Genomic DNA, 48,322 nt, shown 5'->3' with positions numbered 1-48,322 from the left:
GGATTAGATTCCGGAGTAGGCTCGGGAATAGACCTGAAGAGTGCTCCGGCAAAAGACCCGACCATAGGCTCTACTTGTGCATGGGCCTAAGGCTCGACCGTAGGCGGTACGATAGCTGGTACAGTAAGCTCGGCAATAGGCAGGAGGATAGCCGGTACAGAAGGCAGGGCAGTAGGCGGTGGATTAGGTGGGTGAGAAGGCTCAGGCTTAGGCGCGACAATTGGCGTGGCAATAGGCGGGGATTTAGGTGTGAGGATAGGCCCGGGTAACCGTCCCCCCCACGACCCCTGGGCAGGGAATACGTAACTTACGCGATGTCGATTTGACCCAAAACGCCGAAATCCGGCTATAAGTATATATGAACCCCATTTGCAGTGGGGGAAAGGAGTCCTAGAGCTAGCGCCGGAGACCAGGGCGCTGCTCGACCGCATCCGGCACCGGAGCAAGGTGCTGTCGATATACGAGATGCCGTCCGACCTGGCTGAGGCGGCGGTGTGGGAACTCGGCAGGCCGGTTCTCGACAGCCAGCGTCTGCCGGTCGTGCAGTACAATCAGTACCGCTGGTTCTCGCGTGAGGGAAACCAGGGACAGTCACCCTACTTAGTACCAGCGTCAAGGACATAGGGTCACGCCTCAGTTCCGCCCGTCCATTTGACATGCCCCGCGGTCTGTGGCCGTCAGGAAACAGAGGCGACCCGAGGGCCGCCTCTGCTCGATTCTGCTCTTGTATTCTGCCTGTCGCCTACTTCTGAAGCACCAGCTTCTCCGTGGAGTGGTAGCCGCCGGCTACGAGGCGGACGAAGTAGATGCCGTTGGCAAGGCTCCGGCCACGGTCGTCGGTGCCGCCCCAGGTGACGCTGTATGAACCACGCTTCATGCTCGACGCGCAGAGCGTCCGCACCACGCGGCCGGTGAGGTCGTGTATCTGCAGCGACGTCTGGCGCTGAGCGTCAAGCGTGTAGCGTATGGAGGTGTGCGCCCGGGCGGGATTCGGCTGCGGCGCGTAGAGCCGGGTCACGAACGAACCTGGGTTCGTTGGCTGCGACTGCTCCTGGATGCCGGTCGGCTGCTCCGTCTGCCAGAATCCGATGAGCGCCCAGTAGGCTGTCCCGGTCATCTGCCCGGCCGCGGTCTGGCCTGCGGTCGCGCTGCACCTGTAGCTTGTCCCGGCCATGTCCCCGCCGCCGATGCCGTTCACGCACCAGCTACATTTGTAAGTCTGGGCGCTTGTGACCGCCGCCAGCACCAGTAATGCTATCGTTATGGCGCGCATGTCTACTTGCCGAGCGGCTGGCCGTACGCGTCCGGATGGAGGTACTTGCCCCGCTCGCCTGCCGGTTTGTTGACTTCCACCTGGATGCGGTGCAGGTTTGCGTACGGGTCCTGCCTGATGCCCGTTACCTGCCAGGAGACCGTGGTCAACGGCACGCTGGTCCGGATGACGAACGTGTTGTCTTTCACACCGCGCACGACTTTGGCCTGTGCAAAGCCGCTGCCGTCGCTTTCGTCAATCACCGTCAACTGGTAGCGGAAGTCGCGGTTCAGGGCCTCGAACCAGTTCGGCAGGGTGACCGTGGCGTAGCCGGAGGCATCGGTCTTGACGTTGCCGTTGTAGATGTTCATCATGTCCGGGCTCTCGACGAAGGAGTGGTAGAGGTACTTGTTGAGCGGGTCGAGCGGGTGGTCGATCTGGAACGAGCCGCCGCCCTTGGAGAGGTTGCCGGTGACGGTCACGTTGCCGTTGAAGTACCCGGCATAGTTGGTGCCGCTGCCGCTCGCCGTACCGTACACGCCGTAGTTGGTGCCGCTGCCGCCGTTTGCCTGGCCGTATGCGCCGTAGTAGGTCCCGCTGCCGGTCGGGGCAACCAGGCCTTCGATGCCGTAGTGCCCGCCGATACCCACGACGCCGACGCCGTAGGAGTCGGAGGTGTCGTGGCGCCCCAGGATGGCCGCCGAGTCGTTGCTGGTGGCGGCATTCTTGACGCGGAAGACGGGAGCGGAGGACGACGCCGCGCTGCCGTCGTAAGGCAGGGCGATCTTGGCCGATGTGACCGAGGCGTCCTTCAGCTTGGCAGTGGTGATGGTCGTGTCGCGGATGTCGGCCGAGGAGACAGTGCCGTCTTTGATGTCGGCGCCGATGACCGAGCCGTCAGCTATCTTGGTGGAGTCAACGGCGTTCGCGGCTATGGACGGGTTCGGATAGGTGCCGCTCAGGCTGCCGCCGGCAGCCCCGCCGGGCGGCACGCCGGTGATGGTGACGTTGCCTGCATTGCTGAGGCGGCCGCGGGCATCGACCGTGAACTGGCCGACCTGGGTCGCGCTGCCGTAGGAGCCGGACGTGACACCGGTGTTGCTCAGCGAAGGGTTGGGATAGGTCCCGGACAGGTCTCCACCGGCAGCGCCGCCCGGCGGCACGCTGGTGATGGCCACGCTGCTCGCGCTGGTCAGTCGTCCTTTCGCATCAACGGTGATTTTGCTCACGTGTATCGTGTCGCCGTAGGTCCCGGCCGCGACACCGGAGGCGGCCAGCGTCGGGTTCGGGTAGGTGCCGGTCAGGTCGCCACCGGCAGCACCGCCGGGCGGCACGCCGGTGATGGTCACGTTCGCCGCGCCCGTCACCTGGCCCTTGTTGTTCACCGTAACCTGGGAAACCTGAGTCGCGCTGCCGTACGTGCCGGCAGTGACGCCGGTTGCCGCAAGGTCAGCCGCGGCAATCGTGGCATCCAGTATTTTCGCGGATGTAACCGCGCCCGTGGCAATAGTCGGGTTGGGGTAGGTACCGGTCAGGTCGCCGCCGGCAGCGCCGCCCGGTGCCACACCGGCGATGGTTACGTTGCCCGCGCCGGTGAGTCGGCCGGAGGCGCCGACCGTGAATTGACCGACCTGCGTCGCGCTGCCATAGGTTCCGGCCGTGACGCCGGAGGCGTTCAACACCGGGGTCGGATAGCTTCCGGTGAGGTCACCGCCGGCAGCCTGGCCTTCGTTGACGAAACGGGCATCACCCCAGGTGGTGTCAAATCGCACCGTGCCCGAGTCGATAATCGGGTTGGGTGAGCAGACCACGCCGGTCGCCTGAAAGACCTTTCTGACCGTACCGCTGGTGCCGCCGCCGATGCTGTCATTGCCCGGCGTCCATGCCGAGCCGTTCCACTTCATCACCTGGCCGGCTGACGCGCCCATCTGACCGAGGTCGGCAGCACCGATGGTGCCGTCCACGATCATGCCCGATGTTACGGAGTTCGCCTGCGCCGTCCGCACGAACCCGGTCGTGTCCTTGCCCTGCAGCAGGTCCGCACCGGCCGCCTCCTGCGCGGCGAAAGCGTAGGCCGAGCTGCCGATTCTGAACCTCGGGGTGAGTTCCGCTCCGGCTCCGACCTGCATTCCGAGGTAACAGGTGCCGGCCTGCGGCACCGAGTCAATCGGTGTCACCGAGCCAAGCAGGACACTGAACAGGCCGTTGCTCGTCCTGACCGTCTGTGTTTCCGTCCAGAACGCGGTCCCGCCGCTTGGCACCGTGTACAACTGGAAAGTCACGCTGTAGGTTGTATCCGCAACCGGTACGCCGATGGTGTCCGTCAACTTGCCCTGGTAGCTGAGTATGCCGGGGATTGTCAGCGCAGGGAGGTTCTTGCGCACGGCACCCAGTGGTGCAGTGGTTGAGCCTCGGGTCGCCGGAGATGTCTTTGTCTGCATGGGCGCCGAGTTGGCTCCGGCCATCAGCGGCGCCACAGTCAGACATGCTGCTGCCAGGACTACGACTAACACGCGCATCCAGGCCTCCTTCGTCATTGACTACGTAAGGGTGGCGCCTTTAGCGAGGCCCGTCTGTCCAGCCACCCTCGAGGGCAGCGGGTCACTTGGCCGGAGTCCTGCTGGGATGGCGGCGTCGCGAGCGGCACGCCCTAAACGGGCGTTGGCCGCCACCCGGCCAACGCTGGATGATAGAATCAGCTCAGACCAGTGTCAAGCGATGCCCCGGCCGCCGCGGCCGGTGGTAAGCGCGCACGGCGGAAGTCCATGCGCAGGATGGAATCCGCGGAACGCTTGCGGTCTGTGGCTCGGGGCTTTTGCCGGCTAGGGCAGGACCGGTACGAGGTAGCCGGCGTCGGGAATGACGTAGACCCGGGCGCCCTGGCCGAGTCTGGCGAAGGCCGCGTCGAGCGCGGTTTGCGCGGTCTTGTACGGGTGCATGAACACGCTCTTCACGACTTTGTCGTCAATCCCCATCACGGTGTACAGGTCGGCGGTCTGCATGATCTGTGCGAGGCGGGCGGATTTGTGCCAGCCCAGCGGAGAAGAGGGAGGAGTGAGGAGAGAGGAGTGATGAGTTGAGGGAAGGAGGTCGGAGGGGGATTTGGCGGCATGGAAGACTCTGATGAAGCTGTCATTGCCGATGCCGTCGTAACAGGACGAGACGGTGATGTGTACCGCCGGGTTCTTGAGCACCGGGCGAGCGAATTCGACCGCCCGCTGGGCCTGGTAGAAGTTGATGTTGGAGGGCGGGCCCAGCACGCTGAGGACGATGTCGGCTTTATCTGTGACCGGTATGGCAAAGGTCTGGTGAGCGTCGGCCACGGCTTCGTCGAAGGATTTGAACAGGTCGCCGAAGCGAATGGAAAGCAGGTTGTGCAGGCGGTCCTGCGTGAGCTGGATGGAGAAGACCGGGCGCGGGAGCATCCGGGCAGCCTCGGCCATGTCTTCGTGTACGGGGTTTCCTTTGAGCCCGAACGGCATCGAGCCCTCGCGAGTGACCATGTTGTGGTTCTGCGTCACAGTGTCGTAGCCGGCGATGCCGGGCAGGAAGCCTTTGCGGCCGCCGGTGTAGCCGGCGAAGTAGTGCGGCTCGATGGAGTTGATGGTGACGACTTTGTCGGCCCAGAGGAGTTCCTGGTTGAGCCACACGTCGGTGCCAAAGCTGGTCTTGCCGAGGAAGAAGAGGCGGGACTTGTCTTTGGAGTCGTGGCACAGGAGTGACGAGTTACGAGTTGCGAGTGACGAGTTGAGGAACTCGGAGCCGAAGATCGTCGCGTATTCTGCTTCGGTCGGCGGACGGTGCGTGCCAAGGCAGACGAGCGCCCGGAAGTCACGTGTGGACAGGACGGGTCTGAGCGCGGCCAGAATCGGTGCGTTGGGCGTGGGGCGGGTGTAGTCGTTGACGAGCACGAGCACGCGCTGCGAGTCGCCGAGGAATTCGGCGCAGGCCGTGACCGCCTGTTTGAGCGCGGCATCGGTGTCGTGAAATGGGCAGCAGTCGTTGGGCTTGAGGACGGCAATCAGGTTCCGGTCGGGGACGGCGATGGTCTCTTTGTCAGGGGCATGGATGAGTTCGATACGCACGACCAAGTATAGACCGGCGGACGCTTCTTTACAAGCCGAGCCCGCGTCCATAGAATTGCCTACTATGAAGAATCAGCCGGTTGTCGCAATCGCCATGGGCAGTGACTCGGACCTGCCAGTGATGTCGGAGACGAAGAGCGTACTCGACGAGTTCGGCGTGACGAGCGAGGTGCAGATCGTGTCGGCCCACCGCACGCCGGAGCTCTGCCGCCGGTTCGCGCGCGGGGCGGCCGGGCGCGGCATCAAGGTAATCGTGGCCGGCGCAGGCAAGGCCGCGCACCTGGCCGGAGTGATTGCCGCGCACACTACTCTGCCGGTCATCGGGGTGCCGCTGGACGCGGGCATGAACGGGCTCGATTCGCTGCTGTCGACGGCACAGATGCCGGGCGGAGTTCCGGTGGCATGTATGGCCGTGGGCAAGGCCGGCGCGAAGAACGCAGGACTGCTGGCGGTCGAAATACTGGCACTGGCTGACTCCCTCCTGGCGAAGAAGCTGGCTGCCTACCGTGAGAAGATGGCGCGTGAAGTTGCGTCAAAGGCCAGGGCCGCCGCGCGGTCTGGCGGTCCGAAGAGCTAGCTGAGTAGAAGACGTTTGCCGACATGTTGTGGCTGTTGCTGTGGTTCGGCGTGATGGGAGGACCGGTGCGTTCTTACTCTATCATCAAGTTGCCGCCGCCGGACACGGTTGGCAAGGTTACGGTTGAGCAGGCGCTCTGGCACCGGCGGTCGGTGCGAGCGTTCGCGGACGAATCACTCTCGCTTGCGCAGGCCGGGCAGTTGTTGTGGGCAGCGCAGGGCCTGAACACCGGTTCCAAGCGTCGGACCGCGCCGTCGGCCGGGGCTACGTACCCGATGGAGCTTTACCTGGTTGCGGGCAAGGTGAAGGACCTCAAACCGGGCGTGTACCACTATGCGATTGACAGCCACTCACTTGTGCTCATGCAAACCGGCGACCACAGGGCAGAACTGGCCGAGGCAGCGCTTGGGCAGAAGTCTATCTTAGCCGCACCGGCCGTGCTGGTCCTGGCCGCTGACTTCAGCCGGACCGCGCAAAGGTACGCAGAACGCGCTTCACGCTACGTCTACATGGAGGCGGGGCATGTCGGCGAGAACGTCCATCTGCAGTGCGAGGCGCTGGGGCTGGGCACGGTGATGATTGGCGCGTTCGATGATGACCGGGTCAAGAAGCTACTTCAGATAGAACAGGACCCACTATACATCATGCCAGTGGGACACAAGGCACAAGAGTGACGAAAGCGAGGACCTGATGGTCGTGAAACAGGCCGAACTGCAGGGAACTAAGCGGGTTGCCCAGGGCAAGGTCAGGGACATCTTCGAGGTCGGCGAGCAACTGCTGATTGTCGCGACCGACCGGCTTTCCGCGTTCGACGTCGTGCTGCCCGACCCGATTCCGGACAAGGGAAAGGTGCTGACACAGCTTTCGAGGTTCTGGTTCGACCGATTCCAAGGCTTGGTGCCGAGCCATGTGGTTGAAACCGACGCCGCACGGTTCCCGGCCAGCCTGTCGTCATTCCACGACCAGCTTGAAGGCCGAGCCATGTTGGTGCGTAAGGCGAAGCCGCTGCCGGTCGAATGCGTGGTGCGTGGGTACCTCGCGGGTAGCGGCTGGAACGACTACCAGAAGACCGGAGCAGTGTGCGGCATCAATCTGCCGGTTGGCATGAAGCAGGCAGAGAGGCTGCCCGAGCCGATATTCACGCCCTCGACCAAGGCAACTTCCGGCCACGACGAGAACATCACGCAGGAGCAGGCCGCTGCGCTGGTCGGCGCGGACGTGGCGCGCGAGATACGCAACGTGTCGCTGACCATCTACCGCAAGGCGGCGGAGTACGCGCTGGGCCGCGGCATTATCATTGCGGATACCAAGTTCGAATTCGGCATCTTCGACGGCAAGCTGATGTGGATTGACGAGGCGCTGACGCCGGATTCCTCCCGGTTCTGGTCGGTCGCGGAGTACAAGGTCGGGATGTCGCCGCCGAGCTTCGACAAGCAGTTCGTGCGGGACTACCTGCTCTCGATTAAGTGGGACAAGACGCCGCCCGCGCCGAACCTGCCGCCCGAAGTCATCAAGGGCACCTCGGACCGCTACCGCGAGGCATACCGTTTGATTACCGGCAGCGAGCTAGACTGAGGACAGGCCGAAGTAGGATGTCAGAGGTCAGATGTGAGATGTCAGAAGTGCCCTCACCCTCGCCCTCTCCCAGAGGGAGAGGGAAGGGGTGAGGATGGCAGAGTCTGGTAGTCCATGCTAGTAGCAGATTTCGACTACAACCTGCCGAAGGAGCTGATTGCCCAGCAGCCATTGGCGCGGCGCGACGCGTCGAGGATGCTTGTGCTTGAACGGAGTACCGGCAAGTTGCAAGACGCGATGTTCAGCGATATCGGGCGATGGCTGAAGCCGGGAGACCTGCTGGTTCTGAACAACACGCGGGTCATACCCGCGCGGGTGTTCGGCAAGCTGCCGACCGGCGGCAGCGTGGAACTGCTGCTGCTGCGTCAGGTCGAGCCGGGCACATGGGAGGCGCTATCCCGTCCTTCCCGCAAGGCAAGGCCTGGCTCCGTCCTGCTGTTTGGGACACACCGGGCCTCAATCGTGGAGCGGAAGCCGGAAGGGATTCGCGTGGTCCGGTTCGACCCGCCGGATATCTCCGCCCTGCAGCAGTCGAGCGGCGAAGTAGCCCTGCCTCCCTACATAAAGGAGAAGTGCGGCGACTATTCACGCTACCAGACCGTGTTCGCGCAGGTGGACGGCGCAATCGCGGCGCCGACAGCAGGCCTGCACTTCACGCCGGAGTTGCTCCGCGCATTGGGCCATGCCGGGGTTGAGACGGCATTCGTGACACTGCACGCCGGTCTCGGCACGTTCCGCCCGGTCAAGGTGGACAACGTCGAGGAACACACGATGCACCCGGAGGAGTTCGATCTGTCCGAGACCACGGCCGGGCAGGTGAACCGGGCGCTGGACGAAGGGCGGAGGATTGTGTGCGTGGGGACGACGACGGTGAGGGTGCTGGAAGGGCAAGCACACGAAATGACGAATGACGAGTGCCGAGTGTCGAATGGAGAGAGGCCGAATCCGGGAGGTCCAGAGTCCGGACGGGCCTGGCGCGTCAGGCCCGGACGCGGGCAGACGAATCTGTACATCTACCCGGGCTATGAGTGGAAGGTGGTCGGGGCTTTGCTGACTAACTTCCACCTGCCCAAGTCAACGCTCTTGATGCTCGTGTCTGCACTTGCCGGACAAGAGGCCGTGCTGGCGGCGTACAAGCATGCGATTGAGCAGAGATACAGGTTCTACAGCTTCGGCGACGCGATGTTGGTAGTGTGAGGAAGGGATAGAGAGATCGAGGGACAAAGGGATCGAGTGACGGAGCCGGAATGGACCCCATAAGGCTGAGCGAACTCGTGACCGCGACCAATGGCCTGTTGGTGAACGGCATGGAGATGAAGGTGACGGGCGTTTCGATTGACACCCGTACATTGAGGCCCGGCGACCTGTACGTTGCGATCCGTGGCAAACGGCTCGACGGGCATCAGTTCTGTGAGCAGGCGGTTGAGAAGGGCGCAGTCGGCGTCGTAGTTGATTCGGAAGCAGCGGTACCGACGGGCAAGGTCGGCATCGTGGTCGCGAATACTACGGAGGCCTTGGGCAGCATCGCTTTCCGCCACCGCGAGCGGATGTCGGCTCGCGTCGTCGCCGTGACCGGTAGCAACGGCAAGACGACCACCAAGGAAATCCTCGCCGGAATCCTCGCGCTCAAGTTCAAGACGCTCAAGCCCGAAGGTAGCTACAACAATGACATCGGTGTGCCGCTGACCGTTCTGCGTATGACCCGCGATATCGAGGCGGCAGTGTTCGAGATTGAGATGAACGAGTTGGGCGGGACCGCACGGCTGGCGCGCATCTGCCGGCCCGAGACCGGGGTGATTACCAACATCGGGGATACGCACCTTGAGTTCATGAAGGACCGGCACGGTGTGGCGCAGGAGAAGGCCGAGTTGCTGCAGGCGTTGCCCGAGAAGGGCGCGGCTGTGCTCAATGCCGATGACCCATTAGTGATGGCCATCGGTGCGACCTATGCGCCGCCTCGCCGAGTCACTTTCGGGCTGGAGCAGAAGGCCGAGGTCTTTGCCACGGACATTGAGGATGCCGGGCTGGCCGGGAGCCGATTCCGGTTGATGGGTAAGTACGATGTCACGCTCGCCATGCCGGGCAGGCACAATGTCGCAAACTGCCTCGCAGCCTGCGCCGGGGCATATGCAATGGGCATGTGGCCCGGCGACATGCCGGAGGCGATTGCCCGGCTCAAGGCGCTGCCGATGCGGCTGCGGGTATCGAAGCTCGGCGACATGACGGTGATTGAGGATTGCTACAACGCCAACCCTCAGTCAGTCGGTGCCGCAATTGAGGTTCTGCAGGAGTGTGGCGAGGTCGATAGGCGTATCGCATTTCTAGGGGATATGCTGGAATTGGGTGAATCAGCGCAATCCCAGCACGAAGCCCTTGGCCGCAAGGTGGGGGCACTTGTAAATAGACTGGTAGTGGTTGGACCTCTAGGCGAACACACTGCCAGAGGTGCCTCTGCGGTGGGATTGGACAGGATTTGGCGGTTTGAGACGTCTGAGCAGGCCAGGGGGGCGCTGTTTGACTTCATCAGACCCGGGGATACAATCCTCGTGAAAGGCTCCCGAGCTATGGCCATGGAAACTATCAGTCAGGAGATTGTGAGACGTTATGGCGAAAGACAATAAACCTATGCCGGCCGACGGGCCGGATTCTTCTTCATTTCCTCCGATTCAATTCACCGACACAACCCTGCGCGACGCGCACCAGTCGCTGTGGGCCACCCGCATGAAGATATCCGACATGCTGCCGGTGCTCGAGCACCTGGACAAGGTCGGTTACTGGTCGCTTGAGATGTGGGGCGGCGCCACGTTCGACGTCTGTCTGAGATACCTGAACGAGGACCCATGGGAGCGACTCAGCGAAATCCGAAAGCGGGTGAAGCACACTCGGCTCCAGATGCTCCTGCGCGGTCAGAACGTGGTCGGGTACAAGAACTACCCGGACGACGTGCTTGAGGAGTTCGTAGCCGAATCGGCCGAGCGCGGGCTGGACGTCTATCGCGTGTTCGATGCCCTGAACGACGCGCGCAACCTCGAACGGGCCATCGAATATGTGAAGAAGGCCGGCAAGCACGCGCAGGGAACGCTCTGCTATGCCATCTCGCCGGTCCATACGATTGACTACTACCTTGCCCGGGCGCACGAGCAGCAGGAGATGGGCATCGACTCCATCTGCATCAAGGACATGGCCGGGATTATCTCACCCACGATGGCGTACGACCTAGTTAAGGCGCTCAAAGAGACCATCGGCCTGCCGGTGCAGCTCCACTGCCATGCGTCGAGCGGCATGGCTGTAGCGGCGTATCTCAAGGCGGCAGAGGCCGGCGTCGATGTGATTGACACGGCGGCCGCGCCGCTGGCGTGCATGACGTCGCAGCCTGCGGGCGAGACCATGGCAGCCACCTTTGCCGGGACGCCGCGCGACCCGAAGCTCAACATGGCTGAGATGGAGATAGTCGAGACGCACTTCGACAAGGTCACGACCGACCAGTGCGTCACGCTACCCAAGATCATCGACTCGATGGTCATCATTCACCAGATTCCGGGCGGGATGGCTTCGAACCTGCGGTCCCAACTCAAGGAACAGAAGGCCGAGGATCGGCTCCATGAGGTGCTGGAAGAGGTGCCGCGCGTGCGTGAGGACCTCGGGTACCCGCCGCTCGTGACGCCGACCAGCCAGATCGTGGGCGTGCAGGCCGTGCACAACGTGCTGGCCGGCGAGCGGTACAAGCGGGTGACCCGTGAGACCAAGGACTATGTGAAGGGTTTGTACGGCCGCGCTCCGGCGCCGATAAGAGAAGCAGTGGCCCTGAAGATACTCGGCGACGAGAAGCCGATAACGGGCAGGCCCGCTGACACGCTTGAACCGGGCATGCCCCGGGCGCGCAAGGAATTGAGCAAGGACCTGGTCAAGAACGAGGCGGACTACATCTCCTACGCGATATTCCCCGAGGTTGCGCTCAAGTTCTTCCAGTGGCGTAAGAACCCGACCGCGCCGGAGCCGGCAAAGACAGCCGACAGCCGACAGCTAGCAGCTAACAGTCGGAGTCCGGAGGCTGTAAGCGGTAAGCTGCAAGCTGTAAGCTCCCCGCCCGAGGACCCGCAGGTGAAGCGATTGCGCGGCCTGATTGAGATTGTTGCCACCCACTCGGTAACCGACTTCGAGTGGGAACACGAGGACGAGAAGGTGAGAATCAGGCGTGGCTCCGGAGAGGGAAGTCCGGCAGCGGCGAAGCATGCAGCTCCGGCCTCGCAATCCGTCGGCGAACCGGCTCAGGTCGCGGCGCAGTCCGCGCCGGAACCCGTGGTTCAGTCGGCGCCCGCGCCGGCGCAGCCGCCGCCAGCAGCGACGTCTGCTGCCAATACTGAAGAAGTGACATCGCCCATGGTCGGGACCTTCTACATCAGGTCCAGGCCCGAATCTCCGCCGTTCATCAAGAAGGGCGATACGGTGGACCCGGGGCAGACGCTCTGTATCGTCGAGGCGATGAAGCTCATGAACGAGATTCAGGCGGAGAAGAAGTGCAGGGTAGTCGATATCCTGGTTGATGACGGCGAGTCGGTCGAATACGGCCAGCCGCTAGTCATCATCGAGCCCATCTAGGTCCCTGAATCCGACATAGAAGCTCACCACAAAGGCACAAAGTCACAAAGAGGGTGGGGAACGGAATCGATCTTGTCTGCTTCGTGTGCTTTGTGTCTTAGTGGTTCAATGTCGGGTTTGGGGTAGTTCAGCGCCGCCCGAGGGCGGCTTCAGCGAAGACCGACAAGCATTCAATCGGCAGGAGGATTAGTGACCGGCAAATACGCAGAAATCACCAAGCGCGCGCTCGCAAACCCGGACGAGTTCTGGGCCGAGCAGGCCGAGAAGCTGCACTGGTTCCGGAAATGGGACACAGTGCTCGACCGGTCGAACGAGCCCTTCTACCGCTACTTCACCGGCGGGCTGACTAACGTGTGCTACAACGCGGTTGACCGGCACGTGCTCGCCGGCGCCGGCGACCGCGTCGCGGTTATCTGGGAAAGCCCGGAAACCGGCCTGTGCCGGAAGATCACCTACCGCGAACTGCTCGATGAGGTCAGCGCGTTTGCTGCTGTCCTGCAGGAACACGGCGTCACGAAGGGCGACCGCGTTCTCATCTACCTGCCGATGGTGCCGGAGACGATGGTGGCGATGCTGGCGTGCGCCCGAATCGGCGCGCCCCATGCCGTGGTATTTGCCGGCTTCAGCACCGAGTCGCTGGCCGACCGGATTGACGACGCGGGAGTGAAGCTTGTCGTCTGCGCCGACGCGGGTAAGCGTAAGCAGAAGACGGTTGACCTGAAGGGCATCGCGGACAAGGCGCTCGAACTCGCCAAAAACAAGGTGCCGGTCGTCATCGTCTTTGACCGGGGACTCGGCAAGTGGAACCGGGTTGAAGGTCGGGACAAGCTCTGGTCCGAAGAGATGGCCAAGCACCGCGGGGCGAAGGTCGATTGCGTGCCGGTCGAGTCGAGCCACCCGCTGTATCTTCTGTACACGTCCGGCACGACCGGGAAGCCCAAGGGCGTGGTGCGCGATAGCGGCGGCCACATGACCGCGCTCGCGTCCTCGATGCCGCTGATTTACGGCACGAAGCCGGGCGACGTCTACTTCTCCACGTCGGACTTCGGGTGGACCGTCGGGCACAGCTACGTCTGTTACGCGCCGCTGCTGGCCGGGCTGACCACTGTCGTGTATGAGGGTACTCCGGACTTTCCCGACCCGGGAATCTGGTGGCAAGTGTGCGAGAAGCACAAGGTGAACGTGATGTTCTCGGCGCCGACCGCGATGCGGATGCTGCGCAAGTTCCCTTCGGACTGGTTCGAGAAACACGACCTGTCGGCCCTGCGCTACATCTTCCTTGCCGGCGAGCCGCTGGACGAGCCGACCTGGCGTTGGGCCAAGGATGCGCTGAAGAAGCCGGTCATCGACCACTACTGGCAGACCGAATCGGGCTGGCCCATGCTTTCCAACATGCCCGGGGTCGAAATGCTGCCCTTCAAACCGGGCTCACCCACCAAGGCCGTGTACGGCTGGGACCTGATTGTTGTCAACGAGAACGGGGACGAAGTCCCGTTTGGGACACGCGGGCTCTTGGTGGCGCGACCGCCGCTGCCCGCCGGTACGTTCCTTACTCTTTGGGGCGACGACGACCGATACGTCCAGACCTACTGGAAGCACTTCCAGAACAAGTCGCTCTTCTACACTGGCGACTACGCCATTCGCGACGAGGAAGGCTACTTCTGGGTCTTGGGCCGGGCCGACGAGGTCATCAACATCGCCGGGCACCGGCTGGGCACCCGCGAAGTTGAGGAAGTCATCTCAGGGCATCCGGCCGTGGCTGAAGCCAGCGCGGTCGGCGTGGCCGACGAGCTGAAGGGGCAGGCGGTCGTGGGCTTCGTGGTCCTGAAGCAGGGACAGGAACCGAGCGACGCCACCCGCAAGTCGATCATCAATCTCGTCCGAGAGAAGATCGGTGCGATTGCCGCGCCCCGCGACGTCCAGTTCGTGAAGATGCTGCCCAAGACCCGCTCGGGCAAAGTCATGCGCCGTGTGCTCAAGGGCATCACCGAAGGCGCCAAGATGGGCGACCTGACCACACTTGAAGACGGTGCCTCGGTCGATGAAGTGAAGAAGGCGGTCGAGATCATGACCGGCAACGCCGACAAGTAGCAACACAAGTCCATCATGACCAAGGGCGGGCGTTCGCGCCCGTCCTTCATCTATCGGCCGACGACCGACAGGCGGCCCGAATCAGCCGACACCCGCAATGGGTTGGATGGGCAGGTGGGATCTGCCAAACCGGCGGAGGTGGAAGGCCGAGGGCTTACAGCTCACGGCCGACGGCCACGCCGGAAGTCCAGGCCCGAAACTGGGAAGTGGCTACCGGAACCTGGAAACTCGCGGCCCATGGCCGCGTCAATCTGCAATCTGCAGTCTAGAGTTTGCAGTGCCTTCTGTTGTTTCTTGACAACACTTCGGGACGCGTTATCCTCGGTTTGTGGCGACCCAGTGCATCACCAAAGAAACGCTCCTGTCCAGGCGGGCCGAGATTCTGGCCGTAGCCCGGAAGCGCGGTGCCCGGAACGTGCGTATCTTCGGCTCGGTTGCGCGCGGTGAAGCCGGGCCCGACAGCGACGTCGACATCCTGGTGGAGTTTGAGCCCGGCCGGAGTCTTCTGGACCACGCGGGTCTGATGCTTGATCTCAGCGAACTGCTCGGCTGCAAGGTGGATGTCGTGACGGACCGCGGACTCCGGCCTCGTATTCGCAACAGAGTGCTGCTCGAAGCCGTTCCTCTGTGAGAAGCGACCGCGAGAGGTTGCTCGACATCCTGGAGGCAATCGAGCAGATTGAGAAGTACGTGGGCAAGGGACGAGCGGCCATCGAACGAGACGAGCTGCTCCAGACGTGGTTCGTCCATCACGTACAGGTCATCGGAGAGGCCGCCGGCAGGCTCAGCGACGAGCTTCGTGCTCAGCATCCTGACGTGCCATGGGCAGAGATCGTCGCTATGCGCAACGTGCTGGTTCACGAATACTTCGGCGTGGACGTCGAGGAAATATGGACCACGGTTCAGTACGACGTGCCGAAGTTGAAGCCGAAACTCGCGTCCATCCTTGCCGGGTTGCCAACCGACTCCTAAGGCTGCGCCAGCGATTACAAGCTGCTCTCAGCTAATTGACTAGCTTCGCAGTCCGACCGCAATGGCTGATGGCTGGGGAGACGCCGTCCGTAATCTGCAATCTAGGATCCTGAATCTGCAATTCCCTTGCTGGTCCGTCGGAAGCTGCTAGCTGTCGGCTGTGGGCGGTAGGCTCGTTCCGGGCGGGCGGGCGGAATCTGCCGAGATGTCCCGCAGCAACCCTAATGGGTGACTGTCCCTCATCCCCCGGTTGCTCTTTCTAGGGTGACCCGAAGGCGGCATATATGTCATCGAAGATGCGCGCGAACTCACACGTCCCACCTGCATCCTTGGAGCATGACTCAATCCCCGACGCTGACATGCGCTGAGCGACCACGTGGCCGGCATCCTTGAGTTTGTCGCGCGTTCGTTTGCCCAACGGAGCCCCAGCTAGATCTGTCGGCTTCCCGTATTGTGGGATTAGACAGTCAATTGCCGTCACCTGTTTCACTACGTTCTGGTCAAGATAGTTCTCTATTGCCGTGCGTTCGAGGAAGCAGCAGAGGCTGCATGTCGGTGGGATAGCTGCTTGGAGGGCGGTTGCCTTCTGCCCCAGCGGACCGCCAGCCGACATTCTGTCGCTGTCTCCGAGAACTGCCCATCTGAGATGAGCTTCATCCATGCAGCGGGTTGTTACATTGAACTTGACGTTATCCACGCCGCCGCATTGCAGGAACATGACTTTGCCCGGTTGCATCTTCGTCCTACCTGCTTTGCTCAGTTCGTCTAACACGGAGGTGTAGAAGCGCACGTCTCGCGGACCCTCCACGAGGATGATGTAGTTCTTACCGACGAGTCGGTCCGATGCCTCGACACCCAGTTCTTCTGCGATCTGTCTGGCGTCGATATGTGGCTTCTGCGTTACGTTGGCTTTGTTGTCGGCACGTGTCACGAGAGCCACGTCTTGCATTTTCGCCTCTGCCACGAAGACCGGTGAGTGAGTTGTGAAGACAACAGCATGTCCGAGGTTCGCGAGTTCAGAAAAGGCCTCTATGAGGTCACGCTGCGCACCGGGGTGGAGGTGCACCTCCGGTTCCTCCACTGCGAAAACGTACTTAGGGCCGTTAGGCGTATGCATCGAGGCAGCCGCCTCATACTGGAGGTATGCAACCATGAAGAGCCGCCGTATCCCGGCTCCCCGTAATTCGTACGGCGTATCTTGGCCCGCAAGATCGCCACAGGTCAGTCCGATGCCGTCAACTGCCTTCTTCCAGTTTACCTTGGGTTCCGCCTTCAGCGACGTCACTGAGTCAGTTAGGTGGCAGAGACGGTCGTACACCTTGTCGAATTCCTGCTGCACTGTCGCGCGGATGTCATCCTCTATCTGCTTTGCACCCGTGTGCGCAGCGAGGGCCTTGTCTACTATTCCCTTGAACTGGTTCTGCACGGCCGTTTCCTCAATGCCGTAGTCCGCGGTATCCGTGAAGAGGACGAATTCGGGAAGCACCTCTCGCAACGCTGCTTCAACGTCTGAGACGTCCACCCACGCCTCGCGAAGTCCCTTGCCATCGGCTTCTGCCTTGCGGCGAAGACTCTCGCGCTTGGCTTGGTTTGTCTCTCGGCCCGCTCGCGTGGCAGTCAGCCCCTGCGCCTCTAGCAGGGAGAGCAACTGCTCCTGGTTCTTTGTCGCGAGGGGAAACAGCGCATCGTCGTCCACGTCTTGGACGAGCGCTTCTAACCTCAATGTGCCCTTGACGGAAGCAACCAAGCGGAGACGCAGCAACCCGCTTCCATCAATGAGACGGTCGGACGTTAGATTGATCTTGTTCTTCGCGTCGATCTTGACTTCCTGGGACGAGAGCGCGCTCGGCTTCAGTGCTACTTCGATTTCGACCTCAGCTTTCGCGTTCTGACCGTGTATCTCCGCGAGAGGCAGACCCTTCTTGGGCGGACTAAAGAAGACCCTAAGTGCGTGCAGCAGAGCTGACTTACCGACGTCGTTCCGGCCAACTACGGCCGTCATGCTACCCATCTTGACGAGTCCGCTGTCCTCGAAAGCCCTGTAGTTCTTAATCCGCAGTTCTGCTAGGGGCAATAGACCCTCCTTGTGGCGTCGAACGTACCGCTCACACTAGTCACCCTTTGCGACGTTCAGCAAATGAGGTACGGCTCTGCTAGAGCGCAGCACACCAAGCGCCATCACGGCCGCCCCTTGCACGTACTCGTCAGGGTCACGCAGAAGCTCGATCAGTGGCCGCTCCGCTGACTTGCACCCACCCAGACCTAGGGCGCGAGCGGCACCGAATCTGGTGTAGCTGTTTGAGTCGTTCAGGGCTCCAAGCAACGCTGCGGTCGCTGGTTTGCCAATTCGTGCCAGCGCTTCGCAAGCAGCTCTGCGTGTGGCCCATGACTGGTCGGGGAGGAGCCCCACGAGAGTGTGGATTGCCCGAATGTCATCCAAGGTGCCTAGTGATTCTATCGCTGCATCCTGTTCGGGGTGACCCGGAGAGGCCGCTGCCGCTATTAGTTCATCGATCGCCCGACGCGAGCCGCGTCTGGCACGTTTGGCTAAGTTGTCGACGCCGCCCACGGGGCTCGGGGTCGTCCGTTGAAGAATGACTCTCTTGGCTGAAGCCGTGCCAATGGAGCGCAGGGCCTCTTCGGCAGAGTCCCGCACTGTCTTGTATCTGTCGCCGAGGGCCGGCACCAGCAGCGGGACTACCTTGTCTCCGCCTAGCTGACCTAGCAGGTGCGCCGCAGAAGCGCGCACGAACCACCTCTCATGTTGCATGAGCGGAACTATGTAGCCCACAGCTTCTGACCCGACCTCAGCGACCCTTGTGCGAGCAGCTCTGCGGACATCCGCGCTGACGTCAGTAAGGCAGTTGACCAGAACTGGAATAGCCTTCTTGCCGCGCAACTTGGCCAGCCATTCAAGTGCTACGATTCGGGCTGAGGTCGGGCCGCCTACAGCTATCTTTGTTAGAGCAGCGACAGCCTCTGTGTTACCGATCTGACCCAATGAGCGTGCTGCTGCCTTTGGTACATCGAAGCCACGCGCAGTCGCGCTTGCGGGCGAGGAGTCTTTCGTGATGCTCCGCACATGTTTGACTTTCCCTGGACCGGGAAAAACCGAATCACTTTCCATGACTGGAATCTCCTTCAGGGGAAGAAAGCGGGCACTTCCCATATTACCAGCCTCCGTCAGGGTCGAGCGGGTCACTTTGCGTGCCTGATTGTGGCTTGTCACGGGCGACGGGCGCGGCCATGTCTGCCATCTCGCGCTCAACTCGGTCCGCGGTTTCTTCCGCACGCGCTAGCCGCTCGGCGACAGTCTTGCCCTGACGCCGGCGCTCAGCTTCCGATTCGGCTCTGATCCGGTGGAGCCAGTCGAGCCAGTCCAGACCGTCAATCATCATCGAACAATACTCTTCGACTGTGCGGGTGGGGCGGTGGCCGTTGCTTCACGGCCATAGGATACCTTCGGTCGAGTGAATGTCAACATGGCTACGCGGGACGAGGTCACGGCAAAGGAGAAGCCCAGGTGACGCAACAGGCGATTCCCAACGCTGCGCGCGGGTGGATTTCGGGGTCGCGAAAGGCCCAAAAGAACTGATGGTTCAGTAATTCTCCGAAGCTAGTCATAAGTAAAGTACTCTCAGCCCGTTAAGCCCTGTTGCGTCGCGGGAAGTTCGCATATAGGGGTCGCCCGGGGGCATGCCCTTTGAGGAGCTTTCGACCAAGCCATGAAACGAGCCTTGAAATGAGCTTTGATCTGAGCTTTCAGGCGAGCTTCTGCGCGAGCTTTCGCCGGAGCTTTGCAGCGAGCGATGTGAGAAGCGATGCGCTGAGCTTTGAGATGAGCAATGCACGAAGCGATGAAGCGAGCTCTGAAATGAGCGATGGAAGATGCTATGAAGTACGCTTTCGAGCATGCTTTCTAAGGTACTTTCCGGCGAACTTTGAGTGGAGCTTTCCGGCGTGCTCTTGTCGCAGCTTTGAGCCGCGCGTTTGCCGGTCCAAGGGGCAAGGAATCAAGTGGGCGAGCAGGACGAGGCTAAGGCTGAGGTTGAGGTGAGGACATAGGTCGAGGTTAAGGTTCAGGTTGAGGTTGAGCCCGGCAGAAGATGCGGGCGGGTTCGGATGAAACTGAGGGCGGCAGTCACGCCGCCCTCACGTCGTCGTCCGCGAGTCTATCGACTAGTAGATGGGCAGGTACTTATCCAGCTCCCACTGGGTTACCTGCATTCCTGATTCGGCGCATTCCTGCCGCTTTGCTTCGATGAACCGGGCGGAGATGTGGGGTCCCAGCGCTTCCTGAACGGTCTCGTCCTTTTCCATCTCATCCAGCGCTTCGGTGAGCGAGGCCGGCAGTGTGCTGATATGTTGCTTGCGTAGCTTGGCTTCATCGAGCTGGTAGAGGTTCTCGTCGGTCGGCGGCGGTGGCTCGATCTGTTTCCGGATTCCCTCCAGTCCGCACTTCAGCATTACCGCGAAGGCAAGGTAGGGATTGCAGCTCGGGTCCGGGCAACGCAACTCGGCCCGAGCAGTCTCGGTCTTGTCCGGGGCGAACTGCGGGATGCGGATGAGAGCCGAGCGGTTGATCCGGCCCCACGCGACATAAACCGGCGCTTCGTAGCCCGGCACCAGCCGTTTGTAGGAGTTGACCAACGGCGACAGTATTGCCGACATTCCTCGGGCGTGGGCCAGTTGTCCGGCGATGAAATGGCGGGCAATCTTCGACAACCCGTGTTCCTCCCGGCGGTCGTAGAAGGCGTTCTTGCCGCTCGCGATACCGAAAAGGCTCTGGTTGGTGTGCATGCCGGAGCCATTGATACCGAACACGGGCTTAGGCATGAATGTCGCGTGCAGGCCGTGCCGTTGGGCGACCGTCTTGAGCGTGAGTTTGAACGTCAGCGTGTTGTCGGCGGTCCGGAGTGCATTGTCGTAACGGAAGTTGATTTCATGCTGCCCGACCGCGACTTCGTGATGGCTGGCTTCGACCTGCATGCCGAATTCGTGGAGAGCGTTGACCATTTCTTTGCGGACCTCGTAGGCTTCATCGGTCGAGTAGTCGAAGTAGCCCGCCTTGTCGTGAGGGGTAGAGTGGAGTCCATCCTTCTTGAAGAGGAAGAACTCGCATTCCGGAGCGGTGATGAAGCGAAAGCCGGCGGCCTCGGCTTCTTTGAGAGCACGGATGAGTACGTGGCGGGGGTCTGCAGCCGAGGGTTTCCCGTCCGGTCCGAATACGTTGCAGATGAGGCGGGCCGTGGTGTTCTCGCCCCGTTCCCAGGGGATGATGCAGAATGTGTCGAGGTCGGGCTGCAGGTACATGTCGCTCTCGGCGATGCGGGCAAAACCTTCCACCGAAGATCCGTCGAACCAGACTCCGCTCTCGATGAAACCGGGCAGCCGGGTCGCGGGCATGGTGACGCTCTTGACCATGCCGAAGATGTCGGCGAACTGCAGATTGACGAACCGTACCTTCTCCGCTGCGGCGTGTTTTAGAATCGCGGCAGCCTTACGGGCCGCGTCCTTAGGGTAAGCCATTGTTGTTCCTCCTGAGCGACGCGAGGCGCCTCCGCGCGGTGCATTCAGGCCGGGGGCCTCGGTCATTGTCAGACAGCGTAGCGGCCGACTCCCGATCGTCAAGCGGCGCAGCATCAGCCCGGGCGGCGAATTCGGACCTTGGATTGACTTTGCGGTGTTTTGTGGCAAGCTTACAGGCGTGAAACGTATCGAAAACGCCATCCTCGAGAAGGACATCAAGTTCCTCGATCTCAAGTACTCGGATCTGACCGGCCGCCTCCGGCACGTGACGTTGCCGGTCGAGCAACTGGAGCGTGCGGTCAAGGAAGGCGTCGGGTTCGACAGCTCGGCAGTCGCCGGGTTCCGGGCCGTTGATGCCGGCGACATGGTGCTGAAGCCGGACCTCGACTCGGCCTTTGTCGACCCATTCACCCAGGAGCCGACGATCTCCTGTTTCGCCGAGATCTACGAGAGCGACGGCAAGCGCAGGTACGAGCGCGACCCGCGCGCCATCCTGCAACGGGCAATTGCGGTGCTCGCGAAGGAAACACACGCCGACGAGGTGATGGTCAGACCGGAGTTTGAGTTCTACCTGTTCAACAAGGCCGAGTTCTGGACCGACCAATCGTCGGCAGTCTATCGAATCGAGACCGACGAACTGAGGCACGACGACCCGTCGGGCTTCTCTTTGTTCAAGGGTCCGGCCTATCACGTTGCCCCGCCTTTCGACCGCAGCTCCGATTTCCGCTCCGAGCTTTCATTGCTGATGGCTCAGTGCGGCGTGCCGGTGAAGTATCACCATCACGAAGGCGGTCGCTATTCGCAGGTCGAGGTCGAACCGGTGTTCCTGCCCGCCATGCGCTCGGCCGACGGCATCATGCTGAGCAAGTACCTGGTGCGCAACCTCGCGTTCAAGCACGACAAGAGCGCGACGTTCATGCCCAAGCCGATATTCGGTGAAGCCGGGTCCGGCATGCACCTGCATATGTACCTGCAGAAGAGAGGGGGCGGGGGGCAGGGGGCGGGGGGCGAGGGCGAAGGTACGTCGATGTTCGGCGATGAGAAGGCGGCGGCCAAGCTATCGCCGATGGCGCTTCACTACATCGGCGGCATCCTGAATCACGCGCCCAGCCTTTGCGCGCTGACCAACCCGAGCACCAATTCCTACCGCCGGCTGGTTCCGGGCTACGAAGCGCCGGTGCTCATCTTCTTCTCGGTGGCCAACCGGACCGCGGCTATTCGCATCCCTGGCTACGTCACTAAGGCGGCCGAGATGGCAATCGAGTACCGGATTCCCGATGCGACTGCCAATCCGTACCTTTCGATGGCCGCAGTGCTGATGGCCGGGCTGGATGGAATCCGTAACAAGGTCGACCCGGGCATGCCGCTCAGCGGCAGGCTCGATTCGCTCGACTTAGGCAAGAAGGCCGTTCCATTCTCTCTTGTGCGGGCGCTGGATGAGCTGAAGCAGGACAGCCGTTACCTCACACATGATGGCGTCTTTTCGAAGGAGACCATCGACAAGTGGGTGGAGATCAAGATGGATGAGGTCGAGGCGGTCGCCCGCCGGCCTCATCCGTGGGAGTTCAGTCTGTACTATGGCTGCTGATTCTGGACCGGTCGCCAACTTCGAGGACCTGCTGGGGCGGGCCCGGGCACGCGGCACCCGGCGTTGCGTGGTCGCGTGTGCTGAAGACTGCGCCACTATCGAGGCATTGCACGCCGCCAGGCAGGCCGGCATCGCCGAAGGCGCTCTCTACGGGGACGAACAGCGCATCGCAACCATCTGCCAGAGCCAGAAGTTCTCTGCCGCAGACTTCGAGATTCACAATACCTCCTCGCAGGCCGAGTCGATCCGGCAGGCAATCTCGGACGTGGCCGGCAAAGGCGATTTCCTGATGAAGGGCCAGGTCGACACCGCGACCTTCATGCATGGCGTGCTCGACGAGGCGAACGGACTGCGCGGCGACCGGATACTGAGCCATGTCGCGTTGCTGGCGCTACCGACCTACAAGAAGGTGCTGTTTGTTACCGATGGCGGCATCAACGCTCAGCCGGACCTGCGACGGAAGATAGACATAGTGCGGAACGCCATCGAACTGGCGCGGTTCCTGTGCATAAACAGGCCTTTGGTCGCGCTCCTGTCGGCGGTCGAGAAGATAACGCTCAATGTCGCGGACACCCTGGACTGGGCGATTGTGGCGAGAATGGGAGACCAGGGCGAGTTCGGTGAGGCCGTGATTGAGGGACCGCTCGCCCTTGATATCGCCTTTTCACCGGAGGCGGCGAAGATCAAGCGGGTCGCGAGCGAGGTGTCGGGCAACGTTGACATACTGGTAGTGCCGTCGCTCGCAACCGGGAACATCCTGGCCAAGGGGCTCCAGTACCTGGGCGGGGCAAAGTGCGCCGGTATCATCGTCGGGGCACGGAAGCCGATTGTGATGTTGTCCCGGGCCGATTCGGCAGAAACCAAGCTGTATTCAATTGCCTTGGGCAATCTGGCATCATGAGGAAGTGTCGAGTGACGAATGGCGAGTGACGAGTGATTAGGTCCGGATTCTCCTCACCCCATCCCTCTCCTCTGAGAGGAGAGGGAGAGCGTAGCGAGGGTGAGGAGGGGAAAGGTAGCAAATCATGAGCGGTGAGCGGAAAGCGATCTTGACCGACAAGGCGCCGAAGCCGATTGGGCCATACAGTCAGGCCGTGCGGTACGGCAATCTGGTCTTCGCGTCCGGGCAGATACCGATTGACCCGAACACCGGCAACCTGGTGACGGGCGACATTGTGAAGGAGACAGAGCAGGTGTTCGCCAACCTTGCCGCGGTTCTCGCCGCGGCCGGTACTGACCTGAGCCGGGTGGTGAAGACCACGGTGTTCCTGACCGACATGGGCCTGTTCGGCAAGGTCAACGAGGTGTACGCCCGCTATTTCCGCGAACCGTTTCCTGCTCGCTCGACCATTCAGGTCGCGGCCCTGCCCAAGGGAGTCTCGGTTGAGATCGACGTCATCGCTGAAGCCTAGCCTGCTGTTTGCGTTCGCGGTCTCCGTGGCCGCGGGCATGAGCACAGGCGATATCGCGCGTGTGCGGGAACTCGGCTATCTGCAGCAGTATGACTCCGCGCTGGCAATTACCGCCGCGGCAATCCAGGCAGAGCCGACTGACCCGGCCGGGTACTACTGGCAGGCGGCCGTGCTTCAGCTTTTCATCAACGATTCCGGACGCGGGGTGCTTGCGGACTCCTTCTTCGCACTCAGCGACCACGTGTTGATGCTCTGCCGGCAGCAGTTGGCCGAGGATCCGGAAGACGCGCAGGCCCACCTTTACTTCGGTTTGACCCAGCTCAACCGCTCGAGCTTTCTCGGTTGGCAGGGACGGAAGATGTCCGCGGGCAAGGCGATGCTGGACGTATCCCCGCACCTGGATGCGGCCCTGAGACGAGATTCGAGTCTGGCCGAGGCGCGACTCGCATCGGGCATGATTGACTACTACAAGGCGACGTCGTCGAAGTACACGTTGGGTCTGCATCTGATGGGGTCGCGTCCAAGAGCATACGCCGTCGTCCGGCCCATGGCGGACGGCGACGGGCCGCTCAAGGGGCCGGCGGAGATGATGATGGCCATGATGCTCAAGACCGATGAGCGATACGATGAGGCAGTTGACTACTGCAAGCGGGTGCTCGCTATCTATCCCGGCAACAGAAGCGTTATGCGCACGATGCGCGACGCATACTTCAAGGGCGGGCGCTACGCCGACGCAGTTCAGGTGGGGGCGGTACTGGATTCAGCGATACCACGGGCGTTTCCCGACGACAAGTATTCCATGGCCGAGAACTGGGACGTATGCGGCAAGGCCTACACGCAGATGGGCAAGAAGGACGAAGCGCGGGAACGGTTCAACCGTGTGATTGCGTGGGAGCCGTATCAGGACGACGTTCCCTGGCTACCGCACTACGTCAGCGAATGCAAGCAGTGGCTGAAGAAACTGTGAGGAATTGACGAGTGTCGAGCGGGAAGCGCCAGTCCCAAGTCTCGAGGCCAACTCGGTAGCAATCCTCGGGGTCGGCAACAGGCTGCGCGGGGACGATGCAATCGGCTGCATCGTATGCGACGAGATCCAGAAGGTTGAGGCTAAGGTCAAGGTCAAGTTTGGGACCTCAACCTTAGCCTCAACCTCTCTCTTCGTCCTCGACTGCGGCAGCACGCCGGAGAACTACGTCCAGCCGGTCGCGGTCCGAAAGCCCACCCACATACTCGTGGTTGACTGCTGCCACTACGGCGCAAAACCCGGCGAGTTTCGTCTGTTCAGCCGCGAGGAGGTCGACGGTTTGTCGTATGGCCTGCTCTCGACTCACACTCTGCCTCTCACCCTAACGATAGAGATGCTCTCGATGGAGACGGGAGCGACAGTCGAACTGCTCGGCATCCAACCGGAGAGTATCGAGTTCGGGGAAGAGCTGTCCCACCCGGTCCGGCGCGCCTTGCCCGGCGTGGTCGCGTCCGTACGGGACTGGGCTGGGGAATTTCAGACCGGCGCGTGAGCGCTGTCTGGATGTGGTGCGGCCCACATCCGACGCGGGACGTTTCAGTTTCGAGTCCGGGGCGCGGTCAGCGCTTGACCGGGTGGTTGCCGAGGGTGTAGAGCTTCTTCGAGCCGCGGCGTTTGATCGCGTTGCGCGCATCGAGAATCAGCCGGCTGTGCTTGAAGATGAAGTCGTAGTCGAAGCACTTGTGGTCGGTGAGAATCACGACGCAGTCGGCCGACTTGAGCGCCTTCGCAGTCAGCGGCACCGACTTGAACCCGGTTCCATTGAAGTGAATCTGCGGCACGTATGGGTCGTGGTAGTCAATTCTCTTGACCTTGCCATGGGTCAGTTCCATTACTTTGATCGCCGGTGAGTGGCGCGTATCCTCGACGTTGCCCTTGAACGCCGCGCCGAGGATTAGCAACCTGGCCTTGGAGGCGGCGATGCCGTTGATGCCCAGCACTTCGGTAATCCGGTCGGCGACGTAGAATGGCATGCCCTCGTTGGTTTCGGCCGCGAGCTCGATGAAGTTTGAGTGGAAGTCGTACTCGCGGGCCTTCCACGCAAGGTAGTACGGGTCGATCAGAATGCAGTGGCCGCCGATGCCGGGCCCGGGATAGAACGGCATGTAGCCGAACGGTTTGGACGAAGCGGCGTTGATGACTTCCCAGATGTCGATGTTGCCCATCCGGTCGCACATCATGGCCATTTCGTTGACGAGAGCGATGTTGACGCTGCGGAAGATGTTCTCGAGTAGCTTCGACATCTCGGCAGCGCTCGGCGAGGAGACGCGGACAACCCGCTCGACAAATCGTGAGTAGAAGTCTACCGTCAGGTCGGTGCAGGCTTTGGTGACCCCGCCGACCACGACCGGCGTGGTCTTCGTGTTGAACGTGTGGTTGCCCGGGTCGATGCGTTCCGGTACGAATGCCAGGTAGTAGTCGCGGCCGACTTTCCGACCCGGTTCGTCCAGGATGGGCTGCAGGACTTTCTCGGTCGTCTCCGGGTAGGTTGTCGAGCGGAGGACGACAAGCTGACTTGGCTTGAAGTGCTTCGCCACTTCGCGGCCCGCGTCCTGGATGAAGGACACGTCGGGGTCTTTGGAGGCGGTGAAAGGCGTCGGCACGCAGATGTTGATGATGTCGCACGACGCCAGGACCTTGAAGTCGGATGTGGCGGTGAACTTGCCGCTCTTCGTGACTTCGGCCACGTCCGAGTCTTTGACGTCGCCGATGAAGCTCTTGCCTTTCAGCACCGCGGCCACCTTTGTCTTGTCGACGTCCAAACCCACTGTCGTGAAACCGGCGCGCGCGATTTCGATGCTCAAGGGCAGGCCGACATAGCCGATGCCGATGACCGCAACCTTTGCCTTTCTTTCATGGATTCTCTTTGCCAGGTCCATGGTGTCCTCCTATGCAGTAAACAAAGTGGTCCTGTGGTCTAGTGATCGAGTCACGGAACATGACCGCTGGGGCAGCCAAAGCCCGAAGTCCGAGACACGAGTGACGATTCAATGGGTAAACCCGAAATCCGAAGCACGAATGACGACTGAATGACGAAGCCCGAATTCCGGATTGGTCCTTATCCGCACCTCGAGTTTCAATCGGTATTCGCATTTCGAACTTCGTCATTTCTCTTCTACCACGCTGTCCGGTCGAGTGTGCGATACTGCACCGCCTCGGTGATGTGGGACGGCTGTATGTTCTCTTTGCCTTCCAGATCGGCGATAGTGCGCGCGACTTTGAGCACGCGATGGTAGGCGCGGGCCGAGAGCCCGAGCCGGTCAATCGCGGCCCGCAGGATTTCGTCGCTCTGGGCCGAGACCGGGCAGAAGCGGCGGATGAACTGCGGTCCCATTTGGGCGTTCGAGTAGACCGGGTGGCGCGAGTTCGTCGCGGCAAACCTGGCGAGCTGGGTCCGGCGTGCCCGGGCGACCCGTTCGGCGACTGCTCTGGAACTCTCGCCCGCCCGTTTGGTCGAGATGTCGTCGTACTTGAGCGCCGGCACTTCGATATGGATGTCAATGCGGTCGAGTAGCGGTCCGGAAATCTTGCTCCGGTAGTGGCGAATCTTCTGCGGCGAACAGGAGCAGGCGTGGCGCGGGTCACCGGCGAAGCCGCAGGGGCACGGGTTCATGGCGCAGACGAGCATGAACCTTGCCGGGAAGGTGAAGGTCGAGCGGGCCCGGCCGATTGTGACCTCTCCATCTTCGAGCGGCTGGCGCAGGGCCTCGAGCACGTCGCGCCGGAATTCGGGCAGCTCATCGAGAAAGAGCACTCCGTTGTGGGCGAGCGATGCCTCGCCCGGTCGCGGCACGGTGCCGCCGCCGATCGCGCCCGATTCCGAGACGTTGTGGTGCGGGGAGCGGAACGGCCGGGTCGCGACCAACGGCCGGTCCGGTGAGAGCGCGCCGACCACGCTGTGAATCCGGGTCGCCTCCAGCGCCTCGGGCAATGTCATTGGCGGCAGGATGGTCGGCAGCCTCCGCGCCAGCATGGTCTTGCCCGAGCCGGGCGGCCCGATCATCAGCGCGTTGTGGCCGCCGGCCGCGGCAATCTCAAGGGCGCGCTTGGCGTGTTCATGGCCGTGGACCTCGGCAAGGTCAACAGACTGAATCGCGGCTTGGGCAAAGAGTGCGGCGATGTCGGTGTGCGTCGGCTCGATGGTGGCTGCGCCGTTGACGAAGTTGACTGCCTCGACCAAAGAGCCGACGGCGTAGACCGGCAGGCTCTCGACCATCGCGGCCTCGGTCGCGTTCTGAGTCGGCACGATGAGCCCGCGCAAGCCCGCGAGCTGCGCCGCGACCGCCATCGAGACCGCACCTTTGATGGGGCGGACCGAGCCGTCGAGCGATAACTCGCCGAGGAATGCGAGGTCGCGCAGCGCCTCCGGCTGGATGATTCCGCCGGCAGCGAGAATGCCGACCGCCATCGGCAGGTCGAAAGCCGCGCCTTCTTTCTTGACGTCGGCCGGCGCGAGATTGACCGTAATCTTGCGGTTGGGGAACGTGAAGCCGGAGTTCTTGATTGCCGCTTGGACGCGGTGCTGTGACTCTTTGACCGCGGCGTCAGGCAGGCCGACGATGTTGAACGCCGACAGACCGTGGGTGATGTCGGTCTCGACGGTCACGATGTAGCCGTCGACCCCGTACACCGCGGCCGACTGCACGCGCGACAGCACTAGAGTGCTCCGACGATGTGGTCGAACTCGGGTCGCCGCCCTCTGAGCGTGACGCCAAGCACGTCGAACCTGACGTCGGCCGTTTCCAGGTTGTGCTTCACCAGGTATTCCTCGACAAGCCGGCGCAGTTTCGCCTGCTTGCGCTGTGTCACCGACTGGTCGGGCCGCGCGAAGTCGGTTTCATTGCGGGTCTTCACCTCGACGAATACGAGCGTGTCCCGGTCGCGGCAGACCAGGTCGATTTCGCCCAGCCACGTCGTGTAGTTGCGTTCGAGAATCTCCCAACCGATTTCCCGGAGGTGGGAAGCGGCAAGGTCCTCTCCCTTCCGGCCCAGCGGTTTCGCTTTCACTGGGCCGAGGCGACGAGGTCGCGTACCGGTGAGAATGTTCGGCGGTGGATGGGGGAGACGCCGAGTTCCTTCAGCGCCTGCACGTGCGCCGCGGTACCGTACCCCTTGTGCCGGTCAAGCCCGTAGCCGGGGTAGCGCCGGGACAAGCGGGTCATCAGCCGGTCGCGCCAGACCTTGGCAATGATTGAGGCGCAGGCGATGGAGAGGCTCGAGCTGTCGCCGTGGATGATCCCACGGCAGGGAAGGTCGATTTCCGGGATTGCCCAGCCGTCGGCAAGGACGAGTTCCGGCCGGACTTGAAGTCGCCGGACGGCAAGCCGCATGGCGTGGAAGGTACCGTTGGCGATGTTGTGTCTTTCGATGAAGCGGCTGCCGGCCCACGCGACTGCCCAAGCCAGGCTGCGGCGCTTAATCTCGGGTTCGAGGCGTTCGCGCCGGAGAGGAGTCAGTCTCTTGGAGTCATCGGCGCCGTCGATATCCGTGTGGGGTGGGAGGATAACGGCCGCGGCGACCACCGGCCCAGCCAAGGCCCCCCTTCCTACCTCGTCCACGCCGCAGAAGAGGGTGCTACTCTGCCACAGTTCCAGGTCTAGGTTGCTCTTCACCCCGCTGCTCTTGGAGCATCGCCTCGCGGCCGGTCCGATTGCGCAGATAGTAGAGCTTGGCCCGTCGGGCCTTGCCATGCCGTTTCACCTCGACCTTGGCGACGGCCGGCGTGCCGTACGGGAAGATGCGTTCGATGCCGTAGCCGCGGCTTACCTTGCGGACGGTAAAACTGCGGTTCGGGCCGGCCCCGCGGATCTGGATGACCGTTCCCTCGAACAATTGCAGGCGTTCCTTGTCGCCTTCGACAATCCGCACGTGGACCGCGACACTGTCGCCGGGCCGCAGCTGCGGGATCTGGGCCGGCTCGTGCCGGACCGGCGCGGCTTTAGCTTCTTTCGGAGCTTCCTTCTTAGCCATTGATGATCTCCTTCTGTAGTTCCCGGCAAAGGAACTCGCGCTCGGACTCGGTCAGGGCTTCATTGCGCAGGAGTTCGGGCCGGCGCCGGGCGGTAGTTTTCAGAGCCTGTTCCCGGCGCCAGCGGGCGACCGAGGCGTGGTCGCCGGACACCAGCACTTCCGGGACTTCGCGGCCGCGAAACTCACGCGGCCGGGTGTAATAGGGGGCGTCGAGGATGCCGGCCGAAAACGAGTCGGTCGCAACCGAATCCTCGTCGCCGACCGCGCCGGGCAAAAGCCGGGCGATGGCCTCGATGATGACCACGGCCGCGGCCTCGCCGCCGGCCAGCACATAGTCTCCGACCGAGACCTCACGGTCAGCCAGCATGCGGACGCGCTCGTCAACGCCCTTGTAGCGGCCGCAAACGAGCACGAGGTGTTCGGCGCGGCTGAACTCCTCGGCCATCGGCTGCGAGAAGCGCTCGCCTTGGGGGGAGAGGAGTACGACGAGGCTTTCCGGCCGGCGCGCAGTATCGATTGCCACAGAGAGGGGCTCGGGTTTCATCACCATGCCGGCGCCACCGCCGAACGGGTAGTCGTCGACGGTGCGGTGGGCGTCGGTGGTGAAGTCCCGGGGGTTGGTCAAACTGATCGCGAGCTTGCCGTCAGCGCGCGCGATACGCGTCGGTCCGCAGTCGAAGGGACCGGCGAAGTATTCGGGGAACAGCGTGATGACGGATGCCTGCATGGATCGGAATGACGGTCGGGTCCGCGGGTGGTCTAGCCGATTACGTCAATCGTTGCGTGCTTGTCGAGCTTGCGGGCCGCCGCTCTGACAATCGCCCGAATCGCGTCGATGGTATTGCCCTGCCGGCCGATGACCTTGCCCTGGTCGCCCGGCATGACCTTGACTTCATAGGTGAGTGTCCGCTCGCCAGCGAGTTCGGTGACCTTGATCTGGTCCGGGTGGTCGACGAGTGCCTTCACGATGTGCTCGATCATCTCTTTCATGGTCTACTCCTTGGGTGTGTCTGTCGGTGTCGCGCTCTCCGGTGTGGGGACGGGTTCGGTTGCTACGGTCGCGGTCTCCGCGCTGTCGCCGTTCGCGGCCTCGGCCGCCGGCGCGTGCTGCCGCGCGTAGCGGCTCATGAGCCTGCCAACCGTGCCCGAGGTCTGCGCGCCCTTCGTGATCCAGTGGCCGATGCGCTCGGCGTCCAGTTCCAGGAATTTCGTACGCGGGTCATAGTGGCCGACCGATTCGAGGTATTCGCCATCGCGCGCCTTGCGCGAGTCAATCACGACCAGCCGGTAGGCAGGTCGGTTGCGAAGTCCCATGCGCCTTAGTCGAATCTTGAGCAAAGTGATCTCCTTATCTGAGCCCAAACGATAGCGAAAACGCCCGGATTGTCAATCAATTCCGCCTCTGATACGTGGGTGCTGGGGTCTCTGGACGCCGGTCGAAGGTCATGCGGACGGCACGAGTTGCCGCCCGGAGGGCATCGAGCGACCCGAACGGCCGCCGCAGCATCAGCGAACGGGCAGTTCGATCACTTTGCGTCTTCGGGCTTGACCCGGTGGACAGAGGAGCTAGGATTCGACAACATGAAGCGCGAGTTCATCATCTGCGATGTCTTTGCACGGAGGCGATTTGAGGGAAATCAGCTCGCAGTGTTTCGCGACGGGAGAGGACTCACGGCTGAGGAGATGCAGGTTCTTGCCCGTGAGATTCACTTCAGCGAGACAACTTTCATCTTGTCGGATAAGCCGAACGAGCGCGGCTGGCCGGTGCGCATCTTCACGCCGGCCCGTGAAGTGCCGTTTGCCGGGCATCCGACACTGGGAACGGCATACGTGTTGTGGGATCGATTCCTCGGACGCAAGGCGGACGAGGTCAGGCTGGACCTGAAGGCAGGTGTAGTGCCGGTCGCGGTTGAAGAAAACGGAGCGCGACTGGTGATGACTCAGGTTCCGCCCGTGTTCGGCTCGACCGTCGAGCCGGAAGCGGCGGCCCGGGTGCTTGGCCTGTCGCCTGGCGACATCGACATCCACTATCCGGTTCAGGAGGTTTCCACCGGGCTGTCTTTCCTGATTGTCCCGGTAAAGACGCTGGCTGCGGCGCGCGGCATCAAGCTGAACCTGGCCGAGTACTATCGGCTGATTGACCGGCTTGAAGCCAAGGCGGTGCTGGCGTTCTCGGAGGAGACCGTTAAACCTCAGTGTCGTCTGCATGTACGCGTGTTCTGCGACTACTACGACGTGCCGGAGGACCCGGCCACCGGCAGCGCCAACGGCTGTCTCTGCGCCTGGCTGGTTCGTCACAGATACCTGGGTGGAAATGAGTTCGCAATCCAGACCGAGCAAGGCATTGAGGTCAACCGGCCTTCGCTGCTGTACCTGCAGGGGCAGGAGAGCGACGGCCACATTCGCGTGCGGGTCGGCGGTGGTGTTGTCGTGTCGGGCAAAGGCGAGTTTGAACTCTAGCCCCCTTCGTCACCAGTTTGACAGCGGACGGCTTGGACAATAAGCTCAATCGTGAGCCAGAGAGTCGTGAGTATGCTGCTCCCGGTGCTGGCGGCTGTTTCCATGACCGCCGGGGCTGATTCTCTGTCGGTGCCCGCTCTGGTCGGCAAGGACGTATACCATGCGCATCGTGCGCTCCGGAGACTTGGTCTCGTGTCACGGTTCGAGCAGGTAGAGGTCGACACATCCAGGGTGCCGCTTTTCGTCGTGGCGTCGCAGGAACCGGAATCCGACGCGATGGCCAAGGCGGGTGACACGATTGTGCTCAGGTTTAACCATCCGGGTATGCTGCAGTATTGGAATCCATCGGTGATTCCACTATTGGGTGACTTTGAGGACGCGGTCAGCTTTTACAAGGTGCAGAAACCGCCTCAGCCAATCGTCGTTAGGCCGGCCGCTTACCCGGCCGAGTTGAAGAAGTACAGCTTCAGCGGGATTGCTTACGTGGAAGCGCTAGTGGACTTCGATGGTGCCGTACTCGCGGCTCGAATCGCGGGCACCTCCGGCTATCAGGCGGCCGATTCCGCGGCTTGCGCGACCGCGCTACGGGCGTCGTTCTCTCCGGCCGAAAACTACGGGCGGCAGGTCAGGGTCTGGTTCCCAATGCCGTACCACTTCCGGTTCAAGGAAGACGACGCTCTGCCGGTACCGGAGCCGCCCCGGGACGCAAGCGAACCGCCGTAATCGCCGGCAGGCTGAGAGATCCATGAAAGAACCGGCCGGGGTTTTGATGCCCCGACCGGCCGCTAGTCTCCGCGCGCGACCTGACTAGAACGGGATGTCGTCCAGTTGGTCCTTGGGGATGTCCGGTTCTTCATCAACCGGCCCCGGTCCCGTCCCAGGAGCGAAATCGGGCTTGTCAAGCACCTGAGTTCTTGACGAGTGGATCTCGACCGCATATTTCTTCTCGCCGTCTTTGCCTTCCCAGGAGCGGCTGCGGAGCTGGCCTTCAACCAGGACCGCAGAACCCTTTCTCATCGTCTTGCTCAGCCGTTCCGCGCTCTGGCCCCAGAGGTTCACCTGGAAGAACGAGGCTTCGCGTTTCCATTCGTCGGTCGCCTTGTCGCGCCAGACGCGGTCCACGGCGATTCGGAAGCCAAGTACAGCGGCGCCCGATGGAGTGTAGCGCAGGTCTGGGTCCATCGTGACCCGGCCCAGCAGGATTACGACGTTCAGGTTCCCCAGTCTTATCGGGGTGCCCGGGGTACGTTGACCGCCGCGCTCGGTCTCAGACATTGGGCGCCTCGGGTTGCGGCTCCGGCGGGGTGGCAGGGGATACTTCCAGCGCTGGCTTGGGAACCGGCCTACATACGAACGCCATGCGCATCAGGCCTTCGCGGTGCCGCATCTCGTAGCGGAACTTCTCCGGGATAGTCGGCGGGCCCGAGAAGTTGACATAGACGTAGTTGGCCTCGTTGTGCTTCTTGATGGGGTAGGCCAGCGCCCGGCGCTCGACCTGTTCGTCTGAGACAGCGGTTGCGCCGCTGGCTGCCAGCAGTTCCTTGGAGTCCTGGGCGAGTTTCTGTACGTCCTTCTCGGCCAGGTCCGGACTGACGATCATCGCGAGCTCGTAGTTATTCAAACTTCCTCCTGTGGTAATTGACGATTTACGATTGACGATTGGCGAATGTATCCAGTCTGCATCCTAGCGGAACTTGATGAGCAGGACGTCGCCGTCCTGTACGACGTAGGTCTTACCTTCGACTTTGACATGGCCTTTGTCGCGGCAGACGTGGAAGGCGCCGCACGCGACCAAGTCACGATAGTTGATTGCCTCGGCCTTGATGAAACCGTTGCCGATGTCGGTGTGGATCATGAACGCGGCCTCGATTGCGGTCGTGCCGGCCGGCGCGGCCCATGCCCGTGACTCCGTGCCCTTGATGGTGTAGAACCGGATGAGGTTGAGCGCCTCGAAACAGCAGGCGACGATGCCGGACGGGCCTTCTGCGGCCAAGTTCAATGAACGGCGCAGTTCAACGCGGTCCGGCTCGGCGAAGTCGCCCATGCCGGCCTCAAGCGCTGCAGAGAACAGCAGGTTGGTCTTCGCCGCAGTCTGCGGAAACCGCGACGGGTCGGCCGGTTCGGTGTCCGAGCAGTTTACGGCGTAGATGACCGGCTTGGTCAGGATGAGCCCGAGTTCGCGCGTGGCGCGGCTCTGTTCCGGACTCAGCGCCGTTCGCTCGCCCCGGACCAGGGCCGAGTGGAGCTTCTCAAGGGCTTCGAGCAGGAGTGATTGTTCCGGCGTCTTCGGTTCCTTGCGCACGTGCTCCAGTCGCTTCTCGACAATCGCGAGGTCGGCTATCGCCAGCTCGGCCTCCACGATTGCCGCGTCGCGGTCCGGATCCACGGTGTCAAGCACATGGGGGATGTTGCCGGCCGAGAATGCGCGCACGATGTGGAGGATGAGGTCGGCTTCGCGGATGTGGCCGAGGAACTTGTTGCCGAGTCCCTCGCCGGTGCTCGCGCCCTTGACCAGTCCGGCTATGTCCACGAACTCGATGTGTGCGGGAGTCGCCTTTTCCGGTTTCAGTATCTGAGCGATGCGCTCCAGTCGCTCGTCAGGGACCAGTACGACTCCGACGTTCTGCTCGATGGTGGTAAACGGGTAGATGTCAACCTTCGCGCTGCCCGCGGTAAGCAGGTTGAAGAGCGATGACTTGCCGACGTTCGGCAGGCCGACGAGCCCGACCTTCATGGCGTCTTCCTTGTGTTCAAGACACGATCCTAAACGTCCGACGTTTCAGTCATGTCCCTCGGCGGGTTGAAGCGGTTCATAGCCCGTTCGAGCCCTTGGGTGACGACGGCGATGCAGGCATCCGCGGCACGCGCAAGGACCTCGGGAAGCAAGGCCTCCTGCTCTTTCGGAAACGGATCGAGCACATAGTCGGCGCCGTCGCTGCTCCGGGCCGGGGCGTCGATGCCGATACGCAGGCGCGGGAAGTCGCTGCGGCCAAGGTGCGACATGATCGAGCCGAGGCCGTTGTGGCCGCCGTCCGAGCCGGCCGGACGCAGACGGAGCCGGCCGAACGGCAGAGCCATGTCGTCGCAGACTACCAGCATGTCGCCGGGTTTTCGCTCGAGCTGCTTCCGAACAACGACGCCCGATTCGTTCATGTACAAGAGGGGCTTAACCAGCACCAACTGGTCACCGGCGAATTGCCGGCCTGCCACTTCCCGGTCAGTGAACATCCGGAACCGGAATCCGAGCCTTGCCGCAAGCGTGTCCACAACCATGAATCCGACGTTGTGACGCGTGGGCGCATAGCGGGGGCCCGGATTACCCAGTCCGAAGATGGTCACCGGCCTACTTCTTGTCCTTCTTCTTCTCTTCTTTCTTCTCTTCCTTCTTCTCGCCCTTGGCTTCGGTCTTGGCCTTGGCCTTGCCCTTGCCCTTTTCATCCTCACCCTCAGCCTCTTCCTCGGTCGGCTTCTTCTCGGTGATGACTTCAGGCTCGGCCGGTCCGGCCTCGGCAGCCGCCGCAGCCTCGGCCGCAGTCGGTTCCTCGGTCAGCTTCCGCGGTGTGAGCACCGCGACAATCGGCGAGTCGAGGGGCAGCGTATACTCAAGGTCGGGACGGCCCAGGTCCTTGATGTGAATGCTGTGGCCGATCTTGAGATTGGTGACGTCGATCTCGAAGCGCTCGGGAATCGCGTCAATTGAGGCGCGGATCGGCACTTGCCGCAGCACGTGGTCGAGCATGCCGCCCTGTTTCACTCCATCGGCAGAGCCGTGGACGATGACCGGCACGTTCATCGTAATCTTCTCGCCGGGATGGACCTTTTGAAAATCGACGTGCAGGAGCCCACCGGTTATCGGGTTACGCTGGAGCGTTTTGATTACGCACTTCTGTGCGGGCTGGCCCTCGACCTCGACGTCGACAATCGGGCTGTGGCCCTGGATGAGGTCGAGCAGCCGGTTGAATTCCTGCGTCGACAGCGCGAGGATGAGCGACGGTTCGCCGTGCCCATACATCACCGCCGGTAGAGTTCCGCTACGGCGGAGCCGGCCGACCTTGCCCTTGCCTGTGTCGGTGCGTTGTGTTGCTTTGACTGTATATGCCATGTTCTCCTCTACATGAATAATGAGCTGACCGACTCGCTGCGGTGGGTGCGGAGGATTGTATCCGCGAACAACGACGCGACGGGCAGCACTCGTATCTTCTTGATTAGCTTCTTGCGGGGCAGCGGCAGCGTGTCGGTGACGATCATCTCATCCAGCGGCGATTTCTGGATCTTCTGGACCGCGTCCCCGGAGAGGACAGCGTGGGTGGCCACGGCCATCACCGACCGGGCCTTGTGTTTCAGTAGCGCGCGAGCGGCCTTGATCAGCGTCCCGCCGGTGTCGACCATGTCGTCGAAGATTATCGCGTCCAGGCCTTCTACCTCGCCGACGACGTTCATGACCGCCGCCTTGTTCGGTTCAGAACGACGCTTGTCGATGACCGCCAGGGGCATGTTCTCCATCAGCCGCTGGGCGAAACCGCGGGCCCGGTTGGCCCGGCCGGTATCGGGCGCGACGACCGTGCAGCCTTCGACTCCCCGTTTGAGGAAGAAATCGACCAGGACCGGCGTCGAGTAAAGGTGGTCAACCGGGATGTCGAAGAAGCCCTGGATCTGCTCGGCGTGAAGTTCCATCGTCAGTACCCGGTCAGCACCGGCCCGCTCAATCAGGTTGGCGACGAGCTTGGCCGAAATCGGCACGCGGGGTTTATCCTTGCGGTCCTGCCGAGCGTAGCCGAAGTAGGGGATTACCGCCGTGATTCGTTCGGCCGACGCGCGCCGGAGCGCATCGATCATCAGCAGCAGTTCGAGCAGGTTGTCGGCCGGCGGCTGCGTCGACTGGATGACGAAGGCATCGCTGCCGCGGACGCTCTCCCGGATGTTGACGCGGATTTCACCATCCGCGAACGTCCTCACCTCGGCATCGCCCGGCTTGATGCTGAGGTGCTCGCAGATGTTCATGGCCAGGGGCGCATTGGCCCGGCCGGAGAAGATTTTGAGCTGACCTTGCATATTACCTCGCTCGCCTACCGGCCCGCGGGCCGGGCTAGATATGCTGGGGCGGAAGGAATCGAACCTTCATAACAGGATCCAAAGTCCTGGGTCCTGCCAGTTGAACGACGCCCCAAAGGAAACTTCGAAGTGCGAACTCCGAGCGTCGAACCGGGTTGCGGCTGTTCGGCATTCGGCGTTCGTCCTTCGGCATTGGTCTAGATGGTGCTGGTTTTGACGCAGTGGAATCCATTCCGGGCCAGGGCGGCCATCGGGTCTTTCCAGCCTTTCGTACCAACCAGGCCATAGACCGTACTGCCGGAACCAGACAGAGAAGCCGCCAACATTCCGTGCCGAAGCAATAGCTCTTTGACACGGTCGAGTGCGGGAAATCGCCGGAAGACCGCTGGCTCGAAGCTGTTGCTGAGTTGTGCGGCGACCTTGTCCAATTCGTTGCGCCGCAGACCGGCGCGTAGTATCTTAGGCGAAATGACTGGTGGTGTCAAAGCTTGCCCGTTCCGGCGCAGACGGTCAAGCTCGGCGTAGGCCCACGCCGTTGACACCGGGTAACCCGGGAAACATAGCAACAGGCTCATGCGCGGCAGCCGGATACCGCGGAGTCTTTCGCCGCGGCCGCGGGCGATGCTTGGTCCGTCCAGCAGGAACGCCGGCACGTCGCTCCCCAATGCGGCGGCAGCCTTGCGGAGCCGGCGTCCATCAAGGGGAACGCCGTATACCCGGTTCAAACCAAGAAGCACCGTGGCGGCGTCGGAAGAGCCGCCGCCGAGTCCGCCTCCGACCGGGATGCGCTTTGCGATGCGGACACGACAACCGGCGCTGATGCGGGCTGCCCGGAAGAATGTCTCTGCGGCCTTGTAGGCCAGATTCCGCGAATCCCACGGAACGTCCTGCGACCCCCTCCTTTTCGTTCCCTCCCCCTTGAGGGGGAGGGAAGGGTGAGGGTAGAAGCGGTCTGCGGTTTGGGTTTTGGAATCCCAAGGCTTCACGTCTATGCCGCGCCGCGCTGTTCTGATGATCACCGTGTCATGGAGCGTGACGGGCGCGATGATGGTCACGATGTCGTGAAAGCCATCGGCACGTCTGCGGCCAACCCAAAGTCCGAGATTGACCTTGGCCGGCGCGGACAGGACGATGCGATTGGCGATGGGAGGACCTATTCCTTCATGTACATTGATGCCGGATCGATATTCCAGTCCGGGCCGAAGAAACCTGTGGCCCTGACTCCGGCCCATCCGTACTGGCGCACTGAGCGGTCGAAGACCATGAAGTCTGGGATCCCGGCGCCGGACGAGGCCACGCCCCAGAACAGCGACAAGCGGGTGTCGTTCGCGTCGGTTCCCATCCGCACCAGCACGAGTCGGTTCTGGTTCAACGGATTGGGATAGACGAACATGGCGGCGAGGCTGTCGCCGAGGTCGCTGTTGCCCAGGGACATGCGGCCCGCGGTTACGCGAATGGGCAGGCGGTCTGCGATCTTGCTTGTTACCGAGTTTTCCCTCGGGCCGCCGTAGAGCACCAGGTTCATCCGCTTGATGTCTTCGAACGTGACCTCGGTATCGGGCACGACCCGGGTTGTGCCGTTTCCCACCAGCCACCAACGCAGTCCTTCCTGGGTTGCCGAATGACGAAGAAACGGTGTCAGGCTCGGGTCCTTGGTGCCGTACACGAGGAGGAACGGCTTCATCATTGCTTGCTTGGCAGGGCCGTACAGCTCCGGAGTCTTCGTAAGCGCCGAGTAACGGGCCGCCCCGGCGACCCAGCCCTGGCTGGTGGCACAGAACGTCAGTCTTCCGGGCAGGCTGTACCTCGCGCCAACCCGCATGCCGTCGACCTCAATCATGACCGTGCCCGGGAAGAACGGCGCTCCGGCAAGGTCGAGGCTGAACTGAGCGACGTTGACCGTCCTGACCGAGATGAGTGAGTCAGTGGCCCAGGCTTCGATGTCAGCATCACGGCCGACGATGCGCACGCGCTCAATAGTTGTCCAGTAACTGCGGTTCGATTGGCCGAGGTCGGCGGTGCGGAAGCGGATGTGGCGCGGGCCGGGGTCGCGGCGCTGTACTTTGAGGAAGTTCATGAGGTCGGTATCGTCCAGGCAGCTCAGCCCGTTTTCGTAGCTCCACCAGTGCGGCCGGTTCGGGACTTCCTTGTAGGTGAAGCGATAGCCTAGCTCTCTCAGCCACTCGGCGAAGTTGCGGCCGTGGATGGTCGGCACGTCGTCGTCATTGCCGCCGTGCAGCATGAACAACGGCAGATTCAGCGCATTCACCAGCATGGCTGGAGTGTTGTCCGGTCGCATTGCCATGTCGCGGATTGCAACCTGGGCCGGGTCGGCGAAGATAGCGGTGCGCTGTGTGAACGTCGGGACGTAGAGGTCGATGTCGGGCCAGCCTGCTTCGGGAGCGGCGGCGGCAAACAGGTCCGAATGGGCCAGACCCACATGCCACGTGCCGTGCCCGCCCATCGAGTGGCCGGTCAAAAGCACCCGGTCGCGGTCAATCGGCAGGCTCGCAAGTGCCTGGCCGAGTACATCCAGCGCGTCAATCCGCCCCCAGTCCTGCCAGTCGAACCCGAACGGCCTGCGGTTGGTCGCCGCGACGACGAATGCCCAGTCTTTGGGTCGGTAAGCATCAGCCTGGCCTGCTGCATCAACGCCAGCGCCGTGAAGTGAGAGAATCAGCGCGTAGCGCTTCGAGGGGTCATAGTCTTTCGGGTACAGGACGGCGTAGTACTGACAGGAACTGTCGGCGCTGGAGAGATAGCAGACTTTGCGGGACTGTTCCGGCCGCCGGATGCGCAGTTTGATGGTGTCGAGCGTCGTGCCTACCTTGGAGGTGCAGGCGATGACGAGTGGCAGGCCGGTAGTGTCGAACGGCCGCGCTGCAACTGCTATGCGGACGGCGGGCTTGATCGTTCCGAGGCCCGGCAGGTCCGGTATGAACGTATTCCCGATTTTGTCTCCGGTCAAGGTCGAGACGCTGATTCTGACCGAGTCAATCCGGTCAGGGGTTGAATTGAGCAAAGGCACTCCCAGCCAACTGACAAGGGGGGAGTCCGCGACCACGTCGGGAGTAGTTATGTCCTTTGCGACTACCGTGACCGGCGCGGCCGGCGGCACGAGTCGGAACCGGACCCGCTCGTCAGCGTAGCCGGAGATGCGCAAGAGCACTCGATTAAGACCGGAGTCGAGTTGCACCGGGGTCTGGAACCAGCCGTTGCCGTAGACGTCGCCGAGATAGCCCTGGCCATTGAGCACGAAGCCGCCCAGCTTCGGCGCCAGCGCCATAGCGCGACAAGCTTGCGGGCAATCGAACTCGGCATAGGCGAAGCCGGCGCAGGCGACGCCGACATTGCCGTAGTAGTTCTGCAGGGAGTCCCAGCGCACGTTCTGATAGTCCGTCTCAAGCCAGCCCGCCGAGTCAACAGTCACTTTCCGGCAGGTCGTGATGCCGCCCTGGACGAGTGCCGAGCGATACGTATCGCCCTCAGACGGCCGGAAGGTCAGCGGGTCCTCGACCACGCCGGTGATGCCCTCGCGCGTGCCGACCGGGAAAGGCCCGCATACCAGCCATTCTCTGATATTGATAGTGTCCGAGAGGCCGGGAAGAGCCGAAGCCGGGGTCAAGGTTGCGCACAGGATGGCCAGGAACAATCTTCTCATAGTTCCTGACTATACTCCGGTTCGCTCGGCGGTCAACTTCATGGCGTCCGCAGGGCTGGACAAAGGCCGGGGAACAGGCTAGCCTGAATGTGGAGGTAGCGCTGTGAAATCAATACTGATGATCGTATCCGTGTGCGTGCTTGTGTTCGGTTGTGCCGCTCCGGCCAAGAACAATGCGGCCGCGGTGCCTGACAGCAGCTCGGGAATGGCGCTTTCGAGCGCGTCGTTTGCGGCCGGAGAGACCATCCCGAGACGATACACACTATACGGAGAGAACCTGACGCCCGACCTGAACTGGGACAAGGCGCCCGAAGGTGCCAAGAGCTTTGCCCTGACGGTTCGGGACCCTGACGCCCCGGGCGGTAGCTTCGTCCACTGGGTAGTGTTCAACATACCCGAGAACGTGAGAGCTCTGCCGGAGGGAATCGGGCGCGACCCCACATTGCCCCTTGGTGGGACACAGGGTACGAACAGCTTCCGCCAGGTCGGGTGGGACGGGCCGAAACCACCGAACGGCACCCATCGCTACTACTTCGACCTGTACGCGCTGGATGGAATGCTCAGTCTCGATCAGACCGCCACCGCCGGCCGGCTGCAGGAGGCGATGAAAGGGCACGTGCTGGCTCACGCCAGCCTGATGGGGACCTACAAGAAGTAGAAGAGCGCAAGGAAGAAGTTCGAAATCCGAAGTACGCTCTGTCGGACAGGGGTCGCTGCGGCCATCAACGATGTACGATCCGGTTGGGCCTCGGAAGCTGCTAGCTGTCGGCTGTTGGCCGTAGGCTGGTCTATTGGGGCAGGCGGTCCCTCGAATGAGATGAGCATCGTGCCCCAGTTTCTACCCGGCGGATAGGAATAGATGGCTGCCGCAGCGCGCTGCCCTCGCAGAGCAGCAGGACCCGTCTGCTCATGACTCCTGTCACCAATGGCGTCCGTAATCCCGACACCGTAGTGTGCTTGACTTGGCGAAGGTCGGCACTATGCTGACCCAAGTCCCAACATGGATGATTCGTCCAGTCAGAGTGACAAACTGCAGGTCCTGCGCGACCGGATAGCTTCGGCCTCGACCCCGGCCGAGCGGGTTGAGGCTACGCTTGCGCTAGCCGAGTGTCTCTGGCTCAGCGACCCGATTGCTGCCAGACCTTTGCTGGAACAGGTTCTGGCCGAAGCCGATGCCGCGGGCCTACTCAAGGAGAAGGGCAGGGCCGCTTACATGCTCGGCGAGCTGCTCCGTCGCGCCGGCGACCTCGATGGGGCGGAGCGCTGCGCCGAGACGGTGTTCCAAGTCGCCGACGCAATCGGCGACGGTCGAATTCGGGGGACCGGGCTCAATCTCCGGGGCATCATGCAGCGGGACCGCGGCGAGCTTCAGTCCGCGCTCGAGTGCTTCGAGGAGTATCTGCAAGTGAGCCGGCAGGCCGGGGACGAGCGGGGAGAACGGATTGCCCTGAATGGGGTCGCCAGCGTCCACGGGCTGCAGGGCTCTCTGGGTGCGGCACTGGACCACTACCACCTGTGCCTGAAAGCAAACGCGCGGGCGGGAGACGTGCGGGGAACGGCCATCAGCCACTACAATATCGGCTGTACTCTTGCCGCCATGGGCCGCTGGACTGAGGCCACCGAGAGCCTGCACCGCTCCATGGCGCTCTGCGAGGGGCACGGATTCTCCGACCTGCTGGCCGCGGCGCGGATGGCGCTGGGCGAGCTGGCGCTCAAGCGGTCCGATTACGAGAACGCCGCGCTCCTGTTTCACACCGTGGTCGCGGGAGAGCGGGAAAAGCAGCGTTCCGGACACATGTACAGAGAAGCTCTCGCGGACCTGGGCTGGACCCATTTCCGCGCTGGTAACCTGGCGCAGGCGGAGGATGTCCTGAACGAAGCGGCGCAACTGGCCGGGGCGGCCAAAGACCGCCAGGGCCTCGTTACCGTCTGCTGCCACCGCGCTGAGCTCGCTCTGGCACAGGGTCGGCTTCATGCCGCCGACGACCTGCTGGCCCAGGCCGACCTCCACGCCACCGACCTGAACCTGCCGACCGAACAGGGCGAGGTACTCCGCGTGCAGGCGCTTCTGGCCGCGGCCCGTGGCGAGCATGGCCCGGCCCTGCACCTTTTCAGCCGGTCGGAGACCGTGCTGGAGCCGCTTGGCGACACCTTCGAACTCGCGCTGACGCGATTGAACCACGGTAAGGAGCTCGTCGAACTCAATCGGTCGGGCGAGGCTCGTATTGAACTCCAGACCGCAGCACAGTCGTTCCGCCGCCTCGCCGTCGTAGCCGAGGCCGAAGAGACAAGCCGTCTGCTCTACCGCATCGAGATGCAGACCGACCGAAATTCGGCTCTACTCCAGGCGCAGCTGACTATCACTACACTGGGGCTTGCGCCCGAGCGATTCATCGAACGGACCCTTTCCATGCTTTGCGACAACATGCGGTTTGAGCAGGGCGCAGTGCTTATCGACAACCGGCCGGTCGCGACCATCGGCAACCCGGACCCGGCGCTCCTGAACGATGAACGAGGAACGGCCCCCGGCCTCGAGCAGACCGACCTTGAGCTGCTGCTGCCGGTGAAACAGGCCGGGACCGTGGTCGGTCTGGTCGTGCTCAGACGCTCCCTGCCTTCGGAGGCGCGCATCAATCCGGAAGCGCTGGAGGTAGTGTCCGCCACGCTGGCACCCGCGCTGGCGAAATTGGCGAAGCTCAGAGCAGTTGCTACCGACGCCGCGCTGCTGATTCCCGGCCTGCGGTTCCGGGGAGTCGTAGGCTGCAATCGGAATGTGCTGGAAGTGCTCAACCTAGTTGCCCGGATGGCTGCTCCCCGCGTGCAGGTGCTCATCCGCGGGGAAAGCGGCACCGGCAAGGAACTCGTGGCCCGCGCCCTGCACGAGTCGGGCCCGCGCGCCGACTATCCCTTTGTGGCCATAAACTGCGCGGCCGTGCCGGAGAGCCTGCTGGAGGCCGAGTTCTTCGGGATTGAAGCAGGCGCAGCCACCGGGGTCGTAGCGCGGCCCGGCAAGTTCGAGCTGGCGGGTAAGGGGACCATCTTCCTGGACGAAATCGGAGACATGGCCCCGAACCTGCAGGCCAAGCTGCTGCGGGCCATCGAGAGCAAGACGGTCATGCGCGTCGGCGGGACGAAGGAGACACCCATCGCGGCCCGGATTGTCGCGGCGACGAACATGGACCTTGACCAGCGCGAACGCCAGGGCCTGTTCCGCCACGACCTGCTGTTCCGGCTCAACACGGTTCAAGTGGTCCTGCCTCCGCTGCGCGAGCGGCAGGAGGACATACCCGTGCTGACGCAATTCTTCATCGCCCGCGCGGCCCAAGAATACGACCGCCCGGTCCTGGGTGCGAGCGACGAGGTCCTGGCGTTGTTTGCCGGGTTCTCGTGGCCGGGCAACATCCGCGAACTGCAGCACGTGGTCGAGCGGGCGGTCATTCTCGCCGAAGGCAGCGAACTGCAGCCGGCCGACCTTCCGCCCGAGTTCAGACCATCCGGAGTCAAGTTGTCCGCGCGCCCGCCGGAGGGCCTGCGCAGCCGGTTCCAGGAAGAGACGGACTTGTCAGAGAAGGCCATGCTGATTGAGGCCTTGCGACAGGCCAAAGGGAACACATCCGAGGCCAGCAGGCTGGCCGGCATAAGCCGTCGGCACTTCTATCGCCTGCTCCGCAAACACCGCATCACCGGCGACCCGGACTGACGGTCACGGGGAATAGTCCCCGTCCCGCAAACTCGCTCCCTCAGTCGTAATCTCGCGTACTAACTGGGACATTCATGTCACAACTGAGTCATTCATGTCAATCTCATCCTAATTCATGGAAAGACTGCAACTTGCATCCGCAGCGGGTTACGACGAGCGGTGACAACAATGTCTCAGTCCTTTGTATCGCCCCTCTGTGTCGGGACAACGCATCTGTCCGACCGGTAGTAGCTTAGGCTGCTCCGCCTATGCTCGCACGCTTCGTGCTTAGGTGCCTGCATGATGCCGGTTCAGACAAGAGACTTTGTCAACGTAGCGGCAAGGGCCAGGGAGCTTGGTTGCCGGGTTCCGCTCGCAGTCGCTCTCCTTCCCGGCAACTTCTCCACGGCAGCCCATGCCGGCGAGTTTCGCTATCATCCGGCCACTCCCTACATTCGCTCGGCCTGGCAAACCGTCAATCTGCACGACGAAGGCCCGGGGATTAGTGACCGAGTACCGCTGACCAATGGCCAACTAACCCCGCTCGTTGCTTTCCTCGGGGCCAGCCTGCTGCGGGACGACCCTGGCTGGCGGGTGTCGGTCGCCCTCGCCACGATCCTTAGGGTGTTCGCAAGCGACCCGTGCTGCGCCAGTCCCAGAGAGGTCCTTTTGGATGTCGTGGTCGAGCGTCCGGACCGGAACCGCTGCGCCTGTGTTGAGTACCGTGGCGATGCCTGTGAGCTCACGTCCCTGACGAGAGCCGTGCAGGGAGTCTGGGCCGGCACAGAGCCCGGTTTCGAATTACCTGGCGAGCCACGACCGGGCGCGGCTGCAATGACATCCGCCGCCCGAACACCTGAGCTTGCGCCTGTCTGCTGCGTCGGCACCGACAGGCGGCTGAGGCGGGAAATCGGGATGTACTGGTTCTGACTGTCATTCGCATGATCGACGGGTATCTTTGCGCATAACTGATTTCGGGGAGGTCACATGAATGGCAAAGCAATGGTCTTGAGCGCAATCCTGATCGGGACTACGTTCGCGGTATCGCCTTCCGTGTTGTATGTCACGGATAAGCCGCATAGGCAGGATGTTACTCCAGCGTACCGGGCGCAGAAGAGTGTGCCGGCTCCCGACCCGACACATGCTCCCGAGGGTGTCAACCTGACAGCGCCGCAGCCTGCGGAAGCGTATCAGCAAGAGGCCTTAACCTGGAGCACCAGGGCGGCCTACCCCGGCTCAGGCCAGTACCGCGGCTGTCCCGGTGCGTATGACCGGGGATATGCAGGCACGGACAGCAGCTTCTACTGGGCCATTGGTGGAGCGGGCTCAGGCTACGCGACCACCAATTACCGCTATGACCCACGGAGCAATACCTGGTTGGCGCTGGCCGCCCTGCCGACCGGAGACGCCAACTCGTACTCAGCCTACTGGAGAGACAACGGCAACGGCACCGACTCATCCGGTGTCTTCGTCCTCGGAGTCTACAATGGCAGCTACTACAATAGCTGCTACTGGTGGAGGAAGTCGACGAACACCTGGACGCAGATTACCGGGTACTCGGGCTCCGCTGACTATGGCGTCATGGCCGCGGCCGCCGGCGACTCAATCTTCCTGCTTGCCCAGTACCCGACCGTGAACCAGTTCCAGTTGTACAGCATCCGTCAGGGAACCTGGGCAAACCGTACCAATCCGCCGGTTACGGGGAACTTCTTCGGCGCGATGGTTGCCGCTCAGGGCAACATCTACCAGATCGGCGGCTGGTCGAACCAGACCACGTTCCAGCGGTACAACCCGACCGCCGGCGTCTGGACGAACCTGGCCGCAGTGCCCAGCGTCACAGGCGGGAACTCGCCTTGCGCTGCCGTCTGGGATACAGGCGCCGTTCACCGCATCTACGTGTGGGGCGGAGGCAACTCCTGGGCGCCGACGACAGGCGTCGCCTGGTACGACCTGGGCGCGGGCGCGTGGAATACCGAGGCCCATCTGCCTGAAGGGATCATAGGCGCCTTCTATGGACCGGTCACGGAGTGGGGCGGCGGCAATTCCATCAACGGCATAAACCATTGCTGCGGCTACAACGGTTCTGGCTACATCACTACCCACCGTCGTGGCGTGCCTGACGTCCCCCAGCCTATCGACGTCGGTGTCACGAAGATAATCTCCCCGTCCGACCTGTACTTTGCCTGGGGCGATACGCTCAGGTGGGTAGTCGCGGTAAAGAACTTCGGACTCAATGCGGAGTCCAACGTCCCGGTCCGCGCCGTGCTGAGGGCGAAGACCGCGGGCAACGCTGTTTATGATACGACCCAGACCATCGCCGCTCTGGCTGTCGGCCAGACCTGCACGCTCTCGTTCGTGAAGTACTACGTTGCGCCCGCAGTCGAGACGAGCTACGTCGACTCGGCAATGACGACGCTTCCCGGCGACGGCAATCCGGCCAACGATGCGCAGACCACCACCTTCGAGATCAGCCTGTGGGGTTCGAGATGCCTGACCCACTGTCCCGGGGCGTTCGATGACGGTGCCTGGTCCTGGCCGGGTCCCGGTGAGTTCGCTGAGGAGTACGCCACGCCGGCGCAACCACTGAACGGGGCTAACGTCTGGGTGACGAGCTTCAACGGCGCTGACTTTCCTGCGCAGGTCTTCATATACGGTGATGACGGCCCGCGTTACAACGGCCACGGTCCTTGTACTCCCGGAACCGCAATCGGCCACTGGTCGGGAACGTTCCATACCAGCGTCTGGACCAGCATGTACAAGAACATAATCACCTTCGACCCGCCGATAGCGGTGAACTACGACACCTTCTTCGTCTCCTACTACGAGCAGACCACCTACTACAACGGCTCCAACATCTACCTCGGCATATGCAGCAGGAACAGCATGTTCCAGTGGGGCAGATATCCTTATCCCAGCGGAAGCTGGGGCAGAGTCTTTGACTGCGGTACCTGGGGCATCGACGCGTGCTTCCAGATCCCGCTGCTCGACGGTTCCTGCACCGGTATCACCATCCCGGCCGCTACGCAAGACTCCGGCGCTCCGGTCACCCCAACCATCACAATCAAGAACCTGGGCTTTGAGAAACGCTCCAACATACCCTGCAAGTTCAACGTCGTGCGTGCCCACGCTCCGTTCGACACTGTGTACACCGGCACGGCAAACAGCGGCGCGATTGACAGCGGCAAGATCAAGTCGGTGACTTTCGCGTCGTGCGCGATAGCCAAGCCTGATAGCTACAACATAACCGCCTTCACCTGCGTGCCCTATGACGCCAAGCCCGCCAACGACACGTTCCGTGCGCCGCTTTTCGTGCGGTATCTGGACGTGCTGTGCCAGTTGCAGAGCCCGAGGAAGAACGAGGTGCCGGGACTGGTACCGGTGATGGTCAAGCTGACCAACAAGGGCAACGTGGACGCGATGGTTCCGCGCCTTGACGTTTCGATAAAGCCTGCCGGGTACGCGGACTACAGGACCAACATCGCGATTCCGGCCCATGGCTCTCAGGTAGTGACGTTGAACCCGTGGGTTGCGCCGGGTGGTATGGCGGAAACCTGCCTTGCATACATCACGTATGCGGCAGACATGAACCACGGTATGATGAACGATACGATGCACGCCGACACGTGCGGGTACGTTTGCACGACCGGGATCCCTGGCTGGGCGGAGCTGAATCCGCTGCCGGCGATGCCTTCCGGCAAGACGATCCAGGCCGGCGGCTGGCTTGCGTATGACGGTGGCACGGATGCCATCTACGGTTCGAAGGGCAACAAGACGGGTGACTTCTACTCGTTCAAG

The 48,322-nt window shown here is 62.4% G+C and carries 44 protein-coding genes and 1 tRNA gene; 21 read left to right on the top strand and 24 right to left on the bottom strand.

Annotated elements, in window-relative coordinates:
* The first annotated feature begins 369 nt into the window (after window positions 1-369).
* Complete coding sequence (locus VMH22_00225; protein ID HTW90119.1) at window positions 370-624, top strand: hypothetical protein; 255 nt, start codon at window positions 370-372, stop codon at window positions 622-624.
* A 118-nt stretch (window positions 625-742) separates the two neighbouring features.
* On the opposite strand, the gene VMH22_00220 is transcribed toward VMH22_00225, so the two are convergent.
* The 3 genes from VMH22_00220 to larA all read right to left on the bottom strand — a co-directional run bounded on the left by VMH22_00220 (window position 743) and on the right by larA (window position 5,337).
* On the bottom strand, window positions 743-1,273 hold the full coding sequence (locus tag VMH22_00220; protein ID HTW90118.1) for a FlgD immunoglobulin-like domain containing protein: 531 nt from the start codon (window positions 1,271-1,273) through the stop codon (window positions 743-745).
* A gap of 2 nt (window positions 1,274-1,275) precedes the next feature.
* Window positions 1,276-3,771, bottom strand: a complete 2,496-nt coding sequence (locus VMH22_00215; protein ID HTW90117.1) for a hypothetical protein — start codon at window positions 3,769-3,771, stop codon at window positions 1,276-1,278.
* Window positions 3,772-4,074: 303 nt separating this feature from the next.
* A complete protein-coding gene (larA, locus tag VMH22_00210; protein HTW90116.1) occupies window positions 4,075-5,337 on the bottom strand; it encodes a nickel-dependent lactate racemase in 1,263 nt (420 codons plus the stop codon).
* A gap of 64 nt (window positions 5,338-5,401) precedes the next feature.
* On the opposite strand from larA, the gene purE reads away from it, so the two are divergent.
* The 9 genes from purE (at window position 5,402) to VMH22_00165 (ending at window position 15,151) form a co-directional block, all read left to right on the top strand.
* Window positions 5,402-5,914 carry a 5-(carboxyamino)imidazole ribonucleotide mutase gene (gene purE, locus VMH22_00205; GenBank protein ID HTW90115.1) on the top strand — a complete coding sequence of 171 codons (513 nt, stop codon included), beginning with the start codon at window positions 5,402-5,404 and terminating at the stop codon, window positions 5,912-5,914.
* A gap of 65 nt (window positions 5,915-5,979) precedes the next feature.
* Window positions 5,980-6,588 carry a SagB/ThcOx family dehydrogenase gene (locus VMH22_00200; protein ID HTW90114.1) on the top strand — a complete coding sequence of 203 codons (609 nt, stop codon included), beginning with the start codon at window positions 5,980-5,982 and terminating at the stop codon, window positions 6,586-6,588.
* A gap of 16 nt (window positions 6,589-6,604) precedes the next feature.
* The gene (locus tag VMH22_00195) at window positions 6,605-7,489 is read left to right on the top strand and encodes a phosphoribosylaminoimidazolesuccinocarboxamide synthase (protein ID HTW90113.1); all 885 of its coding nucleotides are present in this window, start codon (window positions 6,605-6,607) and stop codon (window positions 7,487-7,489) included.
* A gap of 114 nt (window positions 7,490-7,603) precedes the next feature.
* A complete protein-coding gene (gene queA / locus VMH22_00190; protein HTW90112.1) occupies window positions 7,604-8,686 on the top strand; it encodes a tRNA preQ1(34) S-adenosylmethionine ribosyltransferase-isomerase QueA in 1,083 nt (360 codons plus the stop codon).
* Between the two features lie 50 nt (window positions 8,687-8,736).
* Window positions 8,737-10,110: a UDP-N-acetylmuramoyl-tripeptide--D-alanyl-D-alanine ligase gene (gene murF / locus VMH22_00185; protein ID HTW90111.1), complete on the top strand. Its 1,374-nt coding sequence runs from the start codon at window positions 8,737-8,739 to the stop codon at window positions 10,108-10,110.
* On the top strand, window positions 10,094-12,088 hold the full coding sequence (accB, locus tag VMH22_00180; protein HTW90110.1) for an acetyl-CoA carboxylase biotin carboxyl carrier protein: 1,995 nt from the start codon (window positions 10,094-10,096) through the stop codon (window positions 12,086-12,088). Before murF ends, accB begins: the two co-directional genes overlap by 17 nt.
* A 189-nt stretch (window positions 12,089-12,277) precedes the next feature.
* A complete protein-coding gene (acs, locus tag VMH22_00175; protein ID HTW90109.1) occupies window positions 12,278-14,179 on the top strand; it encodes an acetate--CoA ligase in 1,902 nt (633 codons plus the stop codon).
* A gap of 328 nt (window positions 14,180-14,507) precedes the next feature.
* Window positions 14,508-14,810, top strand: a complete 303-nt coding sequence (locus VMH22_00170; protein ID HTW90108.1) for a nucleotidyltransferase family protein — start codon at window positions 14,508-14,510, stop codon at window positions 14,808-14,810.
* Entirely contained in the window at window positions 14,807-15,151 is a 345-nt protein-coding gene (locus VMH22_00165) for a DUF86 domain-containing protein (protein ID HTW90107.1), read from the top strand. The genes VMH22_00170 and VMH22_00165 overlap by 4 nt, the downstream gene beginning before the upstream one ends.
* A 259-nt stretch (window positions 15,152-15,410) precedes the next feature.
* On the opposite strand, the gene VMH22_00160 is transcribed toward VMH22_00165, so the two are convergent.
* The 4 genes from VMH22_00160 to VMH22_00145 form a co-directional block, all read right to left on the bottom strand.
* The gene (locus VMH22_00160) at window positions 15,411-17,225 is read right to left on the bottom strand and encodes an AAA family ATPase (protein ID HTW90106.1); all 1,815 of its coding nucleotides are present in this window, start codon (window positions 17,223-17,225) and stop codon (window positions 15,411-15,413) included.
* A gap of 36 nt (window positions 17,226-17,261) precedes the next feature.
* Window positions 17,262-18,278 (bottom strand): HEAT repeat domain-containing protein, encoded by a 1,017-nt coding sequence (locus VMH22_00155; protein HTW90105.1) that lies wholly within the window; start codon window positions 18,276-18,278, stop codon window positions 17,262-17,264.
* A gap of 43 nt (window positions 18,279-18,321) precedes the next feature.
* Complete coding sequence (locus VMH22_00150) at window positions 18,322-18,549, bottom strand: hypothetical protein (GenBank protein ID HTW90104.1); 228 nt, start codon at window positions 18,547-18,549, stop codon at window positions 18,322-18,324.
* Window positions 18,550-19,330: 781 nt separating this feature from the next.
* Window positions 19,331-20,680, bottom strand: coding sequence for a glutamine synthetase family protein (locus VMH22_00145; GenBank protein ID HTW90103.1), 1,350 nt, complete (start codon window positions 20,678-20,680; stop codon window positions 19,331-19,333).
* Window positions 20,681-20,858: 178 nt separating this feature from the next.
* Between VMH22_00145 and glnA the strand changes: the two genes are divergently transcribed.
* The 5 genes from glnA to VMH22_00120 all read left to right on the top strand — a co-directional run bounded on the left by glnA (window position 20,859) and on the right by VMH22_00120 (window position 25,197).
* The gene (gene glnA, locus VMH22_00140) at window positions 20,859-22,268 is read left to right on the top strand and encodes a type I glutamate--ammonia ligase (protein HTW90102.1); all 1,410 of its coding nucleotides are present in this window, start codon (window positions 20,859-20,861) and stop codon (window positions 22,266-22,268) included.
* Window positions 22,258-23,169: a bifunctional enoyl-CoA hydratase/phosphate acetyltransferase gene (locus VMH22_00135; protein ID HTW90101.1), complete on the top strand. Its 912-nt coding sequence runs from the start codon at window positions 22,258-22,260 to the stop codon at window positions 23,167-23,169. Before glnA ends, VMH22_00135 begins: the two co-directional genes overlap by 11 nt.
* A gap of 124 nt (window positions 23,170-23,293) precedes the next feature.
* On the top strand, window positions 23,294-23,680 hold the full coding sequence (locus VMH22_00130) for a RidA family protein (protein HTW90100.1): 387 nt from the start codon (window positions 23,294-23,296) through the stop codon (window positions 23,678-23,680).
* Window positions 23,652-24,647, top strand: a complete 996-nt coding sequence (locus VMH22_00125) for a tetratricopeptide repeat protein (protein HTW90099.1) — start codon at window positions 23,652-23,654, stop codon at window positions 24,645-24,647. Before VMH22_00130 ends, VMH22_00125 begins: the two co-directional genes overlap by 29 nt.
* A 4-nt stretch (window positions 24,648-24,651) precedes the next feature.
* On the top strand, window positions 24,652-25,197 hold the full coding sequence (locus VMH22_00120; protein ID HTW90098.1) for a hydrogenase 3 maturation endopeptidase HyCI: 546 nt from the start codon (window positions 24,652-24,654) through the stop codon (window positions 25,195-25,197).
* Window positions 25,198-25,264: 67 nt separating this feature from the next.
* Here VMH22_00120 and VMH22_00115 read toward each other — a convergent pair whose 3' ends face one another.
* The 8 genes from VMH22_00115 to rpsP form a co-directional block, all read right to left on the bottom strand.
* A complete protein-coding gene (locus VMH22_00115; protein ID HTW90097.1) occupies window positions 25,265-26,584 on the bottom strand; it encodes a nucleotide sugar dehydrogenase in 1,320 nt (439 codons plus the stop codon).
* Between the two features lie 236 nt (window positions 26,585-26,820).
* Window positions 26,821-28,362, bottom strand: coding sequence for a YifB family Mg chelatase-like AAA ATPase (locus VMH22_00110; GenBank protein ID HTW90096.1), 1,542 nt, complete (start codon window positions 28,360-28,362; stop codon window positions 26,821-26,823).
* Window positions 28,362-28,712, bottom strand: coding sequence for a YraN family protein (locus tag VMH22_00105; GenBank protein HTW90095.1), 351 nt, complete (start codon window positions 28,710-28,712; stop codon window positions 28,362-28,364). Before VMH22_00105 ends, VMH22_00110 begins: the two co-directional genes overlap by 1 nt.
* On the bottom strand, window positions 28,709-29,317 hold the full coding sequence (locus tag VMH22_00100; GenBank protein HTW90094.1) for a ribonuclease HII: 609 nt from the start codon (window positions 29,315-29,317) through the stop codon (window positions 28,709-28,711). Before VMH22_00100 ends, VMH22_00105 begins: the two co-directional genes overlap by 4 nt.
* Window positions 29,280-29,675: a 50S ribosomal protein L19 gene (gene rplS / locus VMH22_00095; protein HTW90093.1), complete on the bottom strand. Its 396-nt coding sequence runs from the start codon at window positions 29,673-29,675 to the stop codon at window positions 29,280-29,282. The genes VMH22_00100 and rplS overlap by 38 nt, the downstream gene beginning before the upstream one ends.
* A complete protein-coding gene (gene trmD, locus VMH22_00090) occupies window positions 29,668-30,402 on the bottom strand; it encodes a tRNA (guanosine(37)-N1)-methyltransferase TrmD (protein HTW90092.1) in 735 nt (244 codons plus the stop codon). The genes rplS and trmD overlap by 8 nt, the downstream gene beginning before the upstream one ends.
* A 32-nt stretch (window positions 30,403-30,434) precedes the next feature.
* Window positions 30,435-30,665 carry a KH domain-containing protein gene (locus tag VMH22_00085; protein ID HTW90091.1) on the bottom strand — a complete coding sequence of 77 codons (231 nt, stop codon included), beginning with the start codon at window positions 30,663-30,665 and terminating at the stop codon, window positions 30,435-30,437.
* A gap of 3 nt (window positions 30,666-30,668) precedes the next feature.
* Window positions 30,669-31,013, bottom strand: a complete 345-nt coding sequence (rpsP, locus tag VMH22_00080; protein ID HTW90090.1) for a 30S ribosomal protein S16 — start codon at window positions 31,011-31,013, stop codon at window positions 30,669-30,671.
* A 243-nt stretch (window positions 31,014-31,256) separates the two neighbouring features.
* On the opposite strand from rpsP, the gene VMH22_00075 reads away from it, so the two are divergent.
* Both VMH22_00075 and VMH22_00070 read left to right on the top strand, forming a co-directional pair.
* Window positions 31,257-32,135 carry a PhzF family phenazine biosynthesis protein gene (locus VMH22_00075; protein ID HTW90089.1) on the top strand — a complete coding sequence of 293 codons (879 nt, stop codon included), beginning with the start codon at window positions 31,257-31,259 and terminating at the stop codon, window positions 32,133-32,135.
* A 51-nt stretch (window positions 32,136-32,186) separates the two neighbouring features.
* Window positions 32,187-32,858 (top strand): TonB family protein, encoded by a 672-nt coding sequence (locus VMH22_00070; protein HTW90088.1) that lies wholly within the window; start codon window positions 32,187-32,189, stop codon window positions 32,856-32,858.
* An 84-nt stretch (window positions 32,859-32,942) separates the two neighbouring features.
* Here the strand turns inward: VMH22_00070 and VMH22_00065 are convergent, their stop codons facing one another.
* The 9 genes from VMH22_00065 to VMH22_00025 all read right to left on the bottom strand — a co-directional run bounded on the left by VMH22_00065 (window position 32,943) and on the right by VMH22_00025 (window position 40,848).
* Window positions 32,943-33,410, bottom strand: coding sequence for a single-stranded DNA-binding protein (locus VMH22_00065; GenBank protein ID HTW90087.1), 468 nt, complete (start codon window positions 33,408-33,410; stop codon window positions 32,943-32,945).
* Window positions 33,403-33,756, bottom strand: a complete 354-nt coding sequence (gene rpsF, locus VMH22_00060; protein ID HTW90086.1) for a 30S ribosomal protein S6 — start codon at window positions 33,754-33,756, stop codon at window positions 33,403-33,405. The genes VMH22_00065 and rpsF overlap by 8 nt, the downstream gene beginning before the upstream one ends.
* A 63-nt stretch (window positions 33,757-33,819) precedes the next feature.
* Entirely contained in the window at window positions 33,820-34,869 is a 1,050-nt protein-coding gene (gene ychF, locus VMH22_00055) for a redox-regulated ATPase YchF (protein ID HTW90085.1), read from the bottom strand.
* Window positions 34,870-34,898: 29 nt separating this feature from the next.
* On the bottom strand, window positions 34,899-35,474 hold the full coding sequence (gene pth / locus VMH22_00050; protein HTW90084.1) for an aminoacyl-tRNA hydrolase: 576 nt from the start codon (window positions 35,472-35,474) through the stop codon (window positions 34,899-34,901).
* Between the two features lie 4 nt (window positions 35,475-35,478).
* A complete protein-coding gene (locus VMH22_00045) occupies window positions 35,479-36,237 on the bottom strand; it encodes a 50S ribosomal protein L25 (GenBank protein HTW90083.1) in 759 nt (252 codons plus the stop codon).
* Window positions 36,238-36,245: 8 nt separating this feature from the next.
* Window positions 36,246-37,187, bottom strand: coding sequence for a ribose-phosphate pyrophosphokinase (locus VMH22_00040; GenBank protein ID HTW90082.1), 942 nt, complete (start codon window positions 37,185-37,187; stop codon window positions 36,246-36,248).
* A gap of 43 nt (window positions 37,188-37,230) precedes the next feature.
* Window positions 37,231-37,302 (bottom strand) — tRNA-Gln (locus VMH22_00035).
* An 82-nt stretch (window positions 37,303-37,384) separates the two neighbouring features.
* On the bottom strand, window positions 37,385-38,242 hold the full coding sequence (locus VMH22_00030; protein HTW90081.1) for a hypothetical protein: 858 nt from the start codon (window positions 38,240-38,242) through the stop codon (window positions 37,385-37,387).
* Window positions 38,243-38,340: 98 nt separating this feature from the next.
* On the bottom strand, window positions 38,341-40,848 hold the full coding sequence (locus tag VMH22_00025; protein HTW90080.1) for a prolyl oligopeptidase family serine peptidase: 2,508 nt from the start codon (window positions 40,846-40,848) through the stop codon (window positions 38,341-38,343).
* A gap of 103 nt (window positions 40,849-40,951) precedes the next feature.
* Between VMH22_00025 and VMH22_00020 the strand changes: the two genes are divergently transcribed.
* From VMH22_00020 to VMH22_00005, 4 genes are all read left to right on the top strand, one after another.
* Entirely contained in the window at window positions 40,952-41,506 is a 555-nt protein-coding gene (locus VMH22_00020; GenBank protein ID HTW90079.1) for a YbhB/YbcL family Raf kinase inhibitor-like protein, read from the top strand.
* A 342-nt stretch (window positions 41,507-41,848) separates the two neighbouring features.
* Window positions 41,849-44,548, top strand: a complete 2,700-nt coding sequence (locus tag VMH22_00015; GenBank protein ID HTW90078.1) for a sigma 54-interacting transcriptional regulator — start codon at window positions 41,849-41,851, stop codon at window positions 44,546-44,548.
* A 279-nt stretch (window positions 44,549-44,827) separates the two neighbouring features.
* Window positions 44,828-45,457, top strand: a complete 630-nt coding sequence (locus VMH22_00010; GenBank protein ID HTW90077.1) for a hypothetical protein — start codon at window positions 44,828-44,830, stop codon at window positions 45,455-45,457.
* Window positions 45,458-45,514: 57 nt separating this feature from the next.
* A partial coding sequence (locus VMH22_00005; GenBank protein ID HTW90076.1) for a hypothetical protein occupies window positions 45,515-48,322 on the top strand: 2,808 nt, incomplete at its 3' end.

The sequence above is a fragment of the bacterium genome (assembly GCA_035505375.1).
Classification (GTDB): Bacteria; Hydrothermota; Tepidihabitantia; order Tepidihabitantales; family Tepidihabitantaceae; genus UBA2258.
This window is presented reverse-complemented; position numbering and strand designations above follow the sequence as displayed.

Coding starts and splice junctions, on each gene's coding strand:
- VMH22_00040 (HTW90082.1), bottom strand. CDS start 37,187: ATGCAAGGTCAGCTCAAAATCTTCTCCGGCCGGGCCAATGCGCCCCTG.
- VMH22_00010 (HTW90077.1), top strand. CDS start 44,828: ATGATGCCGGTTCAGACAAGAGACTTTGTCAACGTAGCGGCAAGGGCC.
- trmD (HTW90092.1), bottom strand. CDS start 30,402: ATGCAGGCATCCGTCATCACGCTGTTCCCCGAATACTTCGCCGGTCCC.
- VMH22_00220 (HTW90118.1), bottom strand. CDS start 1,273: ATGCGCGCCATAACGATAGCATTACTGGTGCTGGCGGCGGTCACAAGC.
- VMH22_00065 (HTW90087.1), bottom strand. CDS start 33,410: ATGTCTGAGACCGAGCGCGGCGGTCAACGTACCCCGGGCACCCCGATA.
- VMH22_00115 (HTW90097.1), bottom strand. CDS start 26,584: ATGGACCTGGCAAAGAGAATCCATGAAAGAAAGGCAAAGGTTGCGGTC.
- VMH22_00130 (HTW90100.1), top strand. CDS start 23,294: ATGAGCGGTGAGCGGAAAGCGATCTTGACCGACAAGGCGCCGAAGCCG.
- VMH22_00015 (HTW90078.1), top strand. CDS start 41,849: ATGGATGATTCGTCCAGTCAGAGTGACAAACTGCAGGTCCTGCGCGAC.
- VMH22_00195 (HTW90113.1), top strand. CDS start 6,605: ATGGTCGTGAAACAGGCCGAACTGCAGGGAACTAAGCGGGTTGCCCAG.
- VMH22_00155 (HTW90105.1), bottom strand. CDS start 18,278: ATGGAAAGTGATTCGGTTTTTCCCGGTCCAGGGAAAGTCAAACATGTG.
- VMH22_00025 (HTW90080.1), bottom strand. CDS start 40,848: ATGAGAAGATTGTTCCTGGCCATCCTGTGCGCAACCTTGACCCCGGCT.
- accB (HTW90110.1), top strand. CDS start 10,094: ATGGCGAAAGACAATAAACCTATGCCGGCCGACGGGCCGGATTCTTCT.
- VMH22_00075 (HTW90089.1), top strand. CDS start 31,257: ATGAAGCGCGAGTTCATCATCTGCGATGTCTTTGCACGGAGGCGATTT.
- VMH22_00135 (HTW90101.1), top strand. CDS start 22,258: ATGGCTGCTGATTCTGGACCGGTCGCCAACTTCGAGGACCTGCTGGGG.
- VMH22_00150 (HTW90104.1), bottom strand. CDS start 18,549: ATGATGATTGACGGTCTGGACTGGCTCGACTGGCTCCACCGGATCAGA.
- VMH22_00145 (HTW90103.1), bottom strand. CDS start 20,680: ATGGCTTACCCTAAGGACGCGGCCCGTAAGGCTGCCGCGATTCTAAAA.
- VMH22_00085 (HTW90091.1), bottom strand. CDS start 30,665: ATGAAAGAGATGATCGAGCACATCGTGAAGGCACTCGTCGACCACCCG.
- murF (HTW90111.1), top strand. CDS start 8,737: ATGGACCCCATAAGGCTGAGCGAACTCGTGACCGCGACCAATGGCCTG.
- queA (HTW90112.1), top strand. CDS start 7,604: ATGCTAGTAGCAGATTTCGACTACAACCTGCCGAAGGAGCTGATTGCC.
- rplS (HTW90093.1), bottom strand. CDS start 29,675: ATGGCTAAGAAGGAAGCTCCGAAAGAAGCTAAAGCCGCGCCGGTCCGG.
- purE (HTW90115.1), top strand. CDS start 5,402: ATGAAGAATCAGCCGGTTGTCGCAATCGCCATGGGCAGTGACTCGGAC.
- ychF (HTW90085.1), bottom strand. CDS start 34,869: ATGAAGGTCGGGCTCGTCGGCCTGCCGAACGTCGGCAAGTCATCGCTC.
- VMH22_00045 (HTW90083.1), bottom strand. CDS start 36,237: ATGGCATATACAGTCAAAGCAACACAACGCACCGACACAGGCAAGGGC.
- VMH22_00215 (HTW90117.1), bottom strand. CDS start 3,771: ATGCGCGTGTTAGTCGTAGTCCTGGCAGCAGCATGTCTGACTGTGGCG.